The organism is Aeromicrobium sp. IC_218 (assembly GCF_004336805.1).
Lineage (GTDB): Bacteria > Actinomycetota > Actinomycetes > Propionibacteriales > Nocardioidaceae > Aeromicrobium.
Map to the genome: position 1 here is coordinate 1 of NZ_SJXM01000016.1, position 55062 is coordinate 55062.

55 protein-coding genes (1 of these 55 only partly in view) are annotated in these 55062 nt (G+C 68.6%); 19 read left to right on the forward strand and 36 right to left on the reverse strand.

The window, feature by feature from the left end:
* Nucleotides 1-206 precede the first annotated feature (206 nt).
* Both E0W78_RS14520 and E0W78_RS14525 read right to left on the reverse strand, forming a co-directional pair.
* Nucleotides 207-869: an SDR family oxidoreductase gene (locus tag E0W78_RS14520; protein WP_165570527.1), complete on the reverse strand. Its 663-nt coding sequence runs from the start codon at nucleotides 867-869 to the stop codon at nucleotides 207-209.
* Nucleotides 870-909: 40 nt separating this feature from the next.
* Nucleotides 910-1230: an EthD family reductase gene (locus E0W78_RS14525; RefSeq protein ID WP_131404650.1), complete on the reverse strand. Its 321-nt coding sequence runs from the start codon at nucleotides 1228-1230 to the stop codon at nucleotides 910-912.
* Nucleotides 1231-1314: 84 nt separating this feature from the next.
* Here E0W78_RS14525 and E0W78_RS14530 point away from each other — a divergent pair, with 84 nt between their 5' ends.
* Nucleotides 1315-1911 (forward strand): TetR/AcrR family transcriptional regulator, encoded by a 597-nt coding sequence (locus E0W78_RS14530; protein WP_131404651.1) that lies wholly within the window; start codon nucleotides 1315-1317, stop codon nucleotides 1909-1911.
* Nucleotides 1912-1963: 52 nt separating this feature from the next.
* Here the strand turns inward: E0W78_RS14530 and E0W78_RS14535 are convergent, their stop codons facing one another.
* Nucleotides 1964-2920, reverse strand: a complete 957-nt coding sequence (locus E0W78_RS14535; RefSeq protein ID WP_131404652.1) for a zinc-binding dehydrogenase — start codon at nucleotides 2918-2920, stop codon at nucleotides 1964-1966.
* A gap of 87 nt (nucleotides 2921-3007) precedes the next feature.
* On the opposite strand from E0W78_RS14535, the gene E0W78_RS17000 reads away from it, so the two are divergent.
* The gene (locus E0W78_RS17000) at nucleotides 3008-3592 is read left to right on the forward strand and encodes a TetR/AcrR family transcriptional regulator (RefSeq protein WP_131404653.1); all 585 of its coding nucleotides are present in this window, start codon (nucleotides 3008-3010) and stop codon (nucleotides 3590-3592) included.
* A gap of 71 nt (nucleotides 3593-3663) precedes the next feature.
* Nucleotides 3664-4323 (forward strand): helix-turn-helix domain-containing protein, encoded by a 660-nt coding sequence (locus tag E0W78_RS14545; RefSeq protein WP_131404654.1) that lies wholly within the window; start codon nucleotides 3664-3666, stop codon nucleotides 4321-4323.
* A 59-nt stretch (nucleotides 4324-4382) separates the two neighbouring features.
* On the opposite strand, the gene E0W78_RS14550 is transcribed toward E0W78_RS14545, so the two are convergent.
* Nucleotides 4383-7394: an Ig-like domain repeat protein gene (locus tag E0W78_RS14550; protein WP_165570528.1), complete on the reverse strand. Its 3012-nt coding sequence runs from the start codon at nucleotides 7392-7394 to the stop codon at nucleotides 4383-4385.
* 276 nt (nucleotides 7395-7670) lie between these two features.
* Here E0W78_RS14550 and E0W78_RS14555 point away from each other — a divergent pair, with 276 nt between their 5' ends.
* The gene (locus E0W78_RS14555; RefSeq protein WP_131404656.1) at nucleotides 7671-7865 is read left to right on the forward strand and encodes a hypothetical protein; all 195 of its coding nucleotides are present in this window, start codon (nucleotides 7671-7673) and stop codon (nucleotides 7863-7865) included.
* A gap of 102 nt (nucleotides 7866-7967) precedes the next feature.
* Here E0W78_RS14555 and E0W78_RS14560 read toward each other — a convergent pair whose 3' ends face one another.
* From E0W78_RS14560 to E0W78_RS14575, 4 genes are all read right to left on the reverse strand, one after another.
* Nucleotides 7968-8282, reverse strand: coding sequence for a single-stranded DNA-binding protein (locus tag E0W78_RS14560; RefSeq protein ID WP_131404657.1), 315 nt, complete (start codon nucleotides 8280-8282; stop codon nucleotides 7968-7970).
* A gap of 42 nt (nucleotides 8283-8324) precedes the next feature.
* On the reverse strand, nucleotides 8325-8516 hold the full coding sequence (locus E0W78_RS14565) for a hypothetical protein (protein ID WP_131404658.1): 192 nt from the start codon (nucleotides 8514-8516) through the stop codon (nucleotides 8325-8327).
* A 536-nt stretch (nucleotides 8517-9052) separates the two neighbouring features.
* Nucleotides 9053-9301 (reverse strand): hypothetical protein, encoded by a 249-nt coding sequence (locus tag E0W78_RS14570; protein ID WP_131404659.1) that lies wholly within the window; start codon nucleotides 9299-9301, stop codon nucleotides 9053-9055.
* Nucleotides 9298-10164, reverse strand: coding sequence for an ArdC-like ssDNA-binding domain-containing protein (locus E0W78_RS14575; protein WP_131404660.1), 867 nt, complete (start codon nucleotides 10162-10164; stop codon nucleotides 9298-9300). The genes E0W78_RS14570 and E0W78_RS14575 overlap by 4 nt, the downstream gene beginning before the upstream one ends.
* Before the next feature lie 933 nt (nucleotides 10165-11097).
* Between E0W78_RS14575 and E0W78_RS16785 the strand changes: the two genes are divergently transcribed.
* Both E0W78_RS16785 and E0W78_RS14585 read left to right on the forward strand, forming a co-directional pair.
* A complete protein-coding gene (locus E0W78_RS16785) occupies nucleotides 11098-12243 on the forward strand; it encodes a ParA family protein (RefSeq protein WP_207392777.1) in 1146 nt (381 codons plus the stop codon).
* Entirely contained in the window at nucleotides 12236-13003 is a 768-nt protein-coding gene (locus tag E0W78_RS14585; protein WP_131404661.1) for a hypothetical protein, read from the forward strand. The genes E0W78_RS16785 and E0W78_RS14585 overlap by 8 nt, the downstream gene beginning before the upstream one ends.
* Here E0W78_RS14585 and E0W78_RS14590 read toward each other — a convergent pair.
* The 6 genes from E0W78_RS14590 to E0W78_RS14615 all read right to left on the reverse strand — a co-directional run bounded on the left by E0W78_RS14590 (nucleotide 13000) and on the right by E0W78_RS14615 (nucleotide 19765).
* On the reverse strand, nucleotides 13000-15048 hold the full coding sequence (locus tag E0W78_RS14590) for a hypothetical protein (RefSeq protein ID WP_131404662.1): 2049 nt from the start codon (nucleotides 15046-15048) through the stop codon (nucleotides 13000-13002). The genes E0W78_RS14585 and E0W78_RS14590 overlap by 4 nt on opposite strands.
* A 145-nt stretch (nucleotides 15049-15193) precedes the next feature.
* Nucleotides 15194-15745 (reverse strand): hypothetical protein, encoded by a 552-nt coding sequence (locus tag E0W78_RS14595; RefSeq protein ID WP_131404663.1) that lies wholly within the window; start codon nucleotides 15743-15745, stop codon nucleotides 15194-15196.
* Nucleotides 15746-16128: 383 nt separating this feature from the next.
* Nucleotides 16129-16623 (reverse strand): type II 3-dehydroquinate dehydratase, encoded by a 495-nt coding sequence (gene aroQ, locus E0W78_RS14600; RefSeq protein WP_242686370.1) that lies wholly within the window; start codon nucleotides 16621-16623, stop codon nucleotides 16129-16131.
* Entirely contained in the window at nucleotides 16620-17456 is an 837-nt protein-coding gene (locus E0W78_RS14605) for a TIM barrel protein (RefSeq protein WP_131404664.1), read from the reverse strand. Before E0W78_RS14605 ends, aroQ begins: the two co-directional genes overlap by 4 nt.
* Before the next feature lie 45 nt (nucleotides 17457-17501).
* Complete coding sequence (locus tag E0W78_RS14610; RefSeq protein ID WP_131404665.1) at nucleotides 17502-18254, reverse strand: SDR family NAD(P)-dependent oxidoreductase; 753 nt, start codon at nucleotides 18252-18254, stop codon at nucleotides 17502-17504.
* 167 nt (nucleotides 18255-18421) lie between these two features.
* Nucleotides 18422-19765, reverse strand: coding sequence for an MFS transporter (locus tag E0W78_RS14615; RefSeq protein ID WP_131404666.1), 1344 nt, complete (start codon nucleotides 19763-19765; stop codon nucleotides 18422-18424).
* Nucleotides 19766-20071: 306 nt separating this feature from the next.
* Between E0W78_RS14615 and E0W78_RS14620 the strand changes: the two genes are divergently transcribed.
* The 5 genes from E0W78_RS14620 to E0W78_RS14640 all read left to right on the forward strand — a co-directional run bounded on the left by E0W78_RS14620 (nucleotide 20072) and on the right by E0W78_RS14640 (nucleotide 25646).
* The gene (locus tag E0W78_RS14620) at nucleotides 20072-21079 is read left to right on the forward strand and encodes a sugar ABC transporter substrate-binding protein (protein WP_131404667.1); all 1008 of its coding nucleotides are present in this window, start codon (nucleotides 20072-20074) and stop codon (nucleotides 21077-21079) included.
* A 10-nt stretch (nucleotides 21080-21089) separates the two neighbouring features.
* Nucleotides 21090-22589, forward strand: a complete 1500-nt coding sequence (locus E0W78_RS14625; RefSeq protein WP_165570529.1) for a sugar ABC transporter ATP-binding protein — start codon at nucleotides 21090-21092, stop codon at nucleotides 22587-22589.
* A complete protein-coding gene (locus E0W78_RS14630; protein ID WP_131404669.1) occupies nucleotides 22586-23608 on the forward strand; it encodes an ABC transporter permease in 1023 nt (340 codons plus the stop codon). Before E0W78_RS14625 ends, E0W78_RS14630 begins: the two co-directional genes overlap by 4 nt.
* 209 nt (nucleotides 23609-23817) lie before the next feature.
* Nucleotides 23818-24522 (forward strand): cyclase family protein, encoded by a 705-nt coding sequence (locus E0W78_RS14635; protein WP_207392778.1) that lies wholly within the window; start codon nucleotides 23818-23820, stop codon nucleotides 24520-24522.
* Between the two features lie 23 nt (nucleotides 24523-24545).
* Nucleotides 24546-25646, forward strand: a complete 1101-nt coding sequence (locus E0W78_RS14640; RefSeq protein WP_131404671.1) for a LacI family DNA-binding transcriptional regulator — start codon at nucleotides 24546-24548, stop codon at nucleotides 25644-25646.
* 278 nt (nucleotides 25647-25924) lie between these two features.
* Here E0W78_RS14640 and E0W78_RS14645 read toward each other — a convergent pair whose 3' ends face one another.
* The 5 genes from E0W78_RS14645 to E0W78_RS14665 are packed head-to-tail and all read right to left on the reverse strand — an operon-like array spanning nucleotide 25925 to nucleotide 29426.
* Entirely contained in the window at nucleotides 25925-27253 is a 1329-nt protein-coding gene (locus E0W78_RS14645; protein WP_131404672.1) for a hypothetical protein, read from the reverse strand.
* 11 nt (nucleotides 27254-27264) lie between these two features.
* Nucleotides 27265-27870, reverse strand: a complete 606-nt coding sequence (locus tag E0W78_RS14650; RefSeq protein WP_131404673.1) for a hypothetical protein — start codon at nucleotides 27868-27870, stop codon at nucleotides 27265-27267.
* Nucleotides 27867-28904: a peptidoglycan DD-metalloendopeptidase family protein gene (locus E0W78_RS14655; RefSeq protein ID WP_131404674.1), complete on the reverse strand. Its 1038-nt coding sequence runs from the start codon at nucleotides 28902-28904 to the stop codon at nucleotides 27867-27869. Before E0W78_RS14655 ends, E0W78_RS14650 begins: the two co-directional genes overlap by 4 nt.
* 2 nt (nucleotides 28905-28906) lie before the next feature.
* A complete protein-coding gene (locus E0W78_RS14660) occupies nucleotides 28907-29140 on the reverse strand; it encodes a helix-turn-helix domain-containing protein (protein WP_131404675.1) in 234 nt (77 codons plus the stop codon).
* Nucleotides 29141-29159: 19 nt separating this feature from the next.
* A complete protein-coding gene (locus E0W78_RS14665) occupies nucleotides 29160-29426 on the reverse strand; it encodes a helix-turn-helix domain-containing protein (RefSeq protein ID WP_131404676.1) in 267 nt (88 codons plus the stop codon).
* A 277-nt stretch (nucleotides 29427-29703) separates the two neighbouring features.
* Here E0W78_RS14665 and E0W78_RS14670 point away from each other — a divergent pair, with 277 nt between their 5' ends.
* The 8 genes from E0W78_RS14670 to E0W78_RS14705 all read left to right on the forward strand — a co-directional run bounded on the left by E0W78_RS14670 (nucleotide 29704) and on the right by E0W78_RS14705 (nucleotide 38001).
* The gene (locus E0W78_RS14670) at nucleotides 29704-30297 is read left to right on the forward strand and encodes a DUF6668 family protein (RefSeq protein ID WP_131404677.1); all 594 of its coding nucleotides are present in this window, start codon (nucleotides 29704-29706) and stop codon (nucleotides 30295-30297) included.
* Between the two features lie 41 nt (nucleotides 30298-30338).
* On the forward strand, nucleotides 30339-30617 hold the full coding sequence (locus tag E0W78_RS14675) for a hypothetical protein (protein ID WP_131404678.1): 279 nt from the start codon (nucleotides 30339-30341) through the stop codon (nucleotides 30615-30617).
* Between the two features lie 35 nt (nucleotides 30618-30652).
* The gene (locus tag E0W78_RS14680; RefSeq protein WP_131404679.1) at nucleotides 30653-31381 is read left to right on the forward strand and encodes a hypothetical protein; all 729 of its coding nucleotides are present in this window, start codon (nucleotides 30653-30655) and stop codon (nucleotides 31379-31381) included.
* Nucleotides 31381-32670, forward strand: a complete 1290-nt coding sequence (locus E0W78_RS14685) for a hypothetical protein (protein ID WP_131404680.1) — start codon at nucleotides 31381-31383, stop codon at nucleotides 32668-32670. The genes E0W78_RS14680 and E0W78_RS14685 overlap by 1 nt, the downstream gene beginning before the upstream one ends.
* Nucleotides 32667-34154, forward strand: a complete 1488-nt coding sequence (locus tag E0W78_RS14690; RefSeq protein ID WP_131404681.1) for an SCO6880 family protein — start codon at nucleotides 32667-32669, stop codon at nucleotides 34152-34154. Before E0W78_RS14685 ends, E0W78_RS14690 begins: the two co-directional genes overlap by 4 nt.
* Nucleotides 34155-34305: 151 nt before the next feature.
* On the forward strand, nucleotides 34306-35757 hold the full coding sequence (locus E0W78_RS14695) for an ATP/GTP-binding protein (RefSeq protein WP_131404682.1): 1452 nt from the start codon (nucleotides 34306-34308) through the stop codon (nucleotides 35755-35757).
* A gap of 7 nt (nucleotides 35758-35764) precedes the next feature.
* Nucleotides 35765-37549 (forward strand): TraM recognition domain-containing protein, encoded by a 1785-nt coding sequence (locus E0W78_RS14700; protein ID WP_131404683.1) that lies wholly within the window; start codon nucleotides 35765-35767, stop codon nucleotides 37547-37549.
* The gene (locus tag E0W78_RS14705) at nucleotides 37546-38001 is read left to right on the forward strand and encodes a DUF4913 domain-containing protein (protein WP_131404684.1); all 456 of its coding nucleotides are present in this window, start codon (nucleotides 37546-37548) and stop codon (nucleotides 37999-38001) included. The genes E0W78_RS14700 and E0W78_RS14705 overlap by 4 nt, the downstream gene beginning before the upstream one ends.
* A gap of 117 nt (nucleotides 38002-38118) precedes the next feature.
* Here the strand turns inward: E0W78_RS14705 and E0W78_RS14710 are convergent, their stop codons facing one another.
* The 17 genes from E0W78_RS14710 to E0W78_RS14790 form a co-directional block, all read right to left on the reverse strand.
* Nucleotides 38119-38973 (reverse strand): 3-hydroxyacyl-CoA dehydrogenase family protein, encoded by an 855-nt coding sequence (locus E0W78_RS14710; protein WP_131404685.1) that lies wholly within the window; start codon nucleotides 38971-38973, stop codon nucleotides 38119-38121.
* 22 nt (nucleotides 38974-38995) lie between these two features.
* The gene (locus E0W78_RS14715; RefSeq protein ID WP_131404686.1) at nucleotides 38996-39448 is read right to left on the reverse strand and encodes a MaoC/PaaZ C-terminal domain-containing protein; all 453 of its coding nucleotides are present in this window, start codon (nucleotides 39446-39448) and stop codon (nucleotides 38996-38998) included.
* Nucleotides 39445-40440, reverse strand: a complete 996-nt coding sequence (locus tag E0W78_RS14720; RefSeq protein ID WP_131404687.1) for an NADPH:quinone oxidoreductase family protein — start codon at nucleotides 40438-40440, stop codon at nucleotides 39445-39447. The genes E0W78_RS14715 and E0W78_RS14720 overlap by 4 nt, the downstream gene beginning before the upstream one ends.
* 24 nt (nucleotides 40441-40464) lie before the next feature.
* Nucleotides 40465-41586, reverse strand: coding sequence for a CaiB/BaiF CoA-transferase family protein (locus E0W78_RS14725; RefSeq protein ID WP_131404688.1), 1122 nt, complete (start codon nucleotides 41584-41586; stop codon nucleotides 40465-40467).
* Entirely contained in the window at nucleotides 41583-43253 is a 1671-nt protein-coding gene (locus tag E0W78_RS14730) for an AMP-binding protein (RefSeq protein ID WP_131404689.1), read from the reverse strand. The genes E0W78_RS14725 and E0W78_RS14730 overlap by 4 nt, the downstream gene beginning before the upstream one ends.
* A complete protein-coding gene (locus E0W78_RS14735; protein WP_131404690.1) occupies nucleotides 43250-44299 on the reverse strand; it encodes an acyl-CoA dehydrogenase family protein in 1050 nt (349 codons plus the stop codon). Before E0W78_RS14735 ends, E0W78_RS14730 begins: the two co-directional genes overlap by 4 nt.
* Entirely contained in the window at nucleotides 44296-45072 is a 777-nt protein-coding gene (locus E0W78_RS14740; RefSeq protein ID WP_131404691.1) for an enoyl-CoA hydratase-related protein, read from the reverse strand. Before E0W78_RS14740 ends, E0W78_RS14735 begins: the two co-directional genes overlap by 4 nt.
* Nucleotides 45073-45074: 2 nt before the next feature.
* On the reverse strand, nucleotides 45075-45953 hold the full coding sequence (locus E0W78_RS14745) for a 3-hydroxyacyl-CoA dehydrogenase family protein (RefSeq protein WP_131404692.1): 879 nt from the start codon (nucleotides 45951-45953) through the stop codon (nucleotides 45075-45077).
* A gap of 10 nt (nucleotides 45954-45963) precedes the next feature.
* Nucleotides 45964-46842: a 3-hydroxyacyl-CoA dehydrogenase family protein gene (locus E0W78_RS14750; RefSeq protein WP_131404693.1), complete on the reverse strand. Its 879-nt coding sequence runs from the start codon at nucleotides 46840-46842 to the stop codon at nucleotides 45964-45966.
* A 17-nt stretch (nucleotides 46843-46859) separates the two neighbouring features.
* Nucleotides 46860-47618, reverse strand: coding sequence for a glucose 1-dehydrogenase (locus E0W78_RS14755; RefSeq protein ID WP_131404694.1), 759 nt, complete (start codon nucleotides 47616-47618; stop codon nucleotides 46860-46862).
* Nucleotides 47615-48838 carry an acyl-CoA dehydrogenase family protein gene (locus tag E0W78_RS14760; RefSeq protein WP_131404695.1) on the reverse strand — a complete coding sequence of 408 codons (1224 nt, stop codon included), beginning with the start codon at nucleotides 48836-48838 and terminating at the stop codon, nucleotides 47615-47617. Before E0W78_RS14760 ends, E0W78_RS14755 begins: the two co-directional genes overlap by 4 nt.
* Entirely contained in the window at nucleotides 48835-49641 is an 807-nt protein-coding gene (locus E0W78_RS14765) for an enoyl-CoA hydratase-related protein (protein WP_131404696.1), read from the reverse strand. Before E0W78_RS14765 ends, E0W78_RS14760 begins: the two co-directional genes overlap by 4 nt.
* A complete protein-coding gene (locus tag E0W78_RS14770; protein ID WP_131404697.1) occupies nucleotides 49638-50861 on the reverse strand; it encodes a CoA transferase in 1224 nt (407 codons plus the stop codon). Before E0W78_RS14770 ends, E0W78_RS14765 begins: the two co-directional genes overlap by 4 nt.
* A gap of 107 nt (nucleotides 50862-50968) precedes the next feature.
* Nucleotides 50969-52309 (reverse strand): MFS transporter, encoded by a 1341-nt coding sequence (locus E0W78_RS14775; protein WP_131404698.1) that lies wholly within the window; start codon nucleotides 52307-52309, stop codon nucleotides 50969-50971.
* 127 nt (nucleotides 52310-52436) lie between these two features.
* The gene (locus E0W78_RS14780) at nucleotides 52437-53177 is read right to left on the reverse strand and encodes a FadR/GntR family transcriptional regulator (protein WP_131404699.1); all 741 of its coding nucleotides are present in this window, start codon (nucleotides 53175-53177) and stop codon (nucleotides 52437-52439) included.
* A 303-nt stretch (nucleotides 53178-53480) separates the two neighbouring features.
* On the reverse strand, nucleotides 53481-54182 hold the full coding sequence (locus tag E0W78_RS14785) for a hypothetical protein (protein WP_131404700.1): 702 nt from the start codon (nucleotides 54180-54182) through the stop codon (nucleotides 53481-53483).
* Nucleotides 54183-54215: 33 nt separating this feature from the next.
* Nucleotides 54216-55062 carry the 3' portion of a relaxase/mobilization nuclease domain-containing protein gene (locus E0W78_RS14790; RefSeq protein WP_131404701.1) on the reverse strand. It continues 821 nt past the right edge of the window, so 847 of the gene's 1668 nt are visible here — the last part of the coding sequence; its start codon lies off the right edge, out of view — the gene reads right to left on this strand; it ends in the stop codon at nucleotides 54216-54218.

Consider the following 55062-nt stretch of genomic DNA (forward strand, 5'->3'; position numbering starts at 1 on the left):
GTCGGACAGCGACCCTGCGGACAGCAAGGCGAGCAGCAGTCCGATGACGTAGATCGCGAACGCACCGGTCAGCATGACGGGTGTGAGGTGCCAGGCATCGGCGTAGACCGGGTACAGCGGCGAGGGCAACGCTGACGATCCAACGCTGAGCAGTAGGAGCGCCACGGTAAACCAGAATGCGGCGACGGACCGTTTCGACTGCGTCATTAGAGGCTGGCGACCTGTCCAAGCGCGATCGGGATGTCAGTCTCTCCGTCGACTACATTGAGGACTCGTCGCGCGGCAAGCGTGCTGGTGGCAAGTGCTGCGAGAAGCGCAGCAACGTTCGCGCGGCTGGTGGTGCCGCTCTTGATGCCGTTCCCGATTGCTACGCGCTTCGATGCCGGGTCATCGTTGAGGACGCCGGGGCGCAAGATGGTCCACAGCAGATCAGACTTGCGTAAGACACTGTCCGCAGCGTGCTTCGCCTGCTGGTAGGGCTGCATGCCGGGGTTGTCCTTCACACTTTCGGGGTCGTCGGCGTGCAGGTATGACACGAGCAGTAGGCGCGCGACGCCGGCGTGTTCCGCCGCGGCGATGGTTTTGAGTGCACCGTCCCGGTCGACGGCGAACGTCGCCTGCGGCCCCTGCTTGCCGCCAGCGCCGGCCGTGAAGATGATGGCGTCTGTGCCACTGACGACGTCGACGAGTTGTTCGGTGGTGGCGGAGGCGATGTCGAGGACAACAGGTTCGCCGCCCACCGCGCGGATGTCGTCTGCCTGATCCGGATCGCGGATGAGGGAGCGAACGGAGTGGCCGCCTGCAGCGAGCTCTTCCGTAGTAAGCAGTGCGATCTTGCCGTGTCCGCCGACGATGGCGATGGTGCTCATGATTTCCTTTCGCGCTGTTGCGCGGACGGGTGCAGGGGGTCTAGATGACGTCGATCTGGTGCAAGTTCGTGATCGCCATGCTGTGAAAGAACTCAGTTCCATCAGCGTGGGTCGCCTTGCCTGCGTCGGACACCCATGCCGCTTCGGCGTCCTCCTCCGAGTCGAACCAGAGCTCGGAGAACCCATCAACGGGCGAGTCAGGGTAGAGGCGCTTGTCGATGGGGTTGATGACGTACTTGCGGAGACCGGGGAGGCCCTTCGCGAAGTCCGCGTGCGCGCCGCGCCAGTAGGCGACGAACTCCTCGTAGGAGATCTCCGGACGCTTGGTGACGAGTCCGACGTGCTTGTACATCGCAGTCATGCTGCTCCTTTCTGACAGGTGTCAGATCGATAGTACCCCCATGCGCGCATTTTCTGACACCTGTCCGATGGATACGATGTGCCGATGGCACAGACCAAGTCGCGTTCGGCAGTGGCGCTACGAGACGCGGTCGTCGAGCTGGCGCAGCAGAAACCAGCCGATCAGATCAATGTCTCTGAGCTCTGCCGCGCGGCAGGCATCACGCGCGACACCTTCTACCGATATGCAGCGAGCCCGATTCAACTCCTGGCCCAGGTGCTCAACGACGATCTGGACACCTACACGGCCCTGACCCGACACCTTCCCGCGGCACCAGCCGGGGGAACCGTCATGGACGCGCCATCTCGGGCATGGTTGGAGCACGTCTGCCGCTTCGAGGCCGTGTATCGACAGGCGCTTCGACCCCACCTCCCCACTGAGATGCGTGACGTACTACTCACCCGCATCCAGAACTTCATGCTCACTCACGCCGCGCGCCACCCGCACATCCGCCCGAACATCGACGGAACGGTGATGAACGAGCGGGGCATTCGACTCGCGGCCGCGTATGCGGCATCGGGATCCGTGGGTGCTATCGAGGCGTGGCTCGCCAGCGGGCCGATCGGCGATCTCGCAGTCCCGACCGCATTGATCCACGCGTCCGCAGCTCCATGGTGGTTCTCACCTGTGGACGACAAGTAGCTGAGGGCTACGCACGGTCCAATCGCGGGGCGGCTTCCGTCGCGGCCACGTCTCATGGCACCAAGACCACACGCCCAAAAACGGCACCTTCATCCATTTGCCGATGCGCTTCCACCGCGCGATCGAGCGGCATGACGTCATGGACGACCGGATGCAGGTCACCCTGAGCAGCCACCTCGAACAGCTCGGCGCGGACCGCGTTCCGTCTCTCCGGGGGAACCGAAGCGAGGCTGAAGGTGGAGATCGACCGCGACTGCTGGAAGGTTCGCAAGAGGCGCATCCCGAAGTCGGCGGGCGGGAAGCCCGCGACCGCGCCTACCAGAACCATGCGACCGTTCGGCGCGAGCCGGTCGATAAACGCCGGCACGTCCGCGCCTCCCACAATGTCGATGATCACATCGAACTCCTGAGGCGAATTGGTGGCGCCAATACCGGCACGATCAAGCACGTCGGTGGCACCGAGGGCCTGCAGTCGCCGACCTCGAGCAGCTGACGAGGTCGTGACAGCGACCCGGGCGCCTAGGCGCACAGCAAGCTCCACAGTCGCGATCCCGAGGCTTCCGGCTGCGCCGCGAACGAGGACGGCGTCAGCCCCCGAGGTGTGCGCCTGCAAGAGGGCGAAGTGGGCAACGGCCGCGGCGCTGCCGAGCGTGACCGCATCGACGGACGAAAGCCGTTCCGGAAGAGGGATGACGTCGACGGCTTGCGCCAGGGCCTGCTCCGCATACGCACCGTCCGTGCCTGTGAACGCCCAGACCCGGCGTCCAATGAGCGCCCGATCGACTCCAGCGCCTACGGCCGTGACGATTCCAGCGAGTTCACTCCCCGGGACCATTCCGAGCCGGTATCCGGACCCGAGCGTGCCACGACGAATCACTGCATCAACCCCGCCCACGCCAATCGCCTCAGCCCGCACCAGAACTTGTCCGGCTGCGGGTACCGGCGCGGGCAAGTCGCCCATGACCATCCCGCTCGGGTCACCAAACTCGCGAATCGTTATGGCTCGCATGTTGTTCCTACTCGTTGCATCGGGCGTCTGTACCATTGGAACGCTACTGGACGGTGGCGTCCGTTTCTCGAAGTGAGGACCATCAGCATGGAATCGTCTCGGAAGTTGCGCGCTGACGCGCAAGAGAACCGAGACCGTATCCTCACTGCAGCACGCCAGCTCTTCGCTGAGCGCGGGCTCGGCGTCGGGATGCGCGAGGTGGCACGCCGAGCGGAGGTCGGGCCTGCGACCCTCTATCGAAGGTTCCCAACGCGTCGGGCGCTCATTGACGAGGCCTTCGCCGTGGAACTTGGGCTATGCGGTGACATTGTCGAGACGGGCTGTGCAGATCCGGACCCGTGGCGTGGGTTCGCCGACGTCGTGGAACGGCTGACTGTGCTCAACGCGAGCAACCGGGGCTTCGTCGATGCGTTCATGGCAGTTGAGCAGCCGGAGGACGTATTCGCAGAGCACCGAAGCCGACTCTTGACGATGCTCACACTTCTCGCTCGACGCGCGCAGGCGCAGGGGCGCCTGCGTGCCGACTTCATCATCGACGACTTGGTGCTCGTGCTTATCGCGGGCCGGGGACTCGCCACCGTCGGGGCCGATACCCGTGACGTTGCGGCACGTCGCTTTGCCATGCTGGCAGTTGACGCGTTTCGCCACCAGGACGCAAATGTTCCTCACTAAGCACATCCGGACGAGGTCGAGCAGTTTGATATCGACGCGGCGGCCCATGCGCGTGTTTGTACCCTTCGTCCATGGATCACTCCGTCCAGGGCGACCGTCACCTCCGAACCGATGCGGAGCGGAACCGGGGGCGAATCCTGGTGGCAGCCCGTCGTCTCTACTCGCGCGAGGGTCTGCATGTCCCACTGGCTCGAATCGCCGCCGAGGCACAGGTGGGCAAGGCGACGCTCAACCGGCGCTTTCCCACAAGAGAGAGCTTGCTGACGGCGGTCTTCGCCGAACAGATGGAGCGTCATGCCGCCGCAGTCGCCGAGGCGCTCGCCTTCCCGGACGCCTGGGAGGGGTTCATCGCGTACGTCGAGGCGCGGTGCGCGATGCAGGCTGAAGGCAGCGACTTTGCCGACATCTTGACGATGACCTTCCCCTTCGCCGCTGCCCTAGAGGACCGGCGCCGTGAGGCCTACGAGGCGTACTCGCTGTTGGTCGCACGAGCCCAGAGGACGGGGAACCTTCGCGCCGACTTCCGCCACGAGGACATTGTGCTCCTGTTCATGGCCAACGCGGGCGTGGTGGCGGCGACCAGCCATGCCGCGCCGGATGCGTGGCGGCGCGTCGCCCGACAGTTCATCCGTGCGTTCGCGGGTCCTGGGGCCCCGGTCCCTCCGTTGCCGGAACCGCCGACCCGTCCCCAGATGTTCGCCGCGATGCAACGAGCCGCCCCGAGGCCATGACGGCAGGCACGGCGACGGCGCGCCCCTGAGGGACGGGCCGCCGCCGTGATGGTCTCGCGTCAGCGGACCCGGAACCTCACCGTCCTGCTGCTGGTGGTGAAGTTCTTGCCGCCGGCGTAGCTGACGGTGACACGCTTCAGTCCCTTGGACTGGCGTCCGAGACGAACCGTGACACGACCGTCCCGGCCGAGCCGAGCGCGCTCGACCAGCTTGCCGTTGACCCGGACCTGCACCGTGCCGGTCGGGCGCACGCCGGTCGCGGAGACCGCGATCGCCACGCGGGGTCGCGTGCGGGTCGTGATTTTGCTGGGTCTCACGGAGGTGGTGACTTTCGTGCTCGCCTTCCGAGTGACGACTCGGACGGTGGATTCGCTGCCGCCCGCGTCGCCGCCACCGGAGTAGTTGACCCTCAGGTTGTGCAGCCCAGCGGAGAGGGAGGTGCGACCCAGCGTAATCCGAGCCGTCCCCCGGGCGACGGACGCGGAGGCGAGCTTGCGTCCGTTCTCGGTCACGGTGACCGTGCCGGTCGGGTTGCTGACGCCGGGCGCCGCGACCTTCGCCACGAGCGTGGTGGCCTTGCCGTAGGTCGAGGACGAGGCGTTGACCTTCACCGTGGAGTCCTTCGCGGCCTCGTCCGCCTGGAAGCTGATCGGGCTGCCTCCCTTGACCTGGACGACCAGGCGGTTGCCCTCGAGCCGTGCTCCGGTGACGTCGCCGGTGGGCGTGACCTTGCCCTTTGCGAAGATGGTCTTTCCGTTGGCCGACACCGTGGACTTCTCCGCGGGGAGCGGCAGGGCCACCTCACCGGAGGTGCCCTTCGGGCTCTCGACCTTCAGGTCGAACTCGTCGGCGTCCTTGCCCCATCGGACCTTGATGTTCTCGTCGTTCGGTAGCGGCACTGACCCTTCGGCCCAGTCCAGACCGCCGACATAGGGCTTGACGCTCCACGTCCGGTAGCCTGCGTCGCGCGGTTGGATGCCCACGGTGAACTCGGTCAGGGCATTGGTGATGCCGGCACCCCAGCCATGGGACTGGCTAGCACTCGCTCGGGTCATGACGCCCTCGTTGCCGAGGAACTCCCACGTGGCTCCGGTGTAGTACGGGTGGTCCTCGTCGACCTGCTGGCCCCACCAGGCGCGTGCGACCTTGAGTGCGTTCTCGTCGTCACCGACGTTGTAGCGGCCCAGGACCTCCCAGTAGTTCGGCAGCGGCTCGAGCACCTGACCGGTCGGGTCCTGACGGCTCGGGCTGCCCTGCAGGTCGTGCGTCAGCAGCGATCCGTACGGAGTCCAGCCGCCCTCGAGTCGCTTGAGCAACGCGGGAGTCTTCCCTGCAGGCACGAGGCCCTCGCGCAGCGCGTTGGCGTTCGCGTCGAGCGGGATGGTGGTCCGGTCCTCTTCGTTGTCGAGGCCCAGCACGTACGCGTTCAGCTCCTCGCTCCACAGGTGCTTCTGGATCGCAGCCTTGAGTGCATCGGCATCGGCCTGGTACTCCCCCGCCTTGACGGTGTCGCCGAGCTGCTTCTCGAACCAGACGGCCAACTTCAGGGTCTGGTAGTACATGACGTTGTACTCACTGACGACCCCGCGAAGCTGCGCCTGCCAGTAGTCGCGGTCGCTCGGCGAGTTCTGCACCAGCCCGTCCGCGTTGAGTTTCGTCTTCTGATAGGCGAGGGCACCCTCGATCTTGCTCTTGTGCTCCGTGGCCCACGCCTGCTTGCCGGTGTAGCGGTAGTAGTCCATCGCGGCGATCGCGGTGTAGTTGGAGTACGTGTCCGAGTAGTAGTAGATGTTCGGACGCCACGTGGTGCCAGCCAGCTTGCCGGTGGTCGGGTTGGTGTTATCGAGCAGATCGCGCAGTGCGCCTTCGTAGTACTCGTTGGCCACCTCGCCGAATGCGTTGGCCGCGACCGGGCCCTGGATGACGACGTCGCCGGACCACACCGCCCGGTCACGCTTGGCGCCGTCCATCATCACGGAGTAGGGCCGGCCCGATTCGGCCTTGGGAACCATCGTCATCGCGTTCGAGAACGCGCCGGAGTACCACATCTTGTTGATCTGGTCGTCTGAGGAGACGAAGTGACCCTTGTAGGAGTCCTTGTCGGCCACGAAGACCGTCGCTGCGGCGGTGTTGCTGGAGATCGTGATGCTGCCCGGCGTCGTCAGCTGGATCGCCTGGAATCGGAAGCCTCCGAAGTTGGCCGGGAACGTGACGTCGCCGGCCGCGCTGACCTGCTGCGTCTGGCTGGAGAACACCCCGCCGAAGCTGCCTGTGTCACCGACGATGCGGGTGGGGGCGAAGACCGACACCGGCGTCCGGTTCGGGTACAGGAAGTTCTTCGGCAGCGGCTCGTCCAGCTCGATGCCCGTGCCGGTCGCGCCGGCCGTACCGACGGAGACGATCTTGCGCTTGACGTCACCGATCTGGATCGTGCGCCCCGGTTCGAGCTGGGTTCCGTTGAGGGCGGTCACCTTGATGACGGAGTCGCCCTCGCCGGCCGCCGCGGCCAGCGTGGTGGCGGAGTACAGGCCCCAGTCGGTCTCGCTCGTGGAGATCTTCACCCCGAGCGGTGCCTCCGGCGTCCCGGTCGAGGAGTCGACCTTGAGGGTGAACCGGCCGGCCGTCTCCACGCCCCAGTCGATGATGACCGTCGCGGGCGAGGTGGCATCCGTCGTCGTGAGCGTGGTCGCTCCCTTGCCGGTGACCAGTCCGTTGGCGTTGGTGACCGAACCCGAGCGCGACTCCACCGAGACGCCACGCTGCACGTCGGTGCCGGGGCCCAGGATGTACTTCTGCCAGTCCGGATTCTCCGGACCCAGCACGCTGTGCGACGACGGTGCCGCCGCGGCCGCTGAGGTGGTCGCCGCTGTAGTGAACCCGGCCAGCAGCGCCGCGCTCAGTCCGACAGCCGTGCTGGTCTTCATCGTGGAGGGACGGGATCGTCCCGATGGTGCTCTGTTCATGAGCGCTCTCCGTTGCTGATCGATCCGGGATTGGGACCGGAACCTTGGCCCCGCACCGCGAGGCATGTGACTGGCATCACACGCTATGCCGAATATGAAACGTGTCAACGGTCGGAGCTGCGGGTCCTCCGGTCGGTTCTAGCCCTTCGCGAGGACTCATCGCTCCTGCCGCGACAGCGAAAAATGACACTGGCGCGGCCCGGCCGCGGGTTGCATTCTGTCCCTATCCGGCCATACTTTCTGAGCCTTTCCGGCCACCTAAGTGAGGCACTGCTGGCGACTTCGCCTCACCTGCAGCGGCCGTTGGCGCGTGAGCCGCCGACTGAGTTAACAATTTCTGACGGAGTGCTCATCCTGAATCGATTCACCACTGGGAGGCGCCGCATGGACGACGACTTGGCCACTACGCTCGGCATCCTCAAAGATCTCGCCGCTGGCCTCAGCTCGCGGGACGCGGCCGAACGAAATCACGTGTCGCGGGCAACGATGAACCGCCGACTCATGCGTCTGCGAGCCGATTGGCATCAGGACAACAACGTCCAACTCATCATCACGGCGGTTCGGCGCGGGCTCATCTGACTGCGAACCTACGCGGCCGCCGCCAGCCCACCTTGTCTGCATCGGGGATCGTGAGAGGGGCCGCGGGCTCGATGCCCGCGGCCCCTCCCCTGCGCTGGGTCCCTAGACGCTGCGGCCGATGGCGTCGGCGAACAGGACCTGCTTGTAGCGGGGCTCCTGGGTGGTCTGGTCGGTCCAGGTCTCGGTGATGATCGCCCCGGTGACGATGACCTTCTCCCCTGACTGCAGGTCGCTCGCTCGGGTGGCGAGGGTCTTGAACGTCTTGACGGTGTAGCGGGTGGTGTCGCTGTTGGACCACTCGCCCGACTCGGTGTCCTGGGTCCGGCGGTTGGTCAGGACGACGAGCTCGGTGAGGTTGTCGAAGACCTGCGGGGCCTGGGCCAAGCGGCCTTCGATGGTGACGGTGCTGGTGAACATGACGTACTCCTTCTTGGTGATAGTGCTGGGGTAAGCGGGTGGTCAGTGGGTGGTCGGCTCGGTGAGCGTGTCGATCGCTTCGGTGAGCCGGGTGCGGGCTAGGGTCAGGGCCTCGACGGCGAGGTCGTCCATGTGGACCTGGGCGGCGAATCCGCCATTGCCGATCTCACTGCGGGCTTGCTCGAGGAGGCTCTCGACGTGCTCGCGGTTGCTGGTGTGAGTGGTGGTGGCCATGAGCGGCGTCCCCCTTCTGTCGGTGCGGTGGGCCGTTGGAACGTCTGCCCGTCCCAACCGTTCTTCGCCCCCTCCCGGCAAGAGAGATCAGCGGCCGCCAGGGAGCGCGGAGCGTCAACCCGTAGGGCAACGCCGGCGTGCTGGTCGTGAGGAGATAAGCGACCGCAGGGAGCGCCGACCGGGCCGCACGCCGGTGGGGTCCCCGCAGGGGATTGCGTGGAGCGCGGGCGGCCGAAGATGGAACGATCGGGAGGGGTACGAAGCTGCTCGTCGAGCTCGAGCCCGGCCCGCAGGCCGGCCCGTTGCGTGGCCGCATGCGGCCACGGGTGCTGACGCCGGCCTGCACGGCCGGCACCAGGTGGCGCCGGCCTCCGTGACGGCTCCACTCCGTTAGCGGTCGAGGCGGCGCGAGACGATCCGACCGTGTCCAAGTACGACGCGCTGTTCGAGCATCTGAGCTGGCCGGCCGCCCTCCGTGGCGGACGGTGCCCGGTGGTCGGTCCGCTGTGCGGGCCGACCACCGGGTGCGCGTGCGACTAGGCGACGTCGGCCTGACAAGCCTGCATCCGCCTCGTGATCGCCGTGACGTAGGCCGGACCGAGAGCGCGGCACCAGTCGCAGGTGACGGCGGACCAGCGGCCGGGGCGGCCGAACGTCAGGTGGTCGCCGAAGGACAGGGCCTCTACTAGGTCGGCCCGGCACGCGAGGGTCATGTTGGGCAGGACGACGTGCGTGCTGCTGGCGGCATCGGTGCCGAAGTCGAGCACGCCCTGAGCGCCGTTCATGCGATCGCCTCGGCCGGCTCGAACGCGGCCGCCAGGACGTGCACGGCTCGGGTGACGTTGTCGGCGCACTGGCGGATCAGGTCGAGGTCTCCCCCGGACCATCCGGCGACGTAGCCGACGCTGTAGGCGCTGGTGTCGACGCCGAGCAGCCCGGCCGTGACGTAGGCGACGGACTCGGCTTCGGTCTCCTTGGTGCCGCGGTGGGCGATGTACTCCCCCGGCTCGTCGTCGGTGTGCAGGATGACGTGCCCGGCTTCGTGCAGGGCGGTCTTCGCGGCGGCGGCGGGCTCGAGCCGGTTGTCGACGACGACGCGGCGGCTGCCGTCGGTGGTGGTGTAGCCGTTGGCGCCTCCGACGACGGGCTCGACGGTGAGCGTCCAGCCCTGGGCGGCGAGCCACGCGGTGACGGTGTCGGTGATGCCGTGCGGGTCGTCGCCGGTGAGCAGACGGGCGGGGTTCTCGATCTGCTCGACGCCGTCGATGGGGTCGGTCTGGTCGACGTCGAACACGGTCAGGATCGGGAAGCGCGGCACGCGGCGCTCGGTCTCTCCCCCGGCCTCGTCCTCGGTGGTGATCTTCTTGGTGCTGTAGCCGAAGATCCGGATGCCCTTCTCTCCCTTGCGGACCTGGCGGCCGCGCTGGTGCCACTGGCGGAAGCCGGCGACCTGGGACGCCTCGGGCCGCTGGGCGAGGATCAGCAGGAGGTTGTTCAGGCTGTAGGTGTGGAACGTGGCCGCGACCTGCAGGAACCGCTTCCAGCCTTCGCTGGTGGTCAACGCTTCGACCTGCTCGGCGAGGGTGTTGTGCAGGGCCTCGACCTCGGCGCGACGCTGCTCGGGGCTCTTGGTCTGACGCTTGCTCATCGTGTGCTGCCTCTCCCCCGGAGCGCTGGGCCGCCGGTGACGTCTGCCCGTCCCGACCGTTCTTCGCCCCTCCTGGGCAAGGGGCATGAATGGCGGCCGTGGAGCAGCGGAGCGTCAACCCGTAGGGGCGCTCGGGTGGGCAATCGGTGAGGAGATCAGCGAGTTTGCGAGCGCCGAGCCGATTGGTCGCCCGGGCGACGGCGGAGACGTTGCGTGCAGCTGCGGGCCGCCGATCATGGAACGGCCAGGAGGAAGCGAACTCTTTCCAATGCCCGCGCCGGCTAAGCCGGTCCCGTTTCTCGGTCCGCTCTGCGGGACCGTCTATGTCGACTTGTGAGCCGGGTCCCGGCGCTCGGAGATCATGTCGGGCGGGCCGCTAGCAATGCTTCGAGTCGGCCACTGGCGACGCGGGCGCTCCACTTTCGCGCACTTCGGGTTGCGCGCTAGACCTTCAGTCGAACTCTCGGGTCCTCGCTGAATCGCGTGTGAGGCGCTTTCAGGGCACGCGCGGACCCTGGGGCCCGCCGGGCGCTCCGAGGGGCGGAGACGCCAGCCTGGTCGTTTCTGGAGGGCTCCCAGGTTCTTCGCGGACCTGAACTGGACCGCTCAATCTCCATTACCGGTGCCATAGCGGCAACGTGACGGCACACGCGGTCACGCGGCGACACGGAGTGGCGCGGTCCCGAACGGGTTTTCACAATACGTCTCGCGTTGCCTCGGCTAGTCTCAACTCCGCCGGGCGCGACACGCGCCGAATCAGCACGGCACGACGCGTCACATTCTCTACAGTGATTCCGCAGGCGCGCACACGCCTGCACGAGACGGATCAATCCACGGCGAGACGAGACCTGACGACACGGCGGAGTGGAAGCCGCGACGTATTGCGTCGCGATACGACTTCGTTCTTCCCCGCGCTCGAGAGAAAGGCATGACATGAGCGGTCCCCAGTTTCACCAGGTGACTCATCCAGACTTTGAGGGCGTCGACTTCGATCGCCTGCAGGTTGTGCTGGCGGTGATGGCGCAGAAGGGCGGCGTCGGCAAGACGACGTTGGCGACGAACCTTGCCGGTCTGGCTGCGACGCGTGGTGACAGGGTGCTGCTGGTCGACCTCGACCCTCAGGGCAACGTCCGCGATGAGTTGGGTTTGTACGACCACGAGCACAACGACGCTGGCGAGGCGCTGCGCGAGGCAATCCTCGCCGGTGAATCAATCGAGCAGCTCGCGCTTGAGGTCCGACCGCGCCTGGACGTGGCGATTGGCGGCATTAACACTCGCGCGATCTCCGATGTGCTGGTGCGGGAGAAGAACGACGAGATGCTCGCGCAGCTGGCCGAGGCCGGCTACGAGGTGCCCGCGCCCGAGGCGGGGGAGTGGCGGCGGATCGTCTATGACCTGCCTGAGGAGATCGATTTCTCACCGGCCTACCACGGACGGCTGGCCTTGGCGCTTGACCGCACACTCGCTGCCGCCGAGACTGCTGGCGACCCGTACGGCCTGGTGGTCATCGACTCCCCCCCCAACGAGCGGGAGATCCAACTGAACATCATGGGGGCGGCTCGCTGGGTGGTTTCGCCGACGATGCCGGATTTCGGGTCGATTCGTGCGGTGACCGAAATCATCGATATGGCCGCGGCGACCGAGGATGGGGCGCACCAGGTCGACATGCTCGGTGTCGTGCTGTCCGGAGTCACCGACCACACGCGCAACATCAAGCGGACCGCGATCGACGCGATCGAGGCGGCGACGCGTTCTCAAACGTTCAAGGCGCAGGTGCCGGGCCGTCCTGGCGAGTACGAAGAGGTGCCGCTGGTGCTCGGGCCGACGGTTCGATGGTCGACCGCGACCGCGCAGCTTGCACGCAGCAAGGGCAAGCTCGTCTATGAGGTCGCCGATGAGCACGAGCAGCGTCAGCCTTGGTACGAGCAGGTCCGGGCTGGAGCCAAGAGCGCCGGGCCCGTCGCGTCCGGCGCGGTCGGGATGGCCGCCGACATCATGGATGTCGCCACCGAGATCTTCCACCGGATGCCGAGCTACGCCTTCGATAAGGCTGACTACATGGAGGAAGCGGATGTCTGAGCCCACCACCGATGACAGCGGTGAGGTCGACGTGGCGAAGTTGGGCTTGGGGACCGGGCAGACCAGCCGGCTGGCCAAGCGGCGCACGTTCGGTGACACGCCCCCGGCCCGCAAGGCGCCCGCACCTGCTCCCCGGAAGACGAGTCCGGCGCCTGCATCGGTGACGGTCGAGCGGAGTGTGAACGCTGACACAGAGACGCCGCAGGGCGGCGAGTCCACTCCCGCGGCCGCGGGGATCGCCCCGAGCGACCCTCCGGCGCGGAAGCCTGCACCGAAGCGCCGCGCTCGTACCGCCATGCAGGCCGCAGCGGCTGCCACGGCGCCGGCTGGTCAGGCGGGCAACCCGATCGTGCGGTTGATCCTGTCGCCGGCGGCGTTCGATGCCCACGTGGACCTGATCGCACGGGTTGGAGGCGCGGCCGCGGTCCTCTCAGCCGTCCGCCAGGTGGTCAAGGCTGGCCAGCTCCAGGCAACGCTAACCAAGATGTTCGGTTCGGACGACTTCGAGCTGCTCGCCGACATCGCCGCACGAAACGGCGAGCCTGTCCGAGCGATCCGCGGAGCAGCGTCGGCCGGGGAGATCTCCCGTGTGCGACTGAGTCCGGCCGATATCGAGCACCTGGACGAGCAGCTCGGCCACACCTTCTTGTCGCTGTCGGGGCGATTGAGCGCGTGCGTGAACCAGGCGTACGACCCTGACTACGTGATCGAGGTCAGCAGCCGCCGCGCCCGGGCACGGATCTCTTCACCGGCCAGCTAGGTCACCTCTACAGCACCAAGCAGCGTCCGTGCCAAGTCCACGGCACGCTCCAGGCCCGACGGCGGGCCCGTTCCTTCTTCTGGGGGAGCGGGCCCGTCGTCATTCGGCGGGGGAGCCGGTAGGGCGTCGGGGTCGACCCCGCTCATGGCTGCTTCGTAGAATCGGACGTGCTCCGGAATCGCTGCGTCGGCCAGGAAGTCTTCGATGTCAGCGATCATGCCGGTGTTGTCGAACGGGCCGATTAGTCCCAGCCAGCGGTGCCATTCCCGGCGTTCTGCACGGTGCTTCACGACTCGCGCAGTCTTGAGAGCTTCGCCGCCGAGCCGCTCACCGACATCGGCAGCGTCCGCGCTGCCTAGTACCCAGCCGCCGGGCGTCTGGCGGGCCAGGTCGAACTCTGCGAGCGTCTTAAGTGCCGCGCTCGCCGTCGTCGGGGACAGCTTCGCTGCCTGGGCGATCTGACGAGCGGACCCCGGCGTGGGGTCAGACTCTAGAGCGGCGTACGTAAACGCGGCCGCGTGACCCAGCGCGTAGAAGACGGGCCGCACGACGTGGAGCGGGCCACGACGCCACGGACGGGAACCAGTTCCCAGATCGTCGTCGGGCATCTGCAGCACGAGCTCCCGCGCATAGATCCCGCTGGCTTCCGCGCCCATCGCGATCAACGGGTCGGAGTCCCTATCCATGAGCCGGCACAAGATCCTGCCGACAGACGCCTGATCCATATTCACGGCAACCGCCAGCGACCGGTTGCCCACCGAAATGGCCGGCGAACCCTGATCTGCGGACATGAACGCGAGCCCAGCGAGCACAGCCCGGACGCCAAGGGACCATCCCCGGACCCGGGCCCGCTCTTCTGCCGCCTCCAACCAGCCTCGCACCCAACCGGAGTGGGGGGCGGCGTGTGTTTCTTGTCCGCTAGTGGTGCCGTTGTGGACAGGCTCGCGCGGGGGTTCGGTCCGGCGTTGCTTTTCGATGGCGACGGCACACAGCCAGTCGCGCTTGAAGCTGGCACGGACGTGGGCGTGGCCGTAGCGGCTGTAGCAGCGGCCCAGGCCGGTCCAGTCGCCGTGGAATGCGCGCAGGTAGACGTCTAGGGCGGTCATGCCGGCGCTGACGGCCGACAGCAGCACGGCGAAGCGGGTCTGGGAGGCGGTGGCGTAGACGGAGGTGTCGTGGCCTTCGTGCGCGAGGCGCTTCCACATGCCGGTGGGTTCGGTACGTCGTCCGGTGCGGGGCTCGAGGTGGGGCAGGGCGGCGATCTCCAGGTCGCGCAGGTCGGCCGCGTTCGGTCGTTCGATCGCGGCGGGCGCGAGGCGCAGGCCGGTGGTGGCGTGCTCGGCCAGGCTGGGCGCTGCGGTGCGGTCGACCAGTGCCGCGACGAAGGTGTCCCAGCGCTGGCGGGGGTTCGGGTGGCGCGTGAGGAGGGCCATGGCGCGGTTGAGCTCGGCTTCGGCTGCTTCACCGTCGAGGGGGAGGGCCCAGGCGTCGGGGCTGACGAGCTTCTGCACGCCGCCGGCAGGGTGGGGGCTGCCTGGGATGCGGATACATCCGTGGGTCAGGGAGGTGTGCGGCATCTTGTCGAAGCTGGGTAGCCAGCGTTCGATCAGCTGGTCGGCGTGGTCGACGTCGCCCTTGGTGAGTCCGCCGGCTACGGGCACGTAGAGGTGGTAGCCGGCGGATGGTGAGCGGTCGATGAAGAAGTCCAGCCCTGCGGATCGCAGCGCGACGCGCAGGCGGGTGATGTCGCGAGCGACTTGGTCGCGGGCGTCGGTGGCGGTGCGGCCGGGGGTGGGCTTGGCGTCCAGGTCGAAGGTGTAGACGCGGGCGGTGCCGGTGCGGTCGTAGGTGTTGACTGCGGCCGGGGCCGGGGGAGTGCCGGGGGCGAAGCGGCGGGCCTTGTGAAGGCGCCCGGGGTACGTGCCGTCGCCTGCAGCAACGCGCACGAGACCGTCGCCGAGGGCGTCGGCGAACAAGTGGAAGGCGCGCGCGTCGCGGCGTGTCGTCGCAAAACGGGACGCAGAAGCTGCTGCTATGGTGGTCATACCTCGACTCGTTTGAGGTAGGCGAAAGGGACCCGCAAGGGGCCTGGATGCTGGAGCTCGGACTGACCGGTGAAACTTGGCGGAATCGGTGGTCGGACCGAGATGACTCTTGAAGGGGCCGGTACCTACGGGTGCCGGCCCCTAGTCATGCGCTGCGCGTCATGAGTGCCTCCTGGTCGGGGAGCGGGATGTCGAAGCTCGGCGCGAGTGCACCGAAGATGGACTCGTCGAGGCCGGCGAAGGAGCCGTCGTCGAGGGAGAACTGAATCGCGGCGATCATCAGCGCGGCGGTCTGGCCCTTCTTGAGCCCGTAGACGCGACGTACGGTGTCGACCTTGGCGATGACGTCCGGGCGTAGCCGGCACCCGAAGTTGATGAATCCGTCGGTGGACGGATCGGTGTTCAGGAGGCGCTCGGCCTCGTTTCGCCGCGCGACGCGGCTGGCGAGGTCGAGGTCGACGGAGAAGAACTCGAGCTGGTCGCGTAGTTGCGTCCCCCAGCTCCTAGCACCTACGACGTGACCGCGGGCGTCGAGTTCAATCGCGTCCAGCAGGGTCTCGCCTGCAATAGCGGCGGAGACATCCAACATCCTGGCGAACGCCTCGACCTTGAACTTGGCGGCTGCGTCCGGCAGGGCAAACAGGACGACGCGACGTCCTTCGATGCCCTTGCGACGGGTGCGCGGTCGTCCGGTCATAACAGCGAAACTACAGCGATGTGACTTTGAGATCCTGCCGACACGCCGGTCAGTCTTACTGCAAGAGGGACGCTGCGGCTGGCGAACAGGAGATCGGGTCTCGACGATAAGCAGTCACCAGACGAGGGTTGGCGACTGCTGGCGTCGGACGTCTCGTCTCCCTGCAGTGAAACGCGCTTTACGATCCCTTGATTCGCGTTCGGACGTCGCCCGACCTGGCCGGCGGAACGCAGATGGCAAGATGTCGCCCTATACCTAACCGGCCGCCTCGGGGTTCCTCGTCGTTGATGACGCTCGTAGGACGTATCACGCGCGGTTCGCGATCAGTTCTCAAGGGCGCGAGTGCCGCTTGCCCGGGCCAAGCCTTGTCAGGGCAGGTGCGCCTAGGCGTGCCGGTCGGTTAGTTCCCGTTCTAGCGCGCGCAGTCCGAGTTCGTATCCATATGTGCCTAGACCGGCGATCACGCCGATGGCTACGGTAGAAACGATCGAGTGGCGGTGCAATTCGTCGCGCTGGTGGATGTTGCTGATGTGTACCTCGACGATGGGCTTCTCGACGATCTTGAGCGCATCGATGAGCGGTATGGAGGAAAACGAGAGGCCCGCGGGATTGATGAGGACGCCCGCCCCAGCGCCGCGGGCCTCCTGAAGCCAGTCGACAATCTGTCCTTCCCAGTTGCTCTGCAGAAACGTCACACCGATTTCGAGCTCGCCCGCGACCTCGAGACAGCGCTTCTCCACATCCGCGAGGGTCACGGCGCCGTAAATTTCCGGCTCCCGTTGACCGAGCATGTTCAGGTTCGGGCCGTTGAGGATGTACACATGCGGTCTGCCAGCGCCCATCGCTGAGCCGACCCTGGTCTCGGGTGTCGCAGTCATGACGTCGCTCCTTCAGTGGTTTCGTGGGAGGGTCCTAGGTATTCCTGGGTGGCGGAGACGAGTCGGCGAACGTAGCCGGCGGCACCGTACTCGGCGATACCCCGATCGCTGGGAGTTTCGATGGCCAGCACTGTCTCCCTAGGTAGCGAGGCAACAATGCCCCGCACGTCGATGTCTCCGGTGCCAGCGACCAGGCGGTCGTGCCTAGCCGCGTGGATGAGTCCGTCGTTCGTCGTCGGCCGAGTCGCGGGTGCGTCGTTGACGTGCGCGATCTGGAACCAACCCCGCGGCAACGACGCCAGTTGTGCGAGGTCGCAGTTAGCGCGGTCGAAGTGGAGAAAGTCCACGAGCACCCCGACTGCGGGATGGCCGACGGCGTCGACCAGCTGAGCAGCACTGATGAGGTCGGGAACCTCGGTCCAGGACACGAATTCGACCTCGAGCCGCAGGCCGAGGGGTTGCGCGAGGTCGGCGAGAGCGCCGAGCTTGTCTCGGGCCCTGGCCTTATCGGCGTCCGGGACCTGAGTGACTAGCCCCAGGCAGCCGAGCTCGGCAGCGGTGTGTAGGAGCGGCAGCAGGTCCTCCGGCATGGTCTCGGAGTCGAGACGGGCAACTTCGAGGTCATGAACTCTTACACCTGTTGCTGCGCACCGCTCCTTGACCTGGCGGATCGTGTCGTGTTGCCCGATGAGCGGGTAGTGCGGCTCGTCGGTAGTCAACCTGGTGGCGCGCAAACCAACGTAGGCACAGCCGGTATCAGCGGCGAGGTTGATGAGGTCGACCGGGTGGAGCTCGAGTGCACTGAGATGGGCAAGGGACCAGGTCCTGAACAAGAGAGATCTTCCTTCCGAGCCGTAGGCGGCGTGGGTGCGGGGGTATCAGTACGTGGCGCGGCCACCAGAGGCGTCGAAGGTAAAGCCGGTGGTGAAGGTGCACTCGTCACTCGCGATCCAGGCGACCAGCGCGGCAAGTTCGTCGACCTCCAGCAGCCGCTGCATCGGGATCTTCGCTTTGCTGCTGGCGATGTGCTCGTCGGTCATCTGGTGCAGAAGGTCGGTGGCAACCATGACCGGTGCGACGGCGTTCACCGTTACGCCGGTGGTGACGAGTTCCTTGCTTAGCGCCTTGGTCAATCCGATGACCCCTGCCTTCGACGCCGAGTAGGGCGAGATATTCGGCACGCCCTCCTTGCCGGCTATGGAGGCCACGTTCACGATGCGTCCCCATCCCCGCCCGACCATGTGCGGGGTGAGCGCGCGGGTGGTGTTGAACACGCCTCCCAGATTGATGTCGATGACGCGCTGCCACTCCATTGGGGAGTACTCGACCAGCGGCTTCACGGGCCCGTTGATGCCTGCGTTGTTGACCAAGATATCGACGTGACCCACTACTTCGAGCGTCTCGGCGAGGGCTGCCTCAACCGAGGCGGGGTTGGCGACGTCGACGCGGTGCACGTGCTCTGGCTTCCACTCTGCGCCAGCTTCGAGGGCCACGTCGGGGTCAAGATCCCATACGACGACCCGATGACCATCACGGGCGAAACGGGATGCGATACCTCGCCCGATGCCGCGAGCCCCTCCAGTCACAATCGCTACTCGTGAGGTCTTAGTGGGGGCGGTCGGGTGGCTCATGAAGGTCCTTCCATGGGTTCGAGATTGATAGTCCGGGTCAGTACCGCTCACGTCTTTACGGACGGTGCCAGGCTGCCGCGCGCTCCAGAACTGGGCCGGGTCGGTAGAGGAACCGGTGGCAGTGCCCGCCTGTATGCGGCGCTGATGTCTGGCTGTGTCGGAAGTACTCATCCCCGAGCTGGCTGGCCGAGCTCATCGAGCTCGAGTCCCGCGGTCTCCTCTGCTGTCGCGACAGCGAAGAAGCCGACCGCGAGGATGACGAACAGCAGGGCGACGATCGGGATCCAGCCGTTCGGGCCGTCGCCAATGATGGCGTACCCGATGGTGGGAAAGAACCCGGCGACCGCGTACCCGATCTGGGTCCCCACCGCGCTTCCGGAATAGCGGATGCGTGTGTGGAACATCTCGGGATAGAACGAGGTACCTACGCTGATGACGGCGCTGTAGCAAACCGAGGTGAGGGCGAAGGCGGCGATGTAGACCCACAACGTGCTCTGCGTGGCCACGGCCTGGAAGTACACGGCGGTGAACACCGCACACCCCACCGCCCCCGCGAGCCAGACAGGTTTGCGACCGATCCGGTCCGAAAGCACCGCGAACGCTGGCAGGCACAGCAGTGCGAGCAGGTTCGAGGTGATGGAGACCCACAACATCGTCGAGCGGTCGAAACCGTTGTCATCGACCGCGTAGGCAAGCACGAACACTGACACGACGGTCCCGACGCTGGCCGTCATAGAGCAGGCGATCACCCGTAGTATCGCAACTGGATGGGTGCGCACGAGGTCCACGATGGGCAGAGTCGCCACCTCGTCGTTTTGCACGACCTCCTGGAACGCCTCCGGCTCCTCGAGCCTACGGCGAACCATGTAGGCAATGATGATGACGATGGCGCTGGCCCAGAACGGAACCCGCCATCCCCAGCTGTACAGCTGCTCGTCCGGCATCTTCGCGACAGCCAGAAACGCCAGACTTGCAAGGACGATGCCGGCGGTGGTGCCTGTCATCGTCCAACTGGAAAAGAAGTTCCTGCGACTCGTCGGGGCGTGCTCGAGAATGATGGCGTTGCCACCACTCTGCTCCCCGCCCGCCGAGAACCCCTGCAGGATTCGGCACACCACCAACATCACTGGCGCCAGCCATCCCAGAGTCGCGTAACTAGGCAGGCATCCAATCGCGAAAGTCGCCGCGCCCATCATCACCAGGGTCGCCAACATGACCTTCTTGCGCCCGATGCGGTCACCGAAGTGCCCCAGCACCAGGCCTCCTACTGGGCGGGCCACGTAGGCGACTCCGAATGTCGCCATCGACAGGAGTAGCGCCGACCCCGCCGAGCTCTCAGGGAAGAACACGTGGCTGAACACGAGCGCAGAAGCGGCGCCGTAGATGTTCAAGTCGTAGTACTCCAGCATGCTTCCGAAAGCGCTCGCCGATGCGGCTCGCTTCGTGCGTTGGAGTTGGGCGTCCTCAATTGGCGGCGGCTGGTTCGCGCGCTGCGCGGCGAAGGCGGACATGTGCTCGCTCCTTTGGGACCCACGGTTGCGCCAGGCGGCGCGGAGATGTCGTAGACGGTGTGACGGGAGCCACTGTGCCTACGTAGGCACACCCACCATGACTACGTAGCCATGCCTTGTCAAGCCGCTGCCGCGAGGGCGAGGGCTCGCTCGCCTGCACGTCCCAATGTGAGAGTTGACACGTTCGTGGTTACGTAGGCATGATGCGTGACCACGTAACCATCTGTGACGTGGACCACCCCCCTTCGAGCGCATCGTCCTCGGTTTGGCGGTTTTCGCCGCCTGGATAAAAGGAGTTGCTTCACCATGCTTCGTACTCGCCTAATTGCCGCGGGGGCCGCGGGCCTACTCGCCGCCGTCGGCCTGTCTTCATGCGGCATCGATCGTTCGGGCGGAACTGCCGACGAGGTCGTCATCGGCTACTCCGGCTACACGCTGAGCAACCCATTCTTCGTAGGCCTGGAGAAGGGCCTCAAGGACCAGACGGATGAGGAGGGTTACAAACTCATCACGACCAACGCCAACGGCGACCCCGGGCAGCAGGCCAATGACGTCCAGAACCTCGTCACGCAGGGCGCGGACTACATCCTGATTTGCCCCCAGGACGGCCAGTCCCTCGAGCCGGTCATCAAGGCTGCTGCTGAGAAGGGTGTAAAGGTCATGTCGCTGGCCGACAGCATCCCGTCGCCAGACCTGACAACCTCCATCACCGCCAGCCAGCTAGAGGTTGGTCGGGCCGGCGCTGCCGAAGTCGTGAAGTTCCTCCAGGACCGCTATGGCGAAGTCAAGGGAAACGTCGTCGAACTGCAGGGCATCGCGGGATCGCCGGCGGCGAACTACCGTCACCAGGCGTTCAGCGAGATCACCGATAAGCACCCAGGAATCAAGGTCGTCGCCAGCCAAGACGCCGGCTTCGACACCGATAAGGCGTACTCAGTGATGACCGACATCCTTCAGGCGAACCCGAAGATCGACGCCGTGTTTGCCGCTAACGACGCTGAGGCGCACGGCGCGCTCAAGGCCATCGAGTCCGCCGGACGGCTGACAGAAGTGGGCGAGCCGGGCCACATCTACGTAGGCGGCAACGACACCCCGCCGGTGACCATGGCCGACATCCGCGCCAACCTCCAGGACGTCAGTGTCAGCCAGAACCCGGTAACCATGGCGAAGGGTGCGGTCGAGTACATCGCCGACCTCGAGAACGGCGGGGACGTAAAGAAGGAAATTGTGTGGCCCATCCAGGTCATCACCCCGTCGAACTACGACTCCGCCGAGGTGAAGAAGTACGGAATCTGGGCCGATGAGATCGACTGATCCTACTGGCGTGGCTCCGCTGGTCGAACTGCGTCACGTCGCGAAGTCCTACGGTCCCGTCGAGGTCCTTCACGACGTCAACCTGGCCCTGCGTCCCGGCACCGTGACCGGCTTGTGCGGGGAGAACGGGGCTGGGAAAAGCACCATCATTCGGTTGATGGCGGGCGCAGAGCAGCCGACGGCCGGCGAGGTGATTCTCGCTGGCGCGCCGCTCCCAGCCCATACGGGTGCGGTGATCGACGCGGGCCTCTCAGTGATCTATCAGGAGCTCACCGACATCCCCGACCTCTCCTTAATGGAGAACGTCCTGCTCGGGAACCTGCGCTCACGGGCGGGTTGGAAGAACCGGCGTGCCAATTTGGCGCGGGCACGCAGCGGGCTCCAGCAGGTCGGTTTGGGCCACTTGGATCCGCAGACTCCGATACGGCAGCTCAGTCTCGCCGAACGGCAGCTCGCCGAGATCGCCCGCTGTCTGGTCCGTGAAGCGCGGGTCCTCGTGCTGGACGAGCCGTCGTCCTCCCTGCCCGAGCAGGAGGTCGAGACTCTACTGAAAGTCGTCGGTCGTCTCCGAGAGGAAGGGATGGCGGTCGTGTACGTCAGCCATCACCTCGATGAATTATTCACGGTTTGTGACCGGCTGGTAGTCCTCCGGGACGGCCGACTGGTCGGCGACGCGCCGACCACGGAGTGGAACGAGGAGTCCTTGGTCAACGCGATGCTGGCAAAGGATCTTGAGCACGCCTACCCTTGGCGGCCCCGCGAGATCGGCGAACCCATCTTCACTGCGGACGAGGTCACCGGACCCGGGGTCCGCGGAGCGACGATGAACATTCGACGCGGCGAGATCCTCGGCCTCGTTGGTCTCGCTGGCGCCGGCCGCACCGAGCTGCTCAAGTCACTGGCCGGGGTCACCCGACGCACCGGTGGTCAAGTAAGGCTCGATGGGCAGGACCTGGGTCGCACTATCAAGGCTGCGCGCCATCAAGGACTGGTGTACGTCCCCGAGGACCGAAAGCGTGAGGGCTTGGTGCTCGAGGCGTCCATTGCGGACAACCTTTGCCTCGGCGACTACGGGTCTGTGGCCCGGCTCGGTGTCTTGCGCAGCGGGGCCCGGGAGAAACATGCGGCGATCGTCACCCGGAGGTACGCCGTGAAGCACGCCTCTGTCCGTCAACCGGTGGCTCGGCTCTCGGGTGGTAACCAGCAGCGCATCGTCATCGCCCGTGCGGTTGAAGCTGCGCCCAAGGTCGCGCTCGTTGACGACCCCACCCGAGGCGTCGACGTCGGCGCGAAGTCCGGCATTCACCAGCAACTTCTAGCGCTGGCCGAAGGCGGCGCTGGCGTCGTCATCACCAGTTCCGACACCGATGAAGTCCTCGCTATGTCCGACCGCATCTACGTGATGGCCGGTCAACGCATCGTGGCTGAGTTCGACCGCGAAAACTTCGACCGGGAACACATTCTTCACCTCGCTGCCGGAGGGCAGCACAATCAAGGACAGGACGCATGACATACACCCACGCTTCCGAAGTGGAGGCACCCACTGCGCTCCCCTCGCGTTTCCTACGGCGAGCGCTCGGCAGCCCCCTGCTTCCCATCACTCTCGCGCTCGTCCTGGTCTGCGGTGTCATGACCGCCCTTTCGGCCAGCTTCTTGACCGCCACAAACCTGACTAACATCGTCGTGCAGTCCGCCGTCGTCGGTATCGCCGCCGTGGGCGCCACGTTCGTCATTGTCACCGGTGGAATCGACCTGTCCGTCGGGTCGAACATCGCGCTATCCGGGCTGCTTGGAGCGATGGTGGCCCAGGACCATGGCGGGCTGGCCGGGATCGTCACCACCCTGGTGGTGGCGCTCATCGTCGGGCTATTCAACGGTGTCTCCATCACGTGGCTCAAACTCACCCCGTTCATCGTGACCTTGGCCGCCATGGGTATCGCCCGCGGGCTGACGTTGCAGCAGTCCCAGGGGCAGACCGTCTACGATCTGCCCGCGGTGTTCATCTGGCTAGGTTCGGCCAAGGTCGGTGGCATCAACGTGGTCCTCATCTTGACCGTGGTGATGTTCGTGTCCGGTCATCTGATCCTGAAACGCACCACTTTCGGGCATCGTGTGTATGCCGCTGGTGGCAACGCTGAGGCGTCCCGGCTCGCGGGCATAAACGTCGACCGGACGGTTCTGGCTTGCTACGTCATCGCGGGTCTGTGTGCTGGGCTCGCCGCACTGGTGCTCGTCGGTCGCCTCGGCTCCGCAGCACCCAACGCCGCCACCGGGACGGAGCTGCAGGTCATCGCCGCGGTCGTCATCGGCGGCACGAGCCTGTTCGGCGGCAAGGGCAGCGTCGTCGGGACCTTTATCGGCGTTCTGCTGATCGGCGTGATCAACAATGGGCTCACGCTCCTCAACGTGTCCCCGTTCTGGGTCCAGACCGTCCAGGGCACGCTCATTTTCTTGGCTGTGCTCCTCGACTCGTTCAACAACCGTCGGATGCAGAAGCAGTTGACCGCGAAACGGAGTGTCGGGGCTTGAGCGCGTACCGCGAACTAGGTCGTGAGATCTCCAATTGGGGGCGGTGGGGCGCTGACGATCAGCTCGGCACCCTCAACCTGCTAACCCCGGAGCGCCGAGTTGCAGCGCTCCGGGCCGTCCGCGACGGCATCAGCGTCCCTCTCGGCCTTCGGTTCGACGCTGACGGCCCTCAGGGCTCGATCCCCGGCCGTACGAACACGATCCACGTCATGACCCGCACGGGAATGACGTCGCCCGAGCCCAGCGGATTTGTGTTCATGGACGACCTGGTGGTGATGCCGTTACAGACAGCTACTCAGTTGGACGCGCTGGCCCATGTCGCCTATGACGGACTCCTCTACAACGGAGTTTCAGTCGAAACCGTCACCGCCGACGGCGCCAGCCACGGCGGGATCGAGACGATGGCTGCCGGCATCCATAGCCGTGGGGTGCTGCTCGACATCGCCCGCTGGCGCGGCGTGGACCGACTCGCCGAGGACGACCGGATCACCGCCCAAGATCTCTCCGCCGCCGCAGCCGACCAGGGCGTCGATATCGGCCCCGGCGACTGCGTCCTGGTTAGGACCGGATGGATGCAAGTGTTCACCCAAGACCACGACGGAGCCCACTACCTCTCTGTGGAACCCGGACTGGACCTGACCGCCGCCCGGTGGCTCGCCGACCGCGACATCGCTCTCGTCGGCAGCGACAACTGGGGAATTGAGATCGCCCCCTGGCCTGATTCCGACGACATCCACCCTGTCCACTGCGTCCTCATTCGTGATGTCGGGATGCCGCTGGCGGAGATGCTTGATCTGGACGATCTGGCGATTCAGTGTGCCGCCCGCGGGCAGTGGGACTTCCTATTCTCCTGCCAGCCTCTGCCCGTCACTGGCGCCGTTGGGTCGCCCATCGCGCCTGTAGCGATACTGTGAAGTCCCAGCGATAGGCTGCCATCGTGGCGAAAGGAACGGGTCGCGTAACGAGCGTCGACGTGGCGCGCCATGCCGGCGTAAGCCAGACCACAGTGTCGCGCACGTTCCGGCAGGACCCTCGCGTCCTCCCCAACACCCGAAAGCGGGTTCTGCAGGCTGCAGACGAACTGGGCTACTACCCTAACCTCGTCGCTCGGTCGCTGATCACCACCCGCTCCGGCATCATTGCCGTTACCGTCCCTGACGTCGAGAACCCCGTCTTCACCGCCATCATCACCTCCCTTCACGAGGTGCTTCAGGCGCGCAATCTGAAGATGATGTTGTTCCTCGAACGGAACTTTGAGCAGGGACCTCACGATGTCCTCGCCACGGGGCTGCCGGTGGACGGCGTCATCATCGCCTCGGCAAACCGCCACTCTCCAGTAGTCGGAGAGATACAGGCGCGCCGTATCCCAGCTCTGCTGATGCAACGCGATGTCGACGGAGTCGACATCGACCGCGTCATGCCTGACAACGCCCAGGGGTGCCGCGCCATCGCAGACCATCTAGTGTCCTTGGGCCACACCCGCATCGGGATGATCACCGGCTCGCCGTTCACCTCCAGTGGGTCGGGGCGCCACAAGCGCTTCGAGGAGGCGCTCGCGGGGCACGGCCTAGCCATGGACTCGCGTCACGTGATGACCTCCCCACCGACTTTCACCGACAGCGCCGAGGTCGTCGAACGGTTCCTTGACCTGCCTGACCTCCCCACCGCAGTGTTCTGCAGCAGCGACGCCATCGCTGTCTCCCTCCTAGACAAGTGCCGAAGGCTGGGCATCGAAGTTCCGCGCGACCTCAGCGTCGTCGGTTTCGACGACATAGGGCCAGCGGCTTGGACGTCTATGAACCTCACAACCGTTCGTCAAGACATCGCAAGCCAATGCGAGATTGCAGTCATGATGCTGATGGGTCGCGTCGAAGGGCTCGACCATTCAGCTACAGCTGTGGACTCACCCGTTGAACTCATTGTCCGTGGATCGACAGGACCACCACGCTCAGTCTCGCCTGGGGACGGGGCACACCACCGCGCGGGAGCGCCACGCCCTGGCGATGACGGTGTGTCTGACGAGGACGACGCCGGCTAACAGCCGACCTGAGGCGGGGAGCCAGCCTTCAGACGCGGTCCCGATGCCACGACGGCCACGCCGCCGGGGGAGGGACGACCGGCCGAGTACGCTCGATTTCACGTTTCCGGAAAGGAATAGTCCGGTCGTCGGCCGGCGCCGAGGATGGCACGAAGCGTGGGAAGCAATTCCAGGTCTGGGGCATCTCAACTCGGATTTCAGGCTAGTCACCTCTCTACGGAGGTTGTCTGGCAGGACGACTCCTGGGGTCTCGGCAGCAAAGCATTAGAAGCGCAGCGTCACCCGCTGAGTCCTCGTGCAACAGATGCGGCGGCGCGGAGCCAGGCGCGCTGGGTGGCTGGGCGGAGTGCGTCGAAGTGGATGACGCCGGACTGCAGGGCCTTGTCGTAGGGGATGGTGACGACCTCACGGACGAGGGGCTCGAAGTTGGCGGTGATGCGCTCGACGTTGGGGTCCTTGCCCGGTGTGCGCTGGGACAGGATCACCACGGCGTTGCGAGCCAGCGCGGCGTTGTGCTCGTCGCGCTCGATCAGCGTCTCTAGGAGGCGGGCGCCGGCCTCGGCGGTCTCTTCGGCGTTGGTGCAGGGCACCACGAGTCCGTCGGTGTGCTCGATCATGGCGCGCCAGTTCGCGGCGCGTTCGTTGTTGCCCGAGTCCATGACGATCATTCGGTAGTAGCGGGCGGCGACGCGGTGGATCTTGTTGACGTCGTCGGCGGAGACTTCGTGGCCGCCGTCGACGGACTGGTCTGAGCGGAGGACGTCGAACTTGTCGGCGGGCTGGTGGTGGGCGAAGTAGCTCATCTCAGCGGACTGGGCGCCGGTGCCGAGGAGCTGGTCGACGCGGGGCAGCAGGTCCAGGACGGTGTTGTCGTGGTTGGAGCCCTGGGTGCGCCAGGCGAGGGTGCCGCGGGTCTCGTTGTTGTCCCAGGCCAGCACCCCGGCGCCGCCGTAGCGGGCGAACACGGCCGACAGCATGGCGGTCGTTGGCGTCTTGTTCGCGCCACCCTTGCCGTTGGCCACGGCGATCGTGCGCGGCCCGGGCCAGTGCTGGGAGACGAGCTGGACGTCCTGGCGCCACTCCTTCTCGGCCGGTCCGGGACCGACACGAAGCCCGAATCGGTTGAGCGAGCCGCGCCAGCCCTGCTTGGCGGGCTGGATCACCGGGCCCTCGGAGATGAAGCTCTTGCGGGCGTGCCGGGGAGCGGTGGGGGAGACGTGCACCTCCGTGGCCGCCGCCGGGTGGCCGCCGGCGGCGGCGGTCGTGACCCACGGGTTGGTCGTGGGTGCGGGGTCGTCGTCGGAAGCGACGACGTGCAGGCCGGTGCCGCGGTGGGTGCGCTCGAGGTCGCGCGCCTCGGTCTCGGTGATGGGTGCGACGTCGCCGGTGGATCCGTCCGGGTTGATGGTCAGGCGCATGTGGCCGCCGGAGTCCGATGCGATGGCCTCGACGGCTTGGCCGAGCGGCTGGGCGTAGGTGCGGGCGATGTGGTGGACCGCCGCGGTGTGCGGGCTCGGGTCGGCGTCGATGGTGGTGCCGTCGACGGTGACCCGGTTCCCGTCGATGGTCACGAAGTGGACGGTCGGCTTGCTGGCGCTGGTGGTCATGGCTGCTGCTCCTAGGCGGTGGTGATGGCCTCGACGCGCCACGGCGCGCCGGTGTTGGTCCGGGTGAGAGTGATGAAGACGCCGAGCTGCTCGGTGGAGAGCTGCTTGCCCTGGGCGTCGTGGCGTTGGACGGTGGCCACGCGGGTGAGGACGACTTGGCTTCCGGTGCTCTTGCCGCCCTCGACTTCGTCCGAGGGCGTGACGGTGACGCTGGTGTACCCGTCGGCGGCGGCGAGCTCGATCCAGTCGGCGCCGCCGTCGCCTGGCATGGGCTGAGCGACGGCACGGGCGTAGTCGGTGGTGAGCCACGGTGCGGCGCGGCGCAGTCCGTCAGCGGGGGAGTGGTCGGTGCGGGTGTCGACCACGAACGCGGCGACGGCGGCCGCGTCGGCGACCTCGCCGGCGTCGGTCTCGTCGACGGTCTTGGGGTCAGGCAGAGGTCCTCGCGGCTGGCCCGGGCCGCCGGGCTCGATGAGTTCGACGCCGTCGGCGTTGAGCTGGGCGTGATCGCCGACGGGTGAGGGCGTGGCCCGGTCGGGCTCGTCGTCTCTGCCGCTGCAGGCGGCGGCCAGCAGGAGCGCGGCTGTCGCCGTCGCGATCCGGATGCGCGCGTTCATGGGCGCAGTCCCTTCTGTCGGAGCCAAGCGTTGGGGTCGACCTCGTCCTGGGCGTAGCCGCCGTTCTTGGGGTGGACCTCCAGGTGCAGATGGCAGCCGCTGGAGTTGCCCAGGCTGCCGACGTAGCCGATGACCTCGCCGGCCTGCACCCGCTGTCCATTGGTGACCGCGGCCCGGCCCATGTGGGCGTACCAGGTCGCGGTGCTTCGCTGCCCGGTAAGGATCTTGACGAAGTGCGGCCCGGCCCACGCCGCTTGCGACGGGTCGGCGGTGGCCACACCGCCGGTGACGGCGCGGACGGGTGTGCCGCACGGAGCTGAGAAGTCGTTGCCGGTGTGGTGCCGCGCCCACATGGACCCGGAACGCCCGAAGTTGTGCTGGTTCGTGTAGCGACCGGGCGCCAGGGGGAGGCGGACGGCGCCACCGACGTCGCCGATCGCATCCAGGCTGTACTTCGTGGCCGAGGCGTCGAGGATCTTGCGGATGTAGGCCGTGGTCTCGGGGAACGGCGGGACACCCTTGGCTGCGGTGACGTTGCCCATGCCAGCGTTGTAGGCGGCCAGGGTCAGCTCCAGCGGTTCACCGCTGATGACCCTCAGCTGGATCTTGTCGCGGACCTGCCGCGCGAGCGCGCACATGAGATCGGCCTGTGAGCCGATGGAGTCGTGCGGGTCGAAGACGTCGACCCGACCGTCGCGGCTGTAGTCCTTGCCCCAGGTGTTCCACGTGCCCGGCATGAACTGGCTGATGCCCTGGGCCCCCGCGGGCGAAGTGGCGCGGGGATTCCACCCGGACTCACTGTCGATCTGGGCAGCCAGGACGGAAGCACTGATCTCCTTGCAACGCTGTCCGGCCTTGAGCACCGAGTCACGGAACTCGGCCGGGATCGCGTCGCTGTTCACCTCGCCAGTGAGGTCGGCGGCCGCGGCGTTGCGGTCGGCGACGAGCACCGCCGGCAGCATGACGAGCGCGAGCAACGCCGTCGCGACGGCGGCCGCGATGTAGACGACTGAGCGTGTTCCCCCCTGGTCCACGCTCAGGACTCGCCTTCGCCCCGTACGCGGCTCAGAAGTACGGACTTGGAGAACCTTCGGGTGTTCCCGATGAGCGTCGAGGGAACGTCGCCGCGTTTCGCCGCCCGGTCGAGGTGACCCTGCGAGATCTGCAGGAGCCAGGCCGCTTGCGGCTTAGTCAGGATCTCGGGCAGCTCCTCGATGAGCTCGAGCGTGGGCGGTCCTTGCGGGACTGCGCGGGCGTCGGCGGCGGTCATGACGCCACCGCGCCGGAGATCAGTCGGCGGTGGAGTCGCCGGCGTCGCCGGCTTCCTTGTTCACCTGGTCCGGGGACGTGCCCTCGCGGATGATCTGCTCGATCTGTGACTTGGAGAATCGCCAGCGGTTCCCAAACTGGCGTCCCGGCAGAACCCCGTCGGCCGCCCAGCGGCGCACCTGGGGCGTCGAGGCGCTGAGGATGAGTCCCACCTGCTCGGCGGTTAGCACCTCCGGCAGCGCGTCGTAGTCCGCGGCAGTGAACCGCTCGCCGTTGCCTCTGCTCATGATTCGGCAGCGTATCGCGCACTTCGTCCCCCTTCAGACCTCAGGCCGCACCGGCGATGGTCGGCCAGCCTTTCGCAACAGGCTAAGGGGTAAGAGAGTGACAGATCTAGTTCAACAGCATCTAAAAACGATTTGGGGCGATATACGCGCACCAAGGCCCAGTTCGCTACAGGTTGCGCAAGATATGTCGATCGTGGGAGTCTCGGGACAAGGAGAGTTGCGCGAGCGAGTGCTCAGCGGGCTTCCGATCACGATGACGATTCGGGGGAATGGTCACATGACGATAAGCAACGACACGGGCGTGTCCCCGTGGATGGTGCCCCCGATCGGGGACGAAACGTCATCTCCCTCACGTGGGCATGACTATCACGACTTCGAGCGCTCCGTCGCTGCCCCGGTGCCGAAACGTCCCCTGACCAGTCGAGTGACCGAGCGGCCCGATTCGATCGAGCCCTTCGTGTGGGTCGCCGCACACGGCGGCGCAGGAGCGACATCGTTGCGCCAGGGGAGCGGGGCTGGACTCGACCTCACCGGTCAGTGGCCGGACCCCGAGCTGGGCTGGCCCAGCCGAGTCGTCCTGGTGTGCCGCAGCAACGCGGCCGGCCTCGACGCAGCCGGTCGGATGCTCCAGGAGTGGGTCTCCCGAGCCGTCCCGGACGTTCGCGTTCTCGCCGTGGCTGTGGTGGCTGATGCCCCGGCACGTCCCACGAAGTTGATGCGGGCGCGCCTTGTCGAGCTCGGCTCGATCGCTCCGCGCGTCTTGAACATGCCGTGGGTCGACCAGTGGCGCGATCACCCCTACGTGGCCGACCCGGCTGCTGCTGCGCTCGCCACTCGAATCAAGGACCTGTTGGACCAGCAGAACGCCTGATTGGCCCGCCGGGCGAGTCAGCAGAACCGAAGGAGTAGCCCATGTTCACGAACCTCTACGTGACGGTCGCGACGTCGATCCCCAATCCGTCACCCGAAGCGCCGCCCGAGCTGGAGGGCAAGGTGAGCACGATCCTCGGCCTCGGCATGTGGCTGGTGATGGTGGCGTGCGTCGCTGGCGTGCTCATCTGCGCCGGGAAGATGGCGCTGGCGTACCGCCGCGGTGAGCTTGCCGAGTCGTTCGGCTCGCTTGCCGGCGTCGGCGTCGCCTGCATTCTCGGCGCGAGCGCATCGGGCTTCGTCAACTTCCTGATGCTCTGACCAAGCACTGAAACGAACCTGCCGGGGGGCACACCATGTACGAAACGTCGCCAGATGGCCGTCGTCTGAGCCTGCGGTGGCTGCTTATCGGAGCCGTCCTGCTGGTCCTGGTCGCCGTGGCGGTCACGCTCCTGGTCGTCGAGCGGCAGGACAGCGGCGGAGACGCCGTGGCCTCGCCCACCACCGAGCCGACGACGGCCCCGAGCCCGACGGACCCAGCTCCTACCGACGGCGAGAGCTACGAGTCTGCGTGCGGCCTGCGAGGCGGCAGCCTCCAGATGCCCACCCAGGAGCCTGCAGACCTCAAGTGGGAGCGTGCCGACGGCTGGGCGTTCCCGGTCTCGCCGTCGGCCGGACCTGGTCGGCGACCCGCCGACGGGCCCTGGAGCTGCTTCGCCCGAACTCCGATGGGCGCGGCGTTGGCCGCGTACACGATCGGTTTTCGTCTGGCAGTAGTCGAGGACTTTGAGGCCGCAGTCCGCCAGCAGGTCGCACCTGGGGTGGGTCAGCAGGCGCTCCTGCAGCTCGGCCAGGAGCCCGCGGAGGACACCGTCGACACCAAGGGCTTCGTGATCGAGAGCTACAGCCCCGACGCTGCGGTGGTGAGCTACCTCCTGGTCCAACAAGGCCGGAACTTCACCTGCTCGACCGAGGTGCAGTGGCGCGACGGCGATTGGGTCCTCCGAGCCCTGGCTGACGGATCCACTTCTTCGGGATGCATCGAGTCGACGCCCACTCGCTATGTGCCTTGGGGCGATCAGTAATGGCCTGCCCGGTCTACAAGCCGTGGGAGTGCGCGATCGACGGCGCCAAGGAGGCCGCTGGCGGCGTAGCCAAGAACGCGGGACAGTCCGCGATGGAGGGCGTGGCCGACTTCTTCACTGAGGCCGCCGAGTGGGCGGTCAAGAACCTCACCACCGCCTGGCTCAACGCCCCCGCCCCGGACGTCGAGTCGGCGAACTCGCCGTCGATGTGGCTGCAGGACCGGCTGTCGTACTTCGTGGCCGTGGCCATGATCGCGGCGTTCTTCGTCGCGGCGTACCGCCTGGCCACCATGCCGCGTGTGCAGCACATTCGAGACCTCGGCGACTCGATCGTGCGCGTCGTCCTGGTGACCACGGTGGGCGGTCTGCTCATCACCACCGGCGTGGAGATCGGCGAGATCTTCTCGGACTGGATCCTCGAGCAGGCCGACGTCGACCTCGACGGCCTCGCGATCGCCGGGCTCGCCAGCCCCGGGCTCATGCTCATCTTGGCGCTGGTCATGCTCCTGGCCCAGCTGATCCAGCTGGTCCTGATGATCGTGCGAAACGCGATGATCGTGTACCTCGCCGCCGTGCTTCCGCTCGCCGCCGCCTCGAGCACGACCGCCGCTGGGAAGCAGTGGTGGTCCAAGAGCGTCGCGTGGCTCGTGGCGTTCATCCTCTACAAGCCGGTCGCCGCGTTGATCTACGCGGGCGCGTTCAAGATGCTCTCGAGCGAGAACAACATCACCACGCGGATCACCGGCGTGGTCGCCGTGGTGATGGCGGTCTTGGCCCTCCCGGCCATCATGCGGTTCATCGTCCCGGCGACCGCTTCGATGGCGGCGGGCAACGCCGGCGCGATGGCGCTCGGCTTCACCGGCGCCGCCGTGGCCACCGGCGCCGCGGTGGCTAGTGGCGGAGCATCGGCCGCTTCCGGTGCAGGCTTCAGCGGATCGAGCGCCGGCGTCGGCGCCACGACCGGAGGAAACGGTGGCGGGGCGGCAGCCCTCGCCTCGAACGGCCCGAGCGGCGCACCCGACACCGGCGGATCGGCGAGGCCCGCGGGCGGTCCCAGCTCGGCGCCTCAGTCCGGCACCGAGCAGAGCAGCGACGACGCCGCGAAGGTTCCCGCCGGCGTCGGCGCCGCCGCGGTAGGCAACGACCAGGCCGCCCCGAACGGACCCGCAGCGAGCGGCGCGACCGGAGGAACCTCCGTCGACCATGTCGTGACCGCCGCTCAGATGGGCCAGTCGATCGGCCAGACCACAAGCGACACCGCCTCCGGCGCGGTGGAGGAGGAACGATGAGCAGCCAGGCAGTTCCGGACCGCCCGACCTACGGCAACTGGGTCGCGCAGCGATCCCCCGGCCTGGGTAGCCTCGGGCTGCTGGCCACCGTGATCCTGATGGGCGGCGGCGTCGTCGCGATGCTGACGGTGATGATCGCCGGGCTGGTCGCGGCGCTCGTGGTCGCGGCAGTCGCCGCGACGGTCGCCGTCGCCGTCGGCACCCCCGTGGGGGTGACGCTCCTTCGCCGCCTGGGCTTCGCCCGGCAGGTTCGTCGGCGGACCCACCAGGGACGCTCCGGCGCCTTCTCCAAGGCCAAGGCGCCGCACGTGCGCCTTCCCGGCATGCTCGCGCGGACCACCCTGCTCGAGCGCAACGACGCCTTCGGCAACCCGTTCGCCGTGCTGAAGAACCCGCGCAAGGGCGGCCTGTTCACGATCGTGGCGCGTTGCGTCGCGGAGGGCCCTGCTCTGCAGGACCAGGAGCGCCTGAACCAGTGGGTCGGTGGCTACGCCCGCCTGCTCGGCTCCATGTCGCAGGAGCCCGCGCTCATCTGCGCCAAGACGATCACCGACACCGCACCCGATCCGGGCGGCCGCCTGGAGTCGATGGTGGCCCAGGCCCGTGCCACCAACTCCCCGGCGCTGGCGCGCCAGGTGATGGACGAGTGCGTACGGACCTACTCGGTCACCTCGTCGGAGAATGTCACCTACTTGGAGCTGACCTTCCGCGGCCGCGGGCTCTCGCGCCGAGGCCGTGAGGACGAGATCCTGTCCGAGCTCGCCCGCAAGGTGCCCAACCTCCTTGCCCAGCTCCAGTCCGCCGGCGGGGGCGCCGTCGAGATGGTCAGCGCCGACGAGCTGTCCAAGATTGTCCGCATGGCCTACGACCCGGCCGCGCAGCGGTGGCTCGACCAGGCGGAGTTCGCCGGCGAGCCGGTCGACGTCGCCTGGGAGGAAGCCGGACCTGTCGCCGACCAGGCCGCGTGGGACCACTACCGCCACGACTCGGGCCTGTCGGTCACGTGGGAGATGACCACCCCGCCCCGCTCTGCGATCAACGAGCGCGCGCTGAACGGGCTCCTGCGCCCCGATGCGGACTTCGTGCGTAAGCGCGTCGCGATCGTCTACCGGCCGCACTCGCCGGAAGATTCGGCGAAGGTCTCCGAGGACGACGCCCAGGTGGCCGCGTTCCTCGCCGGCAACACCAAGAGGCGGCCCACGGCCGCGTCGAAGGTCCAGATTCGCGCGGCAGAGAAGGCCCGCGACGAGGTCGCCTCGGGCGCCTCGCTCATCCAGTTCTCGCTGCTGGTGACGGCCACCGTCACCGACGACGAGGACCTGGTGCAGGCCGTCTCGACCGTCGAGTCCCGCGCGGGCGCCGTGCCGCTGCGAATCCGCCGCTCCTACGGCTCGCAGGCCGCCGCGTTCGCCACCACGCTCCCGGTCGGGTTCGTGCCGTGGGAGCACACGACGGTGCCCTCCAACCTGCGTCAGTACCTCTGAGGGAGGCCAGCTCATGAGCGTCACGACAGCGTTCCGGCGCAGCGGTCGACGTCGCGCGAAGCGACGCGGGCCGGACCCGGTGATCGTCGAAGCCACGACCCCGCCCCAGGAGACCAAGACGGGCAAGGCCCCGGCAGCGGAAGGGTCCTCGATGGGGCCCCGCGGGTGGCGAGGACCTGGCGGCGGGGCCTGGGACCTGCTCCCGGTGCCGCCGTCCTACCGGGGCACCAGCGTGCAGGTGTGCGGCCTGTGGCCCTTCGCCGGCGGCTCGGGCCGCCCCTTGGTCGGCGTTCCGGTCGGTCACGACCTGGAGACCGGCGCGACCGTCTGCTGCGACGTCATCAACTGGTTCCGCCACGGCCTCATCTCGTCGCCGTCGATGCTGGTGCTCGGGCTCCAGGGTCTGGGCAAGTCGTCGTGGACGGTGCGGCAGATCCTCGGCCTGGCCGACCAGGGCGTCATCCCGCTCGTGCTCGGCGACATGAAGGGCGAGTACGGGGCCGTCATCGAGGCCCTCGGCGGACAGGTCATGCGTCTGGGGGAGAACCAGCGACTCAACGTCCTGGACCCCGGCGCGATGGGAGCGGCCGCGGACCGCATCGGGGGAGAGGGCGGCGCCATCCTGCGCGAGCAGGCGCTGCAGCGCTCCGCGATGCTCGTCACCGCCCTGATCCAGATCGTCCGCCGCCAGCCGCTCGCGGACTGGGAGACCACGCTCATCAACAAGGGCATCCGGCAGCTGCTCGAGCGCCGCCACGGTGCGCAGGAGCCGCCGACCCTCCCGGACCTGGCGTACCTGATGACTCACCCCGACCCGGACCTCGTGCGCGCGGCCCTGGCCGGGACCGTCGAGGAGTTCCTGGACGCCACCAAGCCGCTCGCTCGGTCGCTCGAAGCACTGCTCGACGGGCCGCTGGGCCGCACCTTCTCGGGACAGACCACCGAGCGGCTTCGGCTGGACTCGACCGGCGTCTGCGTCGACGTGTCGGCGATCCGCCGTCACTCCGACGACGTGAAGGCCGCGATCATGCTCGCGACCTGGTCCGAGGGGTACGCGTCGGTCGAGGCGGCCAACGCGCTCGTCGAGGCCGGTCTGGACACTCAGAAGCACTACCTGATGGTCATGGACGAGATGTGGGAGCCGCTGCGCATCGAGGGCGCCGGGCTCGTCGACAAGCTCGACGGCCTGACTCGTCTGAACCGCAACGACGGTGTCGGGAACATCTTCATCACGCACTCGCTCAAGGACATGGAGTCGATGGCGTCGCTGGCCGACGTGAAGAAGGCGCGCGGCTTCGCCGAGCGGTCCTCCATCGTCGTGACCGCCGGCCTGGCGAAGGAGGACCTCCGGGCGCTGTCGGAGGTCAAGCGCATGTCCGAGGTGGAGATCGCCACGGTGGCCAGCTGGTCGACGCCGGCGGGATGGAAGCAGCGGATGATCCGCGACCCGCAAACCGGCCAGACCCGCCCGGCACCGCCGCCGGGTGCCGGCAAGGTCCTCATCAAGCTCGGCGAGCGGGCAGGCATCCAGACCCAGGTCACGTTGACCGCGGCCGAAATGGACCTGCACGACACCAACACCCGCTGGCTCAGCACCCCCTAGGAGCGTCATGGTCCGCCGCAGCCGCGTTGATCCGGCCCGCAACAACGACGACGTGACCCTGGTCGCCGCCGGCGTCGCCTTCCTCGTCCTGGCCTGGGTCGGGACCTGGGCGAGCCTGCAGGCCACGGGTCAGGACGCCTCGCTGAACCCGGGCAAGCTCGCCGTGCAGGTGAAGCGCGGCGACGTCGCGTGGACCGAAGCTACCACCTGGTGGGCCGCGGCGATCGCCGGCGGACTCTCCGTGGCGGTCGCCGCCATCGCGCTGTTGCTGCGCCTGGTGCGTGGCAAGCGGGTCGAGGTCGACGCCGCCGGCTCCCACATGGCCACGCGGCGAGACATCGAGCCGCTGACCCGCAAGCAGGTCACCCGCACCGCCCGCAAGCTCACCGCCAGCGCCGACGCGATCGGCCTCCCTCTGGGCTACCACCTGCCGTCCAAGGCGCGGGTGTGGTCGACGTGGGAGGACATGCTGCTGCTCATCGCTGGGCCTCGGACGATGAAGTCGTCCTCGTACGTCATCCCGCTGGCGCTGGCAGCGCCAGGCGCCTGCTTCATCACCGAGAACAAGCGCGGCGTCCTGGACCACACGCGCGGGCCCCGCGCCACCAAGGGACAGGTGTGGGTCTTCGACCCTCAGGCCGTCGGAGGTGAGGAGCCCACCTGGTGGTGGAACCCACTGTCCTACGTCACCGACGAGACCAGCGCGGAGAAGCTGGCCGCGCAGATCGCCGAGTCCACCCGCGAGCCCGGGCGCGGCGATGCCTACTTCGACAACGAAGCGGTCAACCTGCTGCACCTGCTCCTGCTCGCGGCCGCGAGCGAGGGCGAGCCCATCACGACCGTCTACACGTGGCTGACCGAACCGACCGACACCCACCCGGTCCGCGTACTCGACCGAGCCGGCTACCGGGCCCAGGCCGAGTCGCTGGAGGCACTGGCCATGCTGACCGACAAGCAGCGTGACGGCGTGTACGGGTCCGCGCGGGCCCTGGTCGGCTTCCTGCGGAACCGCCAGATGATGCGGTGGGTGACGCCGCCAGCGACGCCGGGCGTGGCTGAGTTCGACCCGCACGCGTACGTGCGCTCGAGCGACACCCTGTACGCGCTGTCCCACGACGGCAAGACCTCCGCCGGTCCGCTCGTCGGTGCGCTGACCTTGGCGGTCTTCGACGCCGCCGAGAAGTACGCCACCAGCTGCGCCGGCGGCCGCCTCCCGACCCCGCTGGTCGGGCTGCTCGACGAAGCTGCGAACGTCTGCCGGTTCAAGGATCTGGACTCCAAGTACAGCCACTACGGCTCCCGCGGAATCATTATGATGACGGTGCTGCAGTCCTGGGACCAGGGCGAGGAGATCTGGGGCCGTCACGGCATGGAGAAGCTGTGGTCGGCCGCGAACATCAAGGTCTACGGCGGTGGCGTCTCCGACACCCGCTTCCTGCAGCGCCTGTCCGACCTCATCGGCCCCTACGAGCACCTGACCGGCACGACGTCGTCGGGCCGGGGTGGACGCTCACGCTCCCGATCGGTGACGGAGCGACCGATCCTGTCCGTCGCCGAGCTCGGAGCGCTGCCACGGCGTCGCGCCGTGGTGATCGCCTCGGGCATCCGGCCGATGCTGCTCAAGGTCGTGCCCTGGTTCGCCCAGGACAAGACGACGCGCGAACAGGTCGAGCTCTCGCTGGCCACCAACACCCCGGCGCCGGCACCCGACCAGCCGGCCGTGCCCGTGGCCGCGTCGAGCACGCCGACCGCGGACGCCGACCGGTGGCGCACGACCGGGTTCGGCGCATGACTACCGACCTCAACGGCGGCCTGTTCGGCGCCGATCCCGAGACGGTCGCGGCGGCGCCCGTAGACGAGACCCCGGCCGGCGGTGATGACGACGTCCTGCACTACGCCGACGTCTTCGAGTTCGTCGGTGACTTCCTCGCAGTCGTCTACGCGCGCAAGATCGGTGGCAACAGCGGCTTCCGATGGTGCGCCCGCTGGCACCACCACCCCGAAGCGGTCGCACGACTGACCGCACTGTGGGAGGCGTTCGAGGCCCTGCGGACCGAGCCGGGGACGGCCATGTCGACCTGGTGGAACGACCACGCCGATCCGACGATGGCCACGCTCACTGCCGGCGACGGGCCGTTCCGCGAATGCACGGCCCAGCAGCACGAAATGCCGCCGCTCCTGCCTTCGATCAGCCCAACCCAGGACGAGCCCGCCGATGCATACGGACACGCAACGGCCCCGTGAGGCCCGGACACGACTGAGCGCAGCCGACCACCACAACAACTGCCAAGCGATCCGTTGGGCCCCCACGAGCTGGCGTGGGGCGTAGCAGTGCCGTCTGGCCGTCCGGCCCTACTCGTTCTACCAGCGGTAGAATCCCTGTCCGCTCTTGCGGCCGAGCTGGCCGGCGGCGACTTTGTCTCGCAAGACGGCGGGCGGCTCGAAGCGCTGACCGACCTCGCGCGCCAAGTGCTCGGCGATCGCCAGACGCACGTCCAGGCCCACGATGTCGGTCGTGCGGAGGGGACCGGTCGGGTGCTTGTAGCCAAGCGTCATCGCCGTGTCGATGTCCTCGGCAGATGCGACGCCCTCCTCGAGCATGCGCATGGCCTCGAGCGCGATGGCGACGCCGAGCCGGCTGCTGGCGAAGCCGGGCGAGTCCGTCACCGTGATCGCCGTCTTGCCCAGGCCGGCGACCCACCCCGCGGCGCGTTCGCCGAGGTCGGGGGCGGTGCGCGGGCCGACCACGACCTCGACGAGGGTGCTGGCCGGCACGGGGTTGAAGAAGTGCAGACCGACGAGCCGCTCGGGCGTGCCGAGCGCCGACGCGAGCTCGTCAACCGAGAGCGACGAGGTGTTGGTCGCCAGGTCGGCGTCCGGCGCGGCCTGGTCGACGATGCCCAGCACTGTGCGCTTGAGCGCGACGTCCTCGGGCACGGCCTCGACCACGAGCCCGGCTTCGCCGAGCTCGGCCGCCTCAGTGGTGACGTGCAGGCGCGCGAGCACGGCCTCGGCGTCCAAGAAGTCGGTGGCCCGCTCGGCGGCCTTCGCGATGCTGCTGGCCACCCGGTCGCGGGCCGCGACGACCGAGTCGGGGGTGGCCTCGACGACCCGCACCTGGCTACCGGCCAGCAGGAACGCGTGCGCAATACCGGCACCCATGCGGCCGCCACCGTAGACGCCGACGACGTCGGGGACGTTGGTCGTGCTGCTCATCTGTACCTCCGTGGTTGGGTGCTCAGCGCGGTCGGGCCGCGACGAGCAGGGTCTTGGTGCCGTCCTGCAGGACGGTGGCGTCGTGGTCGAGCACCCGGACGCCAAACTCCACGACACCTCGGGACGGGTCGGACTCCGACCGCCGCTGAGCGGTGACCTCGTACTCGACGTGGATGGTGGCGCCCAGGTGCAGCGGCGCGCGGAAGCGCCAGTCGGCCATGCCCAAGAAGGCGACGACCGATTCGTTCAGTTCGCCGGTGCGCGCCCACATGAGTCCGTGGGCGAAGGTAAGCCCGAGCAACCCGTGCGCGATCCGGGTGCCGTACGGCGTCCGGCGCGCGAACTCCTCGCTCGTGTGCAGACCGTAGTGGTCGCCGGTGAGACCGGCGAAGGCCCCGACGTCCGCCCCGGTGACCGTTCGCGAGGGGCTCGTCCAGGAGCGTCCGACGACCAGGTCGTCGAACCACAGGGTCATGACGGGTCCCCGCCCAGCCCGGTGGTGAGGACCACCTTGCCCTTGACCTTCCCGTCCTTCACGTACTGCAGTGCCTCGCCGACCTGCTCGAGCGCGTAGGTGCGGTCGACCGCTGCGTCCAGCCGGCCCTCGACGTGCAGCTGGAACAGCTCGGTCATCGCCTGGCGCATGAGGGACGGAGTGCGGTCGCGGTAGTCGCTGCTCTGCAGACCGCTCACGGAGATGTTCTTCACCAGCAGGTGGCCGGGCTTGATCGGGTTCTGGCCGCCGGAGGCGAAGCCGACCACGACCACGCGACCCTCCCAGGCCGTGGCGCGGATGATCTGGGTCAGGTAGTCGCCGCCGAGCATCTCGAGCACGACGTCCACGCCCCGGCCGTCGGTGGCGGCGAGCAGCTCGTCGCGCAGCGTCTCCGGCCCACAGGTCAGCACGACGTCGGCCCCCTGCGACCGGGCCAGCGCCGCCTTGGTCTCGTCCTGCGCGAGCGCGACGACCCGCGCGCCCCACGCCTTCGCCAGCTGGACGCCGGCCGAGCCGACGCCGCCGCCGGCCCCGGTGACCAGCACGGTCTCGCCCGGCTCCACGCTCCCGCGACGGCGCAGCCCGAAGTGGGCAGTGGAATAAACCAGGCCGAAGGCGGCCGCGTCGACGAAGCTCATCACGTCCGGCAGCTCGGTGACCACGTCGGCGGGCACGAGCAGCTGCTCGGCATAACCGCCGTGCTCCATTAGCGCAAGCACGCGCTGGCCCACGCGCAACCGCTCGACCCCCTCGCCCACCGCGAGCACGCGGCCGGCGGCTTCCTTGCCCGGGCTGAACGGGCGCGGCGGCAGGTTCTGGTAGGTGCCCTCGACGACGAGGATGTCGGGGAAGTTGATGCTCACGGCCGCGACCTCGACCACGACCTCACCGGGGCCGGGAACCAGGTCCGGCACCTCCTCGACCACCAGGCTGTTGGGGGGACCGAACTGCTTGACGAGTGCAGCGCGCACGGGGATCTCCTTGCGAAAGTGGGGTCAGGCCCACGGGGAGCCCGAGCCAAGGGACTCGAGGGCGGGGTAGGGGACGACGCCGGCCGGACCGCGCAGCGACGGGGCGAGGGGGCTGGGCAGCGTCGCGAAGGACGCGTCCGACCCAGGCGCCCGGACGTGGTCGGGGCCGTCGGTCAGCACGAGTCCGGCCGCGACCGCTTCGTCCCATGTGGCGACGACGACCGTGCACACGTCCTCGCCGTCGAGCAGCGCACGCCACTCGTCGGCGGTACGGGCGGCGAACAGGTCGGTCAGGGCGGCGACGACCGCCGGCTCCTGGCCGGCGTCGGCGTGCAGCGCCGGGTCCAGGCCGACGAGGTCAACCAGCCGGTCCCAGAACTTCTGCTCCAGCGCCGCGCACGCGACGTGGCGTCCGTCGGCCGTCGGGTACAGGTGGTAGCGCGGGCTCCCGCCCGTGAGCTGCTCGGCCCCCGGGCGCGGCCACCCGTCGCCGGCCTGGTGGGCCGCGAAGTAGCCGTAGGACAGCACCTGCAGGTTGTGCGTCATCGAGACCTGCACGTGCGTGCCCTCCCCGGTCAGGTCGCGCCGGCGCAGCGCCAGCAGGATGTTCACCAGTGCCGGGTAGGTGCCGCCGGCGATGTCGGCCAGCACGGTCACCGGCAGCGCCGGCGACCCGGTCGCGTCGGTGACGGTGCCGAGCAGGCCGGACTCGGCCAGGTAGTTGAGGTCGTGGCCGGCGCGCGGGGCGTGCGGTCCGACCGGGCCGTACCCGCTGATCGAGCAGTACACGACCGCGGGGTTGATCGCGGCGACCGCCGCGTGGCCCAGGCCGAGGCGGTCGGCGACCCCCGGTCGGAACTGCTCCATCACGATGTCGGCCTCGGCCGCCAGCGCGAGCACGCGGTCGCGCTGCGCCGGGTCCTTGAGGTCAGCCGCGAACGCACGCTTGCCCCGGTTGAGCACGGCGTAGTTGGCGCTCGCCTCACCGAAGCGGGGCTCGTACGTGCGCATCTCGTCGCCCGTGCCCGGACGCTCGATCTTGACCACGTCGGCGCCGGCGTCGGCGAGCATGAGTGTCGCGAGCGGTCCGGGCAGCAGGGTGGACAGGTCAAGCACCTTGACGCCGGCCAGCGGCAGCGCGCTCACGAGAGGATCTCGCGCAGCTTGAACTTCTGGATCTTGCCGCTCGGCGTCATCGGCAGCTCGGGCATCGTGATGATGCGCTCGGGCAGGTAGTGCTTCGACATCCCCTTGCCCACGAGGTACTCGCCGAGCGAGGCGACGGTCGGCTCCGGCCGGCCGTCCTTGACCACCAGCACGGCGCAGATCCGCTCGCCCAGGCGCTCGTCCGGCGTGCCCACGACGGCGGCGTTCACGACGTCGGGGTGGTCGAAGATGAGCGACTCCACGTCCGTGACCGGAATGTTCTCGCCGCCGCGGATGATGATGTCCTTGCTGCGGCCGCGCAGCGACAACCAGCCGTGCTCGTCCAGGCTGGCCCGGTCGCCGCTGCGGAACCACAGGCCGGGCAGGAACGCCTCGTCGGTCGCGTCGGGACGGTCGTAGTAGCCGTAGACCAGGCCCGGCCCGCGCATGACGAGCTCGCCGACCTCGCCGGTCGGGACGTCCTCGCCGTCCAGGCCGATCACCCGCACCTGGGAGCCGGCGAAGATCGAGCCGTCCGTGCGCTGGATGGCGTCGGGCTCGGTCGGCGTGCAGGAGCTCATGATGCTGCACTCGGTCAGTCCCCAGGCGGGCGCGACGTAGGCGCCTAGCGCCTCGCCGGCCTGGGCCGGGAGGTTGCGCGGCACCGGCGAGCCGGCGATGACCAGGCAGGTCAGCGGGCAGTCGGGGTCGCCCGCCAGGTCCGTGCGCATCATGTCCTGCAGGAAGGTCGGCGCCCCGAAGAAGGTCGTGATGCCCTCCTCGCGGATCACATCCGCACCCCAGGCCGGGTCCCAGCGATCGACGTGCACGGCGGTGCCGGCCAGCAGCACGGTGAACAGGATGCCCCAGGCGAAGCCGGTGTGGTGCCCGGCCGGGGACGCGACGAGCTGGACCATCGGATCGCCGTAGACGGCCGGTCCGACGTGCTCGGCCTGCTGGCGGATCGAGTACAGCAGCGTGTCGTGGCTGTGCATCGCGCCCTTCGGCTCGCCGGTGGTGCCGGAGGTGAAGCCGAGGTAGCAGAGCCGGCCTGGGTCCGGCTCGGGGAGCTCGCGCGCCGACACGTCCGCGTGGCTGGACCACAGCGACTCGCCTTCGCGCAGGTCCGACGCGTCGTCGTCGAGCAGGACGACGTGCCGCAGCGTGGGGATCTGCTCGCGCAGCCGGCGCGAGAGCTCCAGGTGCTCGGTGCTGCGCCAGCGACGCGGGATCACCAGGACCTTCGCCTTGCTGCGGCGCAGGATGGCGGCGGCCTGCAGTTCGCCGTAGGCGACCGGGATCCCGGCGTAGATCGCCCCGAGCTCGTTGATGCCGAACACGAGCTCGGGGTACTCCACCCAGTTGGGCAGCATCACGACGACGGCGTCGCCGGTGCCGACGCCGAGCGAGGACAGCACGGCGGCCGCGTGGTGGGCGTTCGCGTCGAATTCGGCGTACGTGCGGGTCACCCGGGTGCCGTCGCTGCGGCGGCCGACCAACGCGGCGCGGTCCGGGTGCGTAGTGGCCGCCTCGGTGAGCAGCGAGCGGAGCGTGCGCCCTTCCCACCAGCCCTCGTCACGCCACCGCTGCGCGGTCGCCTCGTCGACGGGGGTGTGCTGGCCGTCCAGCAGCTCGGACAGCGGGGCCTGGGTCGGGGCGGGGGTCATGACTCGTCCTTCCGGAGCGTGGGATCAGTCGGCAGGCCGGCGTGCGCGCGGGCGACCGGCACCGCGGCAGGGTGGACGCCGGTGGCGGCGCGCAGCGACACGGCGTCACGCAGCATCCGCTCGGCGGGGTACTCGACCAGGTAGCCGTAGCCGCCGTGTGATTGCAGCGCCGCGGCGGCGACGTCGACGGCCGCCTCGCAGGCCTCGCGGGCGGCAGCGTGGGCGTCGACCGGCGCCCGCTCGCCGGACAGCGCCGAGGCCACGCCGGTGGCGGCCCGGCCGGCCTGGGTGAGCAGCGACTGTCGGACGGTCGGCAGCGCGGTCAGTGTGTCGCCGAACTGCCGCCGGTCCGAGGCGTAGGCGAGCGCCGCGTCGGCGGCGGCACCGGCGAGACCGGCGGCGACGGCCGCAACCCCGAGCCAGAGCCGGGCCCGAACGGCGCCCAGGTCCAGCCCGGACAGCTCTGCCACGTCGCCGGGCCCCGCCGCCACCCGCATCGAACGGGTCAGTGCACCGGCCAGGCCCGTCGTGCGGACGGGCTCGACGGTCATCCCGTCGGGAGCGACCAGCAGCGCGTCCGCGTCGCCGTCGAGCACCAGCAGCCACGGCGACTCCGCGGCGGCGTCGACCCGGTCGACCTCGCCCTGGAGGCCGTCGGTCCGGCGCAGCCGGACGTGCGGTGCATCCGCCTCGACCACGGCCACCGAGGCCGCGCCGGCGTGCAACTGCTCGCCCAGCTCGGCGTGCTCAGGCACGCCGCCCAGCACGGTCGCGGCGGCGTGGGCCTGCACGGACGCCCAGCCCAGGGCGGGCCAGTGCCGCCCGAGTCGCTCCAGCGCCACGCCCGTGGTGCGGCTGTCGGCGCCGCCACCGCCGAGCCCCTCGGCCACCCCGACCGTCCACACTCCCATCGCGGCGAGCTCGCCGACCAGCGCGGCCACCGCGGACGGGTCGTCGCCGACGGCCGGTCGCGACGCACCGAGGTCGTCCAGGACGCCGGCCAGCGCGTCCTGCTCGCGCTCGAGCGTCGGTCCGTGCCGGCTCATGACCAGAAGCTCTCGGCGTCGGGGCTGCGCCGCTCGCCGAACGCCGTGCTCATCTCGTGGGCCTCGCGCGTCTGCAGGTACAGCGTCAGCTGCTGGTCGTGCGCCATCCGGGCCTGCCCGGAGACGCCGTTGTGCCGGGCCGAGAACGCGCCCTTCATGCCCGCGAGCGCCATCGGGCTGCGCTCGGTCATCTCGCGCGCGACCTCGGCGGCCCGGGCACGGAGCTCGGCCGCCGGCACGACCTCGTTCACCAGGCCCATGTCGAGCGCCTGCTCAGCGGAGTACTTGCGGTTCAGGTACCACATCTCCTTGGCCCGCTTGCGGCCGATCGTGTCCTCCAGGTACCACGATCCGTAGCCGGCGTCGAAGCTGCCGACCATCGGGCCAACCTGGCGGAAGACCGCGGTCTCGGCGGCGATGGTCAGGTCGCAGACGGTGTGCAGCACGTTGCCGCCGCCCACCGCGAAGCCGTTCACGGCCGCGACGACGGGCTTGGGGATGGTGTCGATCGCCTGGTAGACGTCGATGATCGGCAGCACCTGCGACTGGTCCAGCGACGTGAGCGGGTCGTGCTCACCGCCGATGCAGAAGAACTTGTCGCCGGCGCCGGTCAGCACCGCGGCGCGCAGCGCCGGGTCGAGCCGGAACCGCTGCAGCGCGTCGAACAGCTCCAGGCAGGTCTGCTGGCGGAACTTGTTGCCCGCGTCCGGCCGGTCGATCGTGATGGTCAGGACCGCGCCCTCGGCGTCGACCCGGATGTCCTCGTAGCTCATGCTCACTGCCCTTCGTGGTGGTTGTCCGGCGTGACGCGGAAGCCGTGCCCGCTCTTGTCGCCGAGCCGGCCCGCGGCGACCATGCGGCGCAGCAGCGGGGGCGCGGCGTAGCGGGCGTCTCCGGTGGCGGCGTGGATGGCCTCGGTGGCGTGCAGGTGCACGTCCAGGCCGATGACGTCGAGCATCCGCATCGGACCGGTCCGGTAGCCCAGGCCGAGCTCGAGCGCGACGTCCAGGTCCTCGGCGGTGGCCAAGCCCGCATCAAGTTCGCCGATGACGTCGTTGAGGTACGGCAGCAGCAGCGCGTTGACCAGGAATCCCGGGCGGTCATCGACCACGACCGGGTCCTTGTCCGCGAACGTCCCGACGAGGGCCACGAGCCGCTCGACCAGCGTCTCGCCGGTCTGCAACGCGCGGACGACCTCGACCGTCCGCATGAGCGGCGCTGGGTTGAAGAAGTGCAGCCCGGCCACCCGCTCGGGGTGCGGCAGCCGCGCGGCCAGGTCGGTGACCGACAGCGCGGACGTGTTGGTCAGCAGCGGCACGTCGAGGCCGACCACGGCCGCGACCCGCTCCAGCAGCGCGACCTTGATCTCCAGCTGCTCGCTGACCGACTCCACGACCGCCTCGGCGCTCGACAGGTCGGCCACGTCGGTCGTGCCGGTGATGCGCCCCAGCACGGCGTCGCGCTCGTCCGGGGCGAGCTTGCCGCGCTCCACGCTGCCGTCCAGGAACGCGGCGACCGCGGCCAGACCGTCGTCCAGCCGCTGCTCGTCGGCCTCGAGCGCGACCACCGAGCGGCCGGAGCGCGCGACGACCTGCGCGATGCCGGCGCCCATCGTGCCCAGACCGAGCACGGCGATGGTGTTGAAGTCCGTCATGGCTGCCTCCTCAGGACCCGAACAGGCGGGTGTCGTCGTAGTCGTAGAACCCGCGGCCGGTCTTGCGGCCCAGGTCGCCGGCGGCGACCATCCGTTCGACCATCGGAGGCGGGAAGAAGCGCGGGTCGCGGAGCTGCTCGTACAACCGGGTCGCGACCTGCTGGTGGATGTCCATGCCGACGATGTCGAGCAGGCGGAACGGGCCCATCGGGTGGCCGATCGAGCCCAGCACTGCCGCGTCGATGCCCTCCTTCGTCGCCACGCCCGCCTCGAGCGCCGCGATGCAGGAGTTCTCCCACGGGATGAGGAAGCGGTTGACGATGAACCCGGGACGGTCCTGGGTGATCACGCTCGTCTTGCCCAGGCCGCTCAGGAAGTCCACCGTCGCGTGGTGCGCCCAGCTGCCGGTGTGGCGGCCGTCAGCGACCTCCACCAGCTTCATCAGCGGGGCCGGGTTGCAGTAGTGGGTGCCGACGACACGCTCTGGCAGCCGGGAGCCCGACGCGATGCCGGTGACCGACAGCGTCGACGTGTTCGTGTGGAGCAGCGTGGTGTCCGAGACGATCTCGTCCAGCTGGGCGAACAGGTCCTTCTTCAGCCCGAGGTCCTCGAACACCGCCTCGACGACGACGTCGCTGGGGGCGAGGTCGCGCAGGTCGGTGCTGCCGACCACGCGCCCCTTGGCCGCCTCGCCGGCGTCGGCGTCCAGCTTGCCGAGCTTGACGCTGCGGTCGAAGAAGCCGTGCACGGTGTCGATCCCGCGCTGCAGGTTCTGCTCGACGACGTCGTACAGGATCGTGGTGTGTCCCGCGCGCGCCATGACGGTGGCGATGCCCGAACCCATCGTGCCTCCGCCGAGCACGGCGACGGTCTTGCTCTGGTTGCTCATGGGTGCTCCTGCCCTGGTCAACGGATGCTCTGGCCGCCGTCGATGACGACGACCTCTCCGGTCATGAAGTCCGAGGCGCTGCCGGAGAGCAGCAGCAGCCACGGCTTGAGCTCGGCCGGCTCGCCCATGCGGCGAGCCGGGATCGCGCGCACCACCTTGGCCAGCGTGTCGGCGTCCGCCCGCATGTCGGCGTTCAGCGGCGTCGCGAAGTAGCCCGGAGCGATCGCGTTGACCTGGACGCCGTGCCGGGCCCACTCGACGGCCATCGAACGGGTGAAGGCGATGACGCCGGCCTTGGACGCCGAGTACGCTGCGTGGTCCGCGACACCCTGCAGGGCGAAGTTCGAGGCGATGTTGACGACCTTGCCCGAGCCCTGCGCGACCAGGTGACGCCCGACGGCGCGGGTGGCCAGGTAGGTGCCGCGCAGGTTGGTCGCGATGACCCGGTCCCACTCCTCGGCGGGCTGGTCGATCAGCGGGGTGGAGGCAACGATGCCGGAGTTGTTGACCAGCACGTCGACCCGGCCGAAGCGCTCGACCGTCGCGGCGACCATCTGCTCGACGGACGCCTCGTCGGTCACGTCGGTGGGGCAGGCGAGCACCTCGCCGCCGGCGGCTCGCGCCTCGTCGACGAAGGCGTCCAGCTCCGAGCGGGTCCGCGCCGCGACGCTCACGCGGGCGCCGGCCTCGACCAGGGCCTCGGCCATCGACCGGCCCAGGCCTCGGCCGGCCCCGGTCACGATCGCGACCTTGCCTTCCATCGGTCCGCCGTTCATGCCAGCTCCTCCATCGCTCGGGTGGTCTCGCGGCCGATGAGCAGCCGCTGGATCTCGTTGGTGCCGTCGTAGATCTGGGTCACCTTGGCGTCGCGCAGGCAGCGCTCCACGCCGAGCACGGTGAGGTCGCCGTGCGGGCCCAGCATCCGCACGGCCTCGACGGAGGCCTGGAAGCCCAGGTCCGTGCAGGACTGCTTCATGATCCCGATCAGCCCGGTGGCGACGTGCGGGTCGGCGTCGACCTGGCGCGCGACGGCGTGCAGCAGCAGGCGCCCCTGCAGGATCCGGCCGCGCAGGTCGGCGAGCGCGAACGTGTGCTCGTCGGGCAGGCGCCGGCCGTGCAGGCGGGTCAGGGCGGCGAGAGTGCGGGCGTACGCGGCACGGGCCAGGCCGACGCCCTGCGCCGCGGCGCTGATGCGCGACTTGACCACCGAGCTCATCACGACGCGCCAGCCTTGGCCCTCCTCGCCGAGGACGTGGTCGCGCGGGACCTGGACGTCGTCGAAGAACAGCTCGGCCGTGCTCGAGCCGTGCATGCCCATCTTGACGAAGGGCTGGCCGTGCCCGACGCCGTCCCACGTGCCATCGACGACGAACGCGGTGATGCCGGCGCGACCGAGTGACTTGTCGGTCGTGGCGAAGCAGATGATGACACCGGCCTTGTCGCCGGTGGTGATGAAGGTCTTGGCGCCGTTGAGCCGGTAGCCGTCCGGACCAGGCACCGCGGTCGTCTTGAGGCTGGACACGTCGCTGCCGGCGTCGGGCTCGGTGATGCCCAGCGAGCCGTAGACCGAGCCGTCGAGCAGCCCGGGGACGTAGCGCTCGGCCAGCGCGTCGCTGCCGGCGAGCAGGATCGGGTAGGCGGCGTGCATCTGGGTCATGAAGACCAGCGACGTGGCCGCGCAGCCGGCGGTGACCTCCTCCATGGCCAGGGCGTAGGCGACGTTGCTGTCACCGGTGCCGCCGAGGTGCTCGGGGAAGACGAGGCCCATGAGGCCGGCCCGCGCGAGCGCCTGGACGCTGTCGTGCGCGAACTCGTGCCGCTCGTCGAGCGCCGCGGCGCGGGGGGCGACCTCGTGCGCCACGACGTCACGCGTCCGGGCGCGCACCTCACGCTCGCGCTCGGTCAGCAGCGCGTCGGACGCCGGCTCGTCGAGCAGCCCGTGCAGGGCGAGGTACGCCTTCGGGTCGCGGTCGAGATCCAGCGGCTCGGCGCTCATGCCTGCTCCTTCGTGGCCGGCTCGGCGAACCGGGCGGGACGTCGTTCCAGGAACGCGGTGATGCCCTCGTCGGACTCGGCCGAGGCGACCGCGAGCGCGGCCAGACCGGTCTCCAGGTGCAGGCCGGCGTCCAGCGCCGCGTCGCGACCTGACTCCAGCGCGGTGAGGACCGAGCGGACGGCGTCGGGCCCTTGACGGGCGATCGCCGCGGCGATCTTGGCCACGGTCGTGGCGAGCTCGCCCGGCGCCACGGGCGGCACCGGCGTCAGGCCGAGCGCGTACGCCCGGTCCGCCTCCAGGCGGCTGCCGGTGAGCATGAGATGCGCGGCGACCCGGGGGCCCACCGCCCGAGGCAGCCGTTGGGTGCCGCCGTACCCCGGGATCAGGCCCAAACTCGTCTCGGGCAGGCCCAGCGACGCGCGGGTCGACAGCACGGGGAAGGTGGCGCTCAGCGCCAGCTCGAAGCCTCCGCCGAGCGCCAGGCCCTGGACGGCGGCGACGACCGGCACGGGTGCGCGCTCGATGTCGCGCAGCGCCTGCTGGCCGGCCCGCATGGTCGCGTGGGCCTCGTCCGGCCCCATGCCCGAGAGCTCCTTGAGGTCGGCCCCCGCGCTGAACGCCTTCTCGCCCGCCGCGTCGATCACGACGACCCGGACGGCCGGGTCGTCCGCCGCGGCGAGGACGGCGGCGCGCAGGCCGGCCAGGACGTCGGCGTCCAGCGCGTTGTACGCCTGGGGTCGGTTGATCGTGAGGGTCGTGACCGCGCCTGCGGTGCGGACCAGCAGCGACGCGTCCGCGCTCACGAGGCCACCTCGTCGAGGGTGCCGACGGCGCCGGACTCGGCGAGGCGTCGCACCTCGTCGGCGTCGTAGCCGAGCTCGAGCAGCACCGCCTCGGTGTCGGCGCCGAGGGCGGGGAACCGCTCGTTGCGCGGCTGGGGCACCGAACCGAGCCGGAACGGACTGCGTACGCTGACCAGCGCATCGCCGGAGCCGGGCACCGGCAGGAGGCTGCCGCGGGCGACCACCTGCGGGTCCTTGACCACCTCCGACATCGACTGCACCAACGACACCGGGACGCCGGCCTCACCGAGCAACCGGCACCACTCGACCGCCGGACGTTCGCGCAGCCGGTCGGCGATCGCCGCAGTGACCTCGGGTCGGTGGGTACGGCGCCCGGCGTTGTCGGCCAGGGCCGGGTTGGTCGCGAGCGCGCGCAGGCCCACGACCTCGCAGAACCGGACCCACATCGCGTCGTTGCCGATGGCCACGACGAGCGAGCGGTCGGCCGCCTCGAACGGCTGGTAGACGGCGAGCACCGAGTCGGTGCCGCCGCTGGGGGCCGGCTCGGGCTCGCCCGCGTGGTACGCGGCCAGCCGCGGAGCCAGCAGGGCCAGGTCGGCGTCGAGCAGCGAGACGTCGATGACCTCGCCCTCGCCCGTGCGGGCCTGGCGCACCAGTGCCGCACTCACCGCGATCGCCGCGCACATGCCGGCGGCGACGTCCGACAGCGCGGTCGAGACCCGCTGCGGGCTGTGGCCCTTCTCGCCGGTGACCGACATGAGGCCCGACCGAGCCTGCGCGACGAGGTCGTAGCCGGGCAGCCCGCTGTCGGGTCCGTCCAGACCGAAGCCGGACAGAGCGCAGTAGACCAGGCGCGGGTTGCGCGCCCGCAGCGACTCGGGGTCGATGCCCGAGCGGACCAGCTTGCTGGGGTTCATGTTCTGCAGGAACACGTCGGCCTCGTCCAGCAGCCGCAGCAGGGCGTCGCGGCCCTGCTCGGCGCGCAGGTTGAGGGCCACGGAGCGCTTGTTGCGGTTGGCCGAGGCAAACCACGCCGAGGCGCCGTCGACGAACGGCGGACCCCAGCCACGGGTGTCGTCGCCGGACCCGGGGCGCTCGACCTTGATGACGCTGGCGCCCAGGTCGGCCAGGTACATCGCGGCCGTGGGTCCCGCGTACGAGGTGGTCAGGTCGACCACCCGGACGCCCGCGAGCGGGCCCGAGATCGTCGGAGAGGTCATCGTCGTCACGCCTTCATAATGTCGGACATTAGACAGAGTGGTCAAGTGCTGGGGGAAAGGGACCGCGGGCCGCTCGGGCGCCAGCGCCGAGCGACCCGCGGGGTCTGTCAGACGCCCGAGGGCGCGGCGGTACGGCGCTCACGGTCATCGTCGCCCAAGGACCAGGCGATGTCGTCGCGGCGGGTCTCGCGAGCGAGTGCCACGGCAATGAACGTCAGCACGGCACCAACGATGATGTAGATCGAGAGCGGCCACGAGGCGTCGAAGCGGTCAAGCAGGGCCGCCGCGACGAACGGCACGGGGGCGCTGAACAAGAGGCCGCCGAGCGTGTAAGCGATGCCCGAGCCGCTGTAGCGCAGCTCGGTCGGGAAGAGCTCGGGCAGGAAGCTGGCCAGCGGGCCGTACGTCAACGTGTGGCAGACCGGCAGCGCGATAAGCAGCGCGAGGATGATCGCCGCCGTGCTGCCAGTGTCCACGAGCCAGAAGAACGGGAAAGCCATCAGCGCGGTGAGCACGCAGCCCAGGAGCATGATCGGGCGGCGGCCGATGCGGTCGCAGAAGGTCGCCGCGATCGGGATCGTCACGACCTGGACCGCCGAGGCCAGGCAGACCGCGCCGAGCATCGTGTTGCGGCTGATGCCGTCGTCCTCGCCGTAGCTGAGCACGAAGACGGTGGCCATGTAGAAAGGGATGTTCGCAGCCCCGTTGGCCATCGCGCCCATGAGCACGCGCCAGCCCGCCCGGCGGAAGACGGTGCCGGCGGGGAACCGGTGCTCCTGCTTGTTCTCCTTCACCTCGCGGAACGCCGGCGAGTCCTCGATCTTGAGCCGGATATACAGGCCCAGCGCGACCAGCAGCGAGCTCACCAGGAACGGCACACGCCAGCCCCACGACTCCAGCGCATCGTCTGAGAGCTGCTGGACCAGGAAGAACATGCCGGTGGCGAGCACCAGGCCGGCCGGGACACCGATCTGCGGCCAGCTGCCGTAGAAGGCCCGCTTCTCCGGCGGCGCGTGCTCGACGGCCATGAGCACGGCTCCGCTCCACTCACCCCCGAGCGCGAGGCCCTGGACCAGGCGGCACAGAACCAAGAGGATCGGGGCCAGGACGCCGACCTGGTCGTACGTCGGCAGCAGGCCCACAGCGACAGTACCGATGCCCATCATCATCAGACTGGTCACGAGCATTCGCTTGCGGCTGACCCGGTCCCCGAAGTGTCCGAAGATCACTGCCCCTAGCGGGCGGGCGGCGAACGCGACTCCGAACGTTGCGAACGAGGCCAGAGTGCCCGCAAGCGGCTCCAAGTCGGGGAAGAAGAGCTTGTTGAAGACCAGCGCCGCCGCTGTGCCGAAGATAAAGAAGTCGAAGAACTCGATCGTGGTGCCGATAAGACTTGCGCCAGCGACACGCTTGATCGAGACCTCCGAGGTCTCGGGGGTAGTTGCCACGGTGTCCTCCAGGACGAAGATCCGTCCGCACTGCTGGCGACACCGGATGGTGTAGTGCGGGTCACACGTGTGACGCCAGACACACTAGAGGACTTTAGACTACCTGCGCAAGGTCCAACATTTAGGTTCAGGCGTCGCGGTGCTCCGTGATGCGTTGCGTCAGGTAGGTGAGGTGCTCGACGATGGCATGCTCTCCGGCGTCGGCGTCCTGTTGCTCGATTGCGCGCAGGATCGCCCGGTGCTGCTTGACCGTCTCGCGGCCCACGTCAGGCGACAGGTCGAGGTAATGGACGGGCTCAGTGGCGTGGTGCAGCGCCGCGACGAACGACGCGAGCACCCGATTGCCAGACGCCTGGGCGATCAGGGTGTGGAACTGACGATCCAAGTCGGGGATGTCGGGGTCGTCCACGGAGGCGGCCTTCTGGCGCTCGACGATGTCGGTCAGACCAGCCACCTCCTCGGCCGTGCGGTTGCCCGCGGCCAGGCGCACGGAGGGCACCTCCAATAACTGTCGAACCTCAGCCACTTCTCTGAACTCGATCGTGCCGAGGGCGAGGAGATTGTCAACCGAATCGATCATGACTGCGCCCAACGAATGATGGTCCACTGCCTGGACGAAACTGCCTCCGCCCGCTCCAGGAACTTTGACGATGAGGTGCTGGGAAGACAACACACGCAGAGCCTCGCGCAGTGTCGTGCGGCTGACACTGAACTGTCGAGCCAGCTCCGCCTCCGGCGGCAGCATCTCTCCGGATTTGAGCTCCCCGGACAGGATGGCGGCGCGGATCGTTTCCTCGACCTGCTGCCGCGGACGCAGGACCTTCTGACCGATTACCTTGCGAACAGCGCCGTCCTGGGCTGTCGTCATGAGCAGACCTCGTTTCCTTCTCAGTGCTTAATGTCCAATATTTGCACCTAATGAGGCACACCACGAGAGGCGTCTTCGGGCGCCTTTGCAAAACCCCAGGTGAACCGGGTAGTGCGTCTCGCCGAGCTCGCTCACGATCAAGCCGAGTGATGGCTGAGCCGTCACCTGTAGCAATGACATGTTGCCCGCCGTCGACAGCTGTCTGAGCAGCAATCGACCAGCCTGGCACTCCGGGCGGGCTCCCGACTGTATGGCTCCCGATGAGCGCAATCGCGGCGAGCACCCGCGGACGATGGCCTTCGGCTACCGTCCAAGACCTGGAGGCCTGCGCGCGCGATCGTGTGAAGCCGCACGGCCCTTATCGGTCGCCTTCTCCCGGCCCCTGCCAGCTCGAGCCGAGAGCGCGGGGTCGTGGCCCTGCTGGTTGTCGGTGATCTTCAGCGCGGTCTTGACCTCCGGGGCGAGGTCGGATGCTTCGATCTGTTCTGCGCGGGCTCGTCGGGCATCGGTGGAGTCGTAGTCCAGGTCAGCTGCGAGGCCGGGGACTGCTTCGCGGTCGACACCGTCGTCCTGGCGCTCGTGCTCGTGCTCGATGTCGACGCCGCCCTCGACGCGGACCTGCTCGCGCAGCTCCTCGAGCGCCTGCTCACCCCGGTCGGGGTCGGCCAGGTCGACGCCCCGCACCTCGAGGATGGTCTTGGTGATCGCCACGGCGTGCGGCCCGAACCGGGCCGGGTCCCGCTGGCTCCACTCCTGCGCCCCGCGCCAGGCGTTCACCACCGACTCGGTCGACTCGTCGCGGACGAAGTCCGCGGTGGCGGCGCGCCGGTAGAACTGCTCAGCGACCGTCGCCTGTGTCTCGTAGCGGCGCTGCGCGTCGTCGGCCTCCTGACTGGTCTGCGCTCCGCGGCGCAGCGCCCGGTCCTGCGAGGCTCGCAGCAGCGACTCCGCCGCCCGGGCGGCGCTGGTGACCGCCATCGTCGATGCGCCCTGCAGGTCGTCCATCGGATCGTCGTCAACCATCGCTGGTTCCCCCTCTTATCGTCCGTGCCCCTGGTCGCGACCGTCGCGACCAGTTCGCTGTCGTGCACGCTGCGGACCGAGCTGGTTCGGCATCGGCGGCTTGGCCGGATCGCCGGGCTCGGGGCGAGTGCCCCGCTGGGCGTCGGCGACCTTCTGTGCCGTGGCGCGTTCGCCGGCGGCCTTGAGGTCGGCCGCGACGGCCACCCGCGCCGTCGTCTCATCGCCGTACCCGGTCAACGGGATTCGCTGCAGGCGCTCCAGCGCACGCGTGCGCAGAACCTCCGCCTCAGCAAGGTGCTTCATCGACACCTGCCGATCGTGCAGCGCCTTGACCGCTCCGAACACCTGGCGGGCCATGAGCGTGCCGGCGACCTTGCCCTTGCCGTCGGTCCGGGTCTGCAGCAGCACGACCGCCGCACCCAACGTCGACGACGACGGGCGCCGATGCGGGACGCCGGCACGACGGACCTGCGCCGATCGCGCGACCTGCTCGGCCGCGGCGTTCAGCTCATCCCGGTTCTCGGTGTCGAACCGGGCCCACGCCGACAGGGCACCCGACACGTCCCGGGCTGCGTCCGACCAGGCGACGTCGTCGCCCAGCGGGATCGACTTCAGCTGGTCGTTGAAGTCCGCCAGCCACCGGGCCGCGTTCACCGGCGCCTGCGGGGTCAGGGTCATGTCGTCGGGTCCACCACGGAGCGCCGGCGCCTGGCCCTTGGCCGCCGCCGTCCACTCCGCAGCCGCGGCCGCGGAGCTCTCCAAGGTCGGCTCGGCGAAGTGCTCGCGCACGCGGGGCAGCGACAGGTCCTTGCCTAGGCGACCGCCGCCGTAGAACACCAGCCGCTCGTTGTAGTCCTCGGGC

Excerpts from the sequence above, each read along its gene's own strand:
- E0W78_RS14690 (WP_131404681.1), top strand. The coding sequence starts at position 32,667 with ATGAGCAGCCAGGCAGTTCCGGACCGCCCGACCTACGGCAACTGGGTC.
- E0W78_RS14685 (WP_131404680.1), top strand. The coding sequence starts at position 31,381 with ATGGCCTGCCCGGTCTACAAGCCGTGGGAGTGCGCGATCGACGGCGCC.
- E0W78_RS14635 (WP_207392778.1), top strand. The coding sequence starts at position 23,818 with ATGACCCGCACGGGAATGACGTCGCCCGAGCCCAGCGGATTTGTGTTC.
- E0W78_RS14680 (WP_131404679.1), top strand. The coding sequence starts at position 30,653 with ATGTACGAAACGTCGCCAGATGGCCGTCGTCTGAGCCTGCGGTGGCTG.
- E0W78_RS14555 (WP_131404656.1), top strand. The coding sequence starts at position 7,671 with ATGGACGACGACTTGGCCACTACGCTCGGCATCCTCAAAGATCTCGCC.
- E0W78_RS14575 (WP_131404660.1), bottom strand. The coding sequence starts at position 10,164 with ATGAGCAAGCGTCAGACCAAGAGCCCCGAGCAGCGTCGCGCCGAGGTC.
- E0W78_RS14755 (WP_131404694.1), bottom strand. The coding sequence starts at position 47,618 with ATGAACGGCGGACCGATGGAAGGCAAGGTCGCGATCGTGACCGGGGCC.
- E0W78_RS14595 (WP_131404663.1), bottom strand. The coding sequence starts at position 15,745 with ATGACCGGACGACCGCGCACCCGTCGCAAGGGCATCGAAGGACGTCGC.
- E0W78_RS14610 (WP_131404665.1), bottom strand. The coding sequence starts at position 18,254 with ATGAGCCACCCGACCGCCCCCACTAAGACCTCACGAGTAGCGATTGTG.
- E0W78_RS14770 (WP_131404697.1), bottom strand. The coding sequence starts at position 50,861 with ATGACCTCTCCGACGATCTCGGGCCCGCTCGCGGGCGTCCGGGTGGTC.
- E0W78_RS14615 (WP_131404666.1), bottom strand. The coding sequence starts at position 19,765 with ATGTCCGCCTTCGCCGCGCAGCGCGCGAACCAGCCGCCGCCAATTGAG.
- E0W78_RS14585 (WP_131404661.1), top strand. The coding sequence starts at position 12,236 with ATGTCTGAGCCCACCACCGATGACAGCGGTGAGGTCGACGTGGCGAAG.
- E0W78_RS14745 (WP_131404692.1), bottom strand. The coding sequence starts at position 45,953 with ATGACGGACTTCAACACCATCGCCGTGCTCGGTCTGGGCACGATGGGC.
- E0W78_RS14565 (WP_131404658.1), bottom strand. The coding sequence starts at position 8,516 with ATGGCCACCACCACTCACACCAGCAACCGCGAGCACGTCGAGAGCCTC.
- aroQ (WP_242686370.1), bottom strand. The coding sequence starts at position 16,623 with ATGACTGCGACACCCGAGACCAGGGTCGGCTCAGCGATGGGCGCTGGC.
- E0W78_RS14620 (WP_131404667.1), top strand. The coding sequence starts at position 20,072 with ATGCTTCGTACTCGCCTAATTGCCGCGGGGGCCGCGGGCCTACTCGCC.
- E0W78_RS14750 (WP_131404693.1), bottom strand. The coding sequence starts at position 46,842 with ATGAGCAACCAGAGCAAGACCGTCGCCGTGCTCGGCGGAGGCACGATG.
- E0W78_RS14730 (WP_131404689.1), bottom strand. The coding sequence starts at position 43,253 with ATGACCCCCGCCCCGACCCAGGCCCCGCTGTCCGAGCTGCTGGACGGC.
- E0W78_RS14760 (WP_131404695.1), bottom strand. The coding sequence starts at position 48,838 with ATGAGCGCCGAGCCGCTGGATCTCGACCGCGACCCGAAGGCGTACCTC.
- E0W78_RS14560 (WP_131404657.1), bottom strand. The coding sequence starts at position 8,282 with ATGTTCACCAGCACCGTCACCATCGAAGGCCGCTTGGCCCAGGCCCCG.
- E0W78_RS14650 (WP_131404673.1), bottom strand. The coding sequence starts at position 27,870 with ATGAACGCGCGCATCCGGATCGCGACGGCGACAGCCGCGCTCCTGCTG.
- E0W78_RS14705 (WP_131404684.1), top strand. The coding sequence starts at position 37,546 with ATGACTACCGACCTCAACGGCGGCCTGTTCGGCGCCGATCCCGAGACG.
- E0W78_RS14780 (WP_131404699.1), bottom strand. The coding sequence starts at position 53,177 with ATGACGACAGCCCAGGACGGCGCTGTTCGCAAGGTAATCGGTCAGAAG.
- E0W78_RS14525 (WP_131404650.1), bottom strand. The coding sequence starts at position 1,230 with ATGACTGCGATGTACAAGCACGTCGGACTCGTCACCAAGCGTCCGGAG.
- E0W78_RS16785 (WP_207392777.1), top strand. The coding sequence starts at position 11,098 with ATGAGCGGTCCCCAGTTTCACCAGGTGACTCATCCAGACTTTGAGGGC.
- E0W78_RS14710 (WP_131404685.1), bottom strand. The coding sequence starts at position 38,973 with ATGAGCAGCACGACCAACGTCCCCGACGTCGTCGGCGTCTACGGTGGC.
- E0W78_RS17000 (WP_131404653.1), top strand. The coding sequence starts at position 3,008 with ATGGAATCGTCTCGGAAGTTGCGCGCTGACGCGCAAGAGAACCGAGAC.
- E0W78_RS14630 (WP_131404669.1), top strand. The coding sequence starts at position 22,586 with ATGACATACACCCACGCTTCCGAAGTGGAGGCACCCACTGCGCTCCCC.
- E0W78_RS14735 (WP_131404690.1), bottom strand. The coding sequence starts at position 44,299 with ATGAGCCGGCACGGACCGACGCTCGAGCGCGAGCAGGACGCGCTGGCC.
- E0W78_RS14665 (WP_131404676.1), bottom strand. The coding sequence starts at position 29,426 with ATGAGCAGAGGCAACGGCGAGCGGTTCACTGCCGCGGACTACGACGCG.
- E0W78_RS14590 (WP_131404662.1), bottom strand. The coding sequence starts at position 15,048 with ATGACCACCATAGCAGCAGCTTCTGCGTCCCGTTTTGCGACGACACGC.
- E0W78_RS14675 (WP_131404678.1), top strand. The coding sequence starts at position 30,339 with ATGTTCACGAACCTCTACGTGACGGTCGCGACGTCGATCCCCAATCCG.
- E0W78_RS14535 (WP_131404652.1), bottom strand. The coding sequence starts at position 2,920 with ATGCGAGCCATAACGATTCGCGAGTTTGGTGACCCGAGCGGGATGGTC.
- E0W78_RS14740 (WP_131404691.1), bottom strand. The coding sequence starts at position 45,072 with ATGAGCTACGAGGACATCCGGGTCGACGCCGAGGGCGCGGTCCTGACC.
- E0W78_RS14570 (WP_131404659.1), bottom strand. The coding sequence starts at position 9,301 with ATGAACGGCGCTCAGGGCGTGCTCGACTTCGGCACCGATGCCGCCAGC.
- E0W78_RS14530 (WP_131404651.1), top strand. The coding sequence starts at position 1,315 with ATGGCACAGACCAAGTCGCGTTCGGCAGTGGCGCTACGAGACGCGGTC.
- E0W78_RS14545 (WP_131404654.1), top strand. The coding sequence starts at position 3,664 with ATGGATCACTCCGTCCAGGGCGACCGTCACCTCCGAACCGATGCGGAG.
- E0W78_RS14670 (WP_131404677.1), top strand. The coding sequence starts at position 29,704 with ATGACGATAAGCAACGACACGGGCGTGTCCCCGTGGATGGTGCCCCCG.
- E0W78_RS14645 (WP_131404672.1), bottom strand. The coding sequence starts at position 27,253 with ATGACCACCAGCGCCAGCAAGCCGACCGTCCACTTCGTGACCATCGAC.
- E0W78_RS14785 (WP_131404700.1), bottom strand. The coding sequence starts at position 54,182 with ATGGACGACCTGCAGGGCGCATCGACGATGGCGGTCACCAGCGCCGCC.
- E0W78_RS14695 (WP_131404682.1), top strand. The coding sequence starts at position 34,306 with ATGGGGCCCCGCGGGTGGCGAGGACCTGGCGGCGGGGCCTGGGACCTG.
- E0W78_RS14700 (WP_131404683.1), top strand. The coding sequence starts at position 35,765 with ATGGTCCGCCGCAGCCGCGTTGATCCGGCCCGCAACAACGACGACGTG.
- E0W78_RS14715 (WP_131404686.1), bottom strand. The coding sequence starts at position 39,448 with ATGACCCTGTGGTTCGACGACCTGGTCGTCGGACGCTCCTGGACGAGC.
- E0W78_RS14660 (WP_131404675.1), bottom strand. The coding sequence starts at position 29,140 with ATGACCGCCGCCGACGCCCGCGCAGTCCCGCAAGGACCGCCCACGCTC.
- E0W78_RS14520 (WP_165570527.1), bottom strand. The coding sequence starts at position 869 with ATGAGCACCATCGCCATCGTCGGCGGACACGGCAAGATCGCACTGCTT.